Origin of the sequence: Halomonas sp. BL6 (assembly GCF_006228115.1) — a bacterium.
Taxonomy (GTDB): domain Bacteria; phylum Pseudomonadota; class Gammaproteobacteria; order Pseudomonadales; family Halomonadaceae; genus Vreelandella; species Vreelandella piezotolerans.
Window position 1 is genome coordinate 1 of record NZ_VDGL01000010.1, and the last position, 57,671, is coordinate 57,671.

The 57,671-nt window shown below is 56.2% G+C and carries 53 protein-coding genes and 1 pseudogene (1 of these 54 running past the window's edge); 13 read left to right on the forward strand and 41 right to left on the reverse strand.

All coding sequences use genetic code 11. The annotated features are described in order from the left end of the window. The 5 genes and pseudogenes from FHJ80_RS16840 to FHJ80_RS16860 form a co-directional block, all read right to left on the reverse strand. Nucleotides 1-247 (reverse strand): annotated as a pseudogene (locus FHJ80_RS16840) (electron transfer flavoprotein subunit beta/FixA family protein); the annotation flags it as partial. Between the two features lie 132 nt (nt 248-379). Continuing rightward, nucleotides 380-1,765, reverse strand: a complete 1,386-nt coding sequence (locus tag FHJ80_RS16845) for a hypothetical protein (protein ID WP_139528497.1) — start codon at nt 1,763-1,765, stop codon at nt 380-382. Further along, complete coding sequence (locus FHJ80_RS16850) at nt 1,762-2,232, reverse strand: PaaI family thioesterase (protein ID WP_139528498.1); 471 nt, start codon at nt 2,230-2,232, stop codon at nt 1,762-1,764. The genes FHJ80_RS16845 and FHJ80_RS16850 overlap by 4 nt, the downstream gene beginning before the upstream one ends. Then, the gene (locus FHJ80_RS16855; RefSeq protein WP_139528499.1) at nt 2,229-3,830 is read right to left on the reverse strand and encodes a class I adenylate-forming enzyme family protein; all 1,602 of its coding nucleotides are present in this window, start codon (nt 3,828-3,830) and stop codon (nt 2,229-2,231) included. The genes FHJ80_RS16850 and FHJ80_RS16855 overlap by 4 nt, the downstream gene beginning before the upstream one ends. After that, entirely contained in the window at nt 3,830-4,981 is a 1,152-nt protein-coding gene (locus FHJ80_RS16860; RefSeq protein WP_139528500.1) for an acyl-CoA dehydrogenase family protein, read from the reverse strand. The genes FHJ80_RS16855 and FHJ80_RS16860 overlap by 1 nt, the downstream gene beginning before the upstream one ends. Nucleotides 4,982-5,174: 193 nt before the next feature. Here FHJ80_RS16860 and FHJ80_RS16865 point away from each other — a divergent pair, with 193 nt between their 5' ends. The 7 genes from FHJ80_RS16865 (at nt 5,175) to FHJ80_RS16895 (ending at nt 12,479) form a co-directional block, all read left to right on the forward strand. Beyond that, complete coding sequence (locus FHJ80_RS16865) at nt 5,175-6,707, forward strand: 3-hydroxyacyl-CoA dehydrogenase (protein WP_139528501.1); 1,533 nt, start codon at nt 5,175-5,177, stop codon at nt 6,705-6,707. Nucleotides 6,708-6,753: 46 nt separating this feature from the next. After that, entirely contained in the window at nt 6,754-7,962 is a 1,209-nt protein-coding gene (locus tag FHJ80_RS16870; RefSeq protein WP_139528502.1) for a 3-oxoadipyl-CoA thiolase, read from the forward strand. A 142-nt stretch (nt 7,963-8,104) separates the two neighbouring features. Next, nucleotides 8,105-8,926, forward strand: a complete 822-nt coding sequence (locus tag FHJ80_RS16875) for an IclR family transcriptional regulator (RefSeq protein ID WP_139528503.1) — start codon at nt 8,105-8,107, stop codon at nt 8,924-8,926. Nucleotides 8,927-9,008: 82 nt separating this feature from the next. Then, nucleotides 9,009-10,112 (forward strand): ABC transporter permease, encoded by a 1,104-nt coding sequence (locus FHJ80_RS16880; RefSeq protein WP_139528504.1) that lies wholly within the window; start codon nt 9,009-9,011, stop codon nt 10,110-10,112. Continuing rightward, nucleotides 10,109-10,933: an ABC transporter ATP-binding protein gene (locus tag FHJ80_RS16885; protein ID WP_139528505.1), complete on the forward strand. Its 825-nt coding sequence runs from the start codon at nt 10,109-10,111 to the stop codon at nt 10,931-10,933. The genes FHJ80_RS16880 and FHJ80_RS16885 overlap by 4 nt, the downstream gene beginning before the upstream one ends. Before the next feature lie 5 nt (nt 10,934-10,938). After that, nucleotides 10,939-11,880, forward strand: coding sequence for an MlaD family protein (locus FHJ80_RS16890; RefSeq protein WP_139528506.1), 942 nt, complete (start codon nt 10,939-10,941; stop codon nt 11,878-11,880). Nucleotides 11,881-11,882: 2 nt separating this feature from the next. Next, nucleotides 11,883-12,479: an ABC-type transport auxiliary lipoprotein family protein gene (locus FHJ80_RS16895; RefSeq protein WP_139528547.1), complete on the forward strand. Its 597-nt coding sequence runs from the start codon at nt 11,883-11,885 to the stop codon at nt 12,477-12,479. 11 nt (nt 12,480-12,490) lie between these two features. Here the strand turns inward: FHJ80_RS16895 and FHJ80_RS16900 are convergent, their stop codons facing one another. From FHJ80_RS16900 to FHJ80_RS16945, 10 genes are all read right to left on the reverse strand, one after another. Further along, nucleotides 12,491-14,362 carry a protein kinase gene (locus tag FHJ80_RS16900; protein ID WP_139528507.1) on the reverse strand — a complete coding sequence of 624 codons (1,872 nt, stop codon included), beginning with the start codon at nt 14,360-14,362 and terminating at the stop codon, nt 12,491-12,493. A gap of 18 nt (nt 14,363-14,380) precedes the next feature. Beyond that, nucleotides 14,381-15,637 (reverse strand): 2-oxo acid dehydrogenase subunit E2, encoded by a 1,257-nt coding sequence (locus FHJ80_RS16905; RefSeq protein ID WP_139528508.1) that lies wholly within the window; start codon nt 15,635-15,637, stop codon nt 14,381-14,383. Between the two features lie 17 nt (nt 15,638-15,654). Further along, nucleotides 15,655-16,632 carry an alpha-ketoacid dehydrogenase subunit beta gene (locus tag FHJ80_RS16910; protein WP_139528509.1) on the reverse strand — a complete coding sequence of 326 codons (978 nt, stop codon included), beginning with the start codon at nt 16,630-16,632 and terminating at the stop codon, nt 15,655-15,657. A 1-nt stretch (nt 16,633) separates the two neighbouring features. Continuing rightward, nucleotides 16,634-17,836 carry a thiamine pyrophosphate-dependent dehydrogenase E1 component subunit alpha gene (locus FHJ80_RS16915; RefSeq protein WP_139528510.1) on the reverse strand — a complete coding sequence of 401 codons (1,203 nt, stop codon included), beginning with the start codon at nt 17,834-17,836 and terminating at the stop codon, nt 16,634-16,636. Between the two features lie 121 nt (nt 17,837-17,957). Further along, nucleotides 17,958-18,746 carry an ABC transporter permease gene (locus FHJ80_RS16920; RefSeq protein ID WP_304363362.1) on the reverse strand — a complete coding sequence of 263 codons (789 nt, stop codon included), beginning with the start codon at nt 18,744-18,746 and terminating at the stop codon, nt 17,958-17,960. Further along, nucleotides 18,736-19,701, reverse strand: a complete 966-nt coding sequence (locus FHJ80_RS16925) for an ABC transporter ATP-binding protein (RefSeq protein WP_139528512.1) — start codon at nt 19,699-19,701, stop codon at nt 18,736-18,738. Before FHJ80_RS16925 ends, FHJ80_RS16920 begins: the two co-directional genes overlap by 11 nt. Next, the gene (locus tag FHJ80_RS16930) at nt 19,698-20,897 is read right to left on the reverse strand and encodes an ABC transporter permease (RefSeq protein WP_139528513.1); all 1,200 of its coding nucleotides are present in this window, start codon (nt 20,895-20,897) and stop codon (nt 19,698-19,700) included. Before FHJ80_RS16930 ends, FHJ80_RS16925 begins: the two co-directional genes overlap by 4 nt. 3 nt (nt 20,898-20,900) lie before the next feature. Further along, entirely contained in the window at nt 20,901-21,824 is a 924-nt protein-coding gene (locus FHJ80_RS16935) for an ABC transporter substrate-binding protein (RefSeq protein WP_139528514.1), read from the reverse strand. A gap of 105 nt (nt 21,825-21,929) precedes the next feature. Then, nucleotides 21,930-23,315 carry a cysteine--tRNA ligase gene (gene cysS / locus FHJ80_RS16940; RefSeq protein WP_139528515.1) on the reverse strand — a complete coding sequence of 462 codons (1,386 nt, stop codon included), beginning with the start codon at nt 23,313-23,315 and terminating at the stop codon, nt 21,930-21,932. Nucleotides 23,316-23,326: 11 nt separating this feature from the next. Then, on the reverse strand, nt 23,327-25,006 hold the full coding sequence (locus tag FHJ80_RS16945; RefSeq protein ID WP_139528516.1) for a glutamine--tRNA ligase/YqeY domain fusion protein: 1,680 nt from the start codon (nt 25,004-25,006) through the stop codon (nt 23,327-23,329). Between the two features lie 156 nt (nt 25,007-25,162). On the opposite strand from FHJ80_RS16945, the gene FHJ80_RS16950 reads away from it, so the two are divergent. Together FHJ80_RS16950 and FHJ80_RS16955 are read left to right on the forward strand one after the other, a co-directional pair. Next, nucleotides 25,163-25,663, forward strand: a complete 501-nt coding sequence (locus FHJ80_RS16950; protein ID WP_139528517.1) for a peptidylprolyl isomerase — start codon at nt 25,163-25,165, stop codon at nt 25,661-25,663. A gap of 14 nt (nt 25,664-25,677) precedes the next feature. Next, on the forward strand, nt 25,678-26,448 hold the full coding sequence (locus FHJ80_RS16955) for a UDP-2,3-diacylglucosamine diphosphatase (RefSeq protein WP_139528518.1): 771 nt from the start codon (nt 25,678-25,680) through the stop codon (nt 26,446-26,448). 110 nt (nt 26,449-26,558) lie between these two features. Here FHJ80_RS16955 and FHJ80_RS16960 read toward each other — a convergent pair whose 3' ends face one another. From FHJ80_RS16960 to FHJ80_RS16995, 8 genes are all read right to left on the reverse strand, one after another. Beyond that, a complete protein-coding gene (locus FHJ80_RS16960) occupies nt 26,559-28,376 on the reverse strand; it encodes a SurA N-terminal domain-containing protein (protein WP_139528519.1) in 1,818 nt (605 codons plus the stop codon). A 111-nt stretch (nt 28,377-28,487) separates the two neighbouring features. Further along, on the reverse strand, nt 28,488-28,760 hold the full coding sequence (locus tag FHJ80_RS16965; protein ID WP_009724302.1) for an HU family DNA-binding protein: 273 nt from the start codon (nt 28,758-28,760) through the stop codon (nt 28,488-28,490). Between the two features lie 192 nt (nt 28,761-28,952). After that, entirely contained in the window at nt 28,953-31,379 is a 2,427-nt protein-coding gene (gene lon, locus FHJ80_RS16970) for an endopeptidase La (protein WP_139528520.1), read from the reverse strand. 199 nt (nt 31,380-31,578) lie between these two features. Beyond that, nucleotides 31,579-32,859 carry an ATP-dependent Clp protease ATP-binding subunit ClpX gene (clpX, locus tag FHJ80_RS16975; RefSeq protein WP_139528521.1) on the reverse strand — a complete coding sequence of 427 codons (1,281 nt, stop codon included), beginning with the start codon at nt 32,857-32,859 and terminating at the stop codon, nt 31,579-31,581. Between the two features lie 74 nt (nt 32,860-32,933). Beyond that, the gene (gene clpP, locus FHJ80_RS16980) at nt 32,934-33,551 is read right to left on the reverse strand and encodes an ATP-dependent Clp endopeptidase proteolytic subunit ClpP (RefSeq protein ID WP_139528522.1); all 618 of its coding nucleotides are present in this window, start codon (nt 33,549-33,551) and stop codon (nt 32,934-32,936) included. Between the two features lie 65 nt (nt 33,552-33,616). Then, on the reverse strand, nt 33,617-34,966 hold the full coding sequence (tig, locus tag FHJ80_RS16985; protein ID WP_139528523.1) for a trigger factor: 1,350 nt from the start codon (nt 34,964-34,966) through the stop codon (nt 33,617-33,619). Nucleotides 34,967-35,116: 150 nt separating this feature from the next. Next, nucleotides 35,117-35,488: a hypothetical protein gene (locus FHJ80_RS16990; protein ID WP_139528524.1), complete on the reverse strand. Its 372-nt coding sequence runs from the start codon at nt 35,486-35,488 to the stop codon at nt 35,117-35,119. 2 nt (nt 35,489-35,490) lie between these two features. After that, nucleotides 35,491-35,952 carry a flavodoxin gene (locus tag FHJ80_RS16995; protein ID WP_139528525.1) on the reverse strand — a complete coding sequence of 154 codons (462 nt, stop codon included), beginning with the start codon at nt 35,950-35,952 and terminating at the stop codon, nt 35,491-35,493. Between the two features lie 182 nt (nt 35,953-36,134). Between FHJ80_RS16995 and FHJ80_RS17000 the strand changes: the two genes are divergently transcribed. Beyond that, nucleotides 36,135-36,341 (forward strand): DUF2788 domain-containing protein, encoded by a 207-nt coding sequence (locus tag FHJ80_RS17000; RefSeq protein WP_139528526.1) that lies wholly within the window; start codon nt 36,135-36,137, stop codon nt 36,339-36,341. A 108-nt stretch (nt 36,342-36,449) separates the two neighbouring features. On the opposite strand, the gene FHJ80_RS17005 is transcribed toward FHJ80_RS17000, so the two are convergent. The 11 genes from FHJ80_RS17005 to FHJ80_RS17060 all read right to left on the reverse strand — a co-directional run bounded on the left by FHJ80_RS17005 (nt 36,450) and on the right by FHJ80_RS17060 (nt 47,774). Beyond that, the gene (locus FHJ80_RS17005; protein WP_139528527.1) at nt 36,450-36,749 is read right to left on the reverse strand and encodes an integration host factor subunit alpha; all 300 of its coding nucleotides are present in this window, start codon (nt 36,747-36,749) and stop codon (nt 36,450-36,452) included. Between the two features lie 67 nt (nt 36,750-36,816). After that, the gene (pheT, locus tag FHJ80_RS17010) at nt 36,817-39,198 is read right to left on the reverse strand and encodes a phenylalanine--tRNA ligase subunit beta (protein ID WP_139528528.1); all 2,382 of its coding nucleotides are present in this window, start codon (nt 39,196-39,198) and stop codon (nt 36,817-36,819) included. 27 nt (nt 39,199-39,225) lie between these two features. Further along, on the reverse strand, nt 39,226-40,245 hold the full coding sequence (gene pheS, locus FHJ80_RS17015; RefSeq protein WP_139528529.1) for a phenylalanine--tRNA ligase subunit alpha: 1,020 nt from the start codon (nt 40,243-40,245) through the stop codon (nt 39,226-39,228). A 156-nt stretch (nt 40,246-40,401) separates the two neighbouring features. Further along, the gene (gene rplT / locus FHJ80_RS17020) at nt 40,402-40,755 is read right to left on the reverse strand and encodes a 50S ribosomal protein L20 (protein WP_009097607.1); all 354 of its coding nucleotides are present in this window, start codon (nt 40,753-40,755) and stop codon (nt 40,402-40,404) included. 57 nt (nt 40,756-40,812) lie between these two features. Further along, entirely contained in the window at nt 40,813-41,007 is a 195-nt protein-coding gene (gene rpmI / locus FHJ80_RS17025) for a 50S ribosomal protein L35 (protein WP_009724291.1), read from the reverse strand. An 81-nt stretch (nt 41,008-41,088) separates the two neighbouring features. Then, nucleotides 41,089-41,628, reverse strand: coding sequence for a translation initiation factor IF-3 (gene infC / locus FHJ80_RS17030; protein ID WP_139528530.1), 540 nt, complete (start codon nt 41,626-41,628; stop codon nt 41,089-41,091). A gap of 12 nt (nt 41,629-41,640) precedes the next feature. After that, nucleotides 41,641-43,563 (reverse strand): threonine--tRNA ligase, encoded by a 1,923-nt coding sequence (gene thrS, locus FHJ80_RS17035; RefSeq protein WP_139528531.1) that lies wholly within the window; start codon nt 43,561-43,563, stop codon nt 41,641-41,643. A 213-nt stretch (nt 43,564-43,776) separates the two neighbouring features. After that, nucleotides 43,777-44,646 (reverse strand): OmpA family protein, encoded by an 870-nt coding sequence (locus FHJ80_RS17040; RefSeq protein ID WP_139528532.1) that lies wholly within the window; start codon nt 44,644-44,646, stop codon nt 43,777-43,779. Between the two features lie 246 nt (nt 44,647-44,892). Further along, the gene (locus FHJ80_RS17045) at nt 44,893-45,360 is read right to left on the reverse strand and encodes a DUF2489 domain-containing protein (RefSeq protein ID WP_139528533.1); all 468 of its coding nucleotides are present in this window, start codon (nt 45,358-45,360) and stop codon (nt 44,893-44,895) included. A 109-nt stretch (nt 45,361-45,469) separates the two neighbouring features. Continuing rightward, on the reverse strand, nt 45,470-46,522 hold the full coding sequence (locus tag FHJ80_RS17050) for a heme A synthase (RefSeq protein WP_139528534.1): 1,053 nt from the start codon (nt 46,520-46,522) through the stop codon (nt 45,470-45,472). A gap of 544 nt (nt 46,523-47,066) precedes the next feature. Then, the gene (locus tag FHJ80_RS17060) at nt 47,067-47,774 is read right to left on the reverse strand and encodes an SURF1 family protein (protein ID WP_139528535.1); all 708 of its coding nucleotides are present in this window, start codon (nt 47,772-47,774) and stop codon (nt 47,067-47,069) included. On the opposite strand from FHJ80_RS17060, the gene FHJ80_RS17065 reads away from it, so the two are divergent. Next, complete coding sequence (locus FHJ80_RS17065; protein WP_139528549.1) at nt 47,773-47,964, forward strand: DUF2909 family protein; 192 nt, start codon at nt 47,773-47,775, stop codon at nt 47,962-47,964. The two genes, FHJ80_RS17060 and FHJ80_RS17065, sit on opposite strands and share 2 nt — an antisense overlap. A 4-nt stretch (nt 47,965-47,968) precedes the next feature. Here the strand turns inward: FHJ80_RS17065 and FHJ80_RS17070 are convergent, their stop codons facing one another. The 5 genes from FHJ80_RS17070 to FHJ80_RS17090 all read right to left on the reverse strand — a co-directional run bounded on the left by FHJ80_RS17070 (nt 47,969) and on the right by FHJ80_RS17090 (nt 52,563). Further along, a complete protein-coding gene (locus FHJ80_RS17070) occupies nt 47,969-48,829 on the reverse strand; it encodes a cytochrome c oxidase subunit 3 (RefSeq protein WP_139528536.1) in 861 nt (286 codons plus the stop codon). Continuing rightward, entirely contained in the window at nt 48,826-49,410 is a 585-nt protein-coding gene (locus FHJ80_RS17075; RefSeq protein ID WP_139528537.1) for a cytochrome c oxidase assembly protein, read from the reverse strand. The genes FHJ80_RS17070 and FHJ80_RS17075 overlap by 4 nt, the downstream gene beginning before the upstream one ends. 34 nt (nt 49,411-49,444) lie before the next feature. Next, entirely contained in the window at nt 49,445-51,094 is a 1,650-nt protein-coding gene (ctaD, locus tag FHJ80_RS17080) for a cytochrome c oxidase subunit I (protein ID WP_218013995.1), read from the reverse strand. A 54-nt stretch (nt 51,095-51,148) separates the two neighbouring features. Beyond that, on the reverse strand, nt 51,149-52,264 hold the full coding sequence (coxB, locus tag FHJ80_RS17085; RefSeq protein WP_139528538.1) for a cytochrome c oxidase subunit II: 1,116 nt from the start codon (nt 52,262-52,264) through the stop codon (nt 51,149-51,151). A 125-nt stretch (nt 52,265-52,389) separates the two neighbouring features. Then, nucleotides 52,390-52,563 (reverse strand): DUF2970 domain-containing protein, encoded by a 174-nt coding sequence (locus FHJ80_RS17090; protein WP_139528539.1) that lies wholly within the window; start codon nt 52,561-52,563, stop codon nt 52,390-52,392. Between the two features lie 239 nt (nt 52,564-52,802). Here FHJ80_RS17090 and FHJ80_RS17095 point away from each other — a divergent pair, with 239 nt between their 5' ends. Beyond that, nucleotides 52,803-53,027 (forward strand): hypothetical protein, encoded by a 225-nt coding sequence (locus FHJ80_RS17095; RefSeq protein WP_139528540.1) that lies wholly within the window; start codon nt 52,803-52,805, stop codon nt 53,025-53,027. A 14-nt stretch (nt 53,028-53,041) separates the two neighbouring features. On the opposite strand, the gene hrpB is transcribed toward FHJ80_RS17095, so the two are convergent. Further along, on the reverse strand, nt 53,042-55,486 hold the full coding sequence (gene hrpB, locus FHJ80_RS17100; RefSeq protein WP_139528541.1) for an ATP-dependent helicase HrpB: 2,445 nt from the start codon (nt 55,484-55,486) through the stop codon (nt 53,042-53,044). 3 nt (nt 55,487-55,489) lie between these two features. Beyond that, complete coding sequence (locus FHJ80_RS17105) at nt 55,490-56,140, reverse strand: TetR family transcriptional regulator C-terminal domain-containing protein (RefSeq protein WP_139528542.1); 651 nt, start codon at nt 56,138-56,140, stop codon at nt 55,490-55,492. A 201-nt stretch (nt 56,141-56,341) separates the two neighbouring features. On the opposite strand from FHJ80_RS17105, the gene xdhA reads away from it, so the two are divergent. Then, on the forward strand, nt 56,342-57,671 hold the 5' portion of the coding sequence (xdhA, locus tag FHJ80_RS17110; RefSeq protein WP_139528543.1) for a xanthine dehydrogenase small subunit. The gene runs 122 nt beyond the window's last position; 1,330 of the gene's 1,452 nt are visible here — the first part of the coding sequence; it begins with the start codon at nt 56,342-56,344; its stop codon lies beyond the right edge, outside the window.

Here is a 57,671-nt window from a genome sequence, read left to right on the forward strand (position 1 = left end):
CGCGGTCGGCCCCTAGCGCCAGCGCGGTGCGCAGCTGCTCTTGGGCGGCCTTGGGGCCGACCGTGACGGCCACGACGTCGGTGGCCACGCCCTGCTCTTTCAGGCGCACCGCCTCTTCCACGGCAATTTCGCAGAAGGGGTTCATGGCCATTTTGACGTTGGTAAGGTCCACATCGGAGTGGTCCGCTTTGACGCGGATTTTGACGTTGTAGTCGATGACGCGTTTCACCGCGACGAGGATTTTCATAAGGCATGCTCCAGCGATTGAACCATCAGCTTCTTAACCTGAATTCCGCATAGTAAAATAATATTTCACTTTATAAAAAGCACAATAAAAAAACGCCTGCCAAAGGTCAAGCGTTTCATGCTATCTACCGCCTTAGAACGGCGACCAACCAAACCATAATGCCAACAGGGGGATCACTGTGATCAAAAAGCGCCCGTTCCAACGGTAGCCAATGCGAGTGGCAGGCACGCGGGTAAAGCGCGACAGAATCAGCATCGACGCCGTCATGGGCGACGACATCAGCGCCAGCGCCCAGCCTACCATCAAAGAGGCCCCGATCAGCGCAGGCGTTAGCCCCTCGATGCCCAGCGTGGGGAGTAACCCCACCAACAGCGTCACCGTGACAATCGGATTGACGCCTATTTGCGCCAACCCCACCACCATCAGCATGGCCAACACCGCATTGAACGCGCCTAACGGGCCAAGCACTGCCAATAGTGGCGCGAGCTGCTGAGTATCCACCAAGCCCACACATACATGCCCCAAATAACCAGCCGCTCCCAGCACCACGATTTCATTGGCGCTAGGCGACAGCAACCAAGGGAGCTGACGATGGACCGTCGTTATGGCGGCAGGCAATCCACCATAGCCTAGCCTGCGACGCTGCAAAGCCAGCCATAAAAGCGCTCCGCTAGGTGCGCCCAGCAGCGCGGCAATGGGTAGTCGTACATCCAGCAGCCACGCAATGGAAAACACCAGCGCGACAATGCCGATTAGCAAAAAGCTAAACTGCGCCAACGGGCGCAGCGACGGGGTGACATGGATTTTATTGGCGGGTGGATGCGGGCCAGTGACATAGTCCACCACCCAGCCCGCCATAAAAATCAGTGCGGCGGCCCCTAGAATATAGGGTGCCAACTGTGGCCAAGTGACCTGGGGAAGGCTGGACAGCACCACAGCCACCCCGATGCCCATGGGCGAGATCAGTGGTGCCAGCGAAAATCCACGCAGTAGCGCCAGCATCATACGTCGCTGGCGGGCCTGCTGTACCCAGGTGCGGCCCTGGGCGGCGCTCAGGGTATTGCTCTTTTCGATCATCGCGGCGAACAGGTTCAGCACGCCAATGTTCAGAATGATGCCAAACAGCGCCGAGCCCAGCGATAGGATCGGATAACGGCGGCTGGGGGGCTGCAACAGCATGCTCTGCCCACAGCGGCGCACTAGGCGGGAGCGGTAGGCAGGTAAACGCAGCATGCTGAGCGCCACCACGAAGGTGGCAAAAAAGGCAAAACGCCCGCTCGCCTCGAATAGCAGCTGGCCGAAGGTTGGCGAGCGCCATAGCGCGAGCAGCGTGAGAACGCCGGCAGCACACAGCAGTCCCTTGGCCATACGGGTGAGTTGACCTTTTAGGGTGGCCAAATAGAGCAGCAGCGCCACAACGCCTGCGGCTTGCCACGCAACGCTGCCACCGACTAAATGAATCAGCGTGGCAAGCGTCACCAGTAACAAACAGGAAACCCGCAGACGGGCTGGACTCACTCGCTAGGCTCCCTCAACTGCGGGTCGGGAGTACCTTGCGAGGATTCGCTGCCGCTACGGCGACGAAAAGAGCCTTCTCCCATAGCGACAAGGTTGCCCCGTTCATCCACGATCTCACCGCTGGTCATGAAGGTTTTTTGCCCGCCGCCGCGCAGCGTGCCCGTCGCCCGCAACACGCCTTGCCGAGCAGGGCCCACGAAGGTGGTCGTTAGTGATAGCGTCATCCCGCGACGAATATTCCCCGGCACATCGCAGTGCAGGCCCGCCAAGCTTAGGGCGCTATCCAGCATCGAGGCCAGCACACCGCCGTGTACATTGCCGCTGCGGTTCAGGTGCTTGGGCTCGATGGTGAGCTCCACCACCGCGCGCCCCTCTTCCCACTCCACGACGTGCATGCCCAGCAATTCGTGATAGCCCATCAGCGCCTGGGGCGTGGTTGAGCCGCCGTTGCTGTCTACGCCGCTCATAAAGCGCTCTCCCCTTGGGCCAGGTCGCGCAGTCGACCCTTGAGAATCTTACCGCTGGCGGTGGAAGGCAGCGCATCCATGAAGACGATCTGGGTAGGCCGCTTATAGGGTGCCAGCCGTTCGGCAATGAAGGCTTTGAGCTCTGCCAACTCGACGTCGATGCCCGGCTCACACTGTACGAACGCCACCACCTCCTCATTGCCTGCCACCTGCCGCCCCACCACAGCGGTCAAGGTGACTGCCGGGTGCTCGTTGATCACCGCCTCCACATCCGGTGGGTAGATATTAAAGCCCGAGCGAATGATCAGCTCTTTACTACGGCCCACGATATAGAGCTGATCGTCGTGATCCAGCTTGGCGATATCGCCCGTATTGAGCCAGCCATCTTCCGACAAGGTAGCGCGGGTGGCGTCCGGCTGGCGGAAGTAGCCCTTCATGATATTGGGGCCACGCACCCACAGCTCGCCCACCTCATCGCCCGCTTTTTCTGACGTGCCGCTGCTACCTAAGGGTTCCAGCCGATACTCCAACAACGGCAGCACGCGGCCTACGGTGCTGCTCTGATGACGATCATCGATGCGGGTTTGGCTAATCGTTGGGCTGGCTTCGGTGAGGCCGTAGCCATTATGAAGCGTTAACCCAAAGACGGCTTCCACGCGGGTTTTGGTATCGCTATCCAGCGGCGAGCCGCCTGCCGACATATAGATAAGCGCGGGTGCTTCTAATGCACGCTGCTCACGCTTCAAATACTCCAGGGCGCGAGCGTACATGGCGGGCACGCCCTGAAGCACGGTAATGCGCTCCTCTTTGAGCGTTGCCAGCAGCTGTGCCGCATCGAAGCGAGGGACGGTATAGAGACAAGCGCCGTTATAAAGCGAGCCCATGCAAACCGATGAGAGGCCGAACACATGGGACATGGGCAGCACGCCGTACACCCGCTGCCCTTCACTCAAATGGCGCATGCCACCAGAAATAGAAGCGATATAGAGAATGCCGCGATGGGTGAGCATCACGCCTTTCGGTGTGCCGGTGGTGCCTGAGGTGTAGATCATCGCGGCGACCTGCTCGGCACCGCTGGCGTGAACGGGCTCAGGTTCGCTCTCGAAAAGCGGTGAAATCGCTAGGCCGCCGAGCTGCGGATGCTGGTAGCGATCGGCCGCATGGCGCTCGGCGTGCTGGCTCGCCTCTTGAGAGGCTTCGCAGGTGTAAAACACCCGGCGCGGTAGGCAGTTGCCCTGGATCAAATCCACTTCCTGAGCGGAGAGTCGCGAATTGACAATCGCGACCCAAACGTCCATTTCACTAGCGGCCAACAGCAGTACCACCAGGGCACGACAGTTTTCACTGACCGTCATAATACGATCGCCGGGCCGTACGCCGAGATTGGCTAACCAATCGCAGGCAGCGTAGACCTCTTGCCCCAGTTCGGCGTAGCTCCAGCGAATACTGCCATCCACCAGCGCGGGATGATCCGCTAAACGTTTCGCATTTTCCAGCACGCGGGTGCTCAAGCGCTCGGGGAGTTCTGCTAACAGCTCGCTAGCCAGACGGCCAAAAATCATCTCGTCTGGCGCTTGATAAGGAACCGACAGAGCCATTAGGACGCCTCCCGCACCATGTTCCGGGCAATCACCAGCTGCTGAATTTGTGTGGTTCCTTCGTAAATACGGAACAAACGCACGTCCCGGTAGAAGCGCTCAACGGCGTATTCTGACATGTAGCCCGCACCGCCGTGCACCTGCACGGCGCGATCCGCGACGCGGCCGACCATTTCGGCGCAGAACAGCTTGCAGCAGGAGGCCAGTGTTGAGACGTTTTCGCCATCATCCTTACGCCGTGCGGCATCCATCACCATGGTTTTGCCTGCGTAGGCTTCGGTTTTGCTATCGGCCAGCATGGCCTGCACCAGCTGATGCTCCGCCAGCGGCGCACCGAACTGCTTACGCTCCATGGTGTAGCGCAGCGACTCGTCGACCAAGCGCTCGGCCACGCCCACACACACCGCAGAGATATGCAGGCGGCCACGATCCAGCACCTTCATGGCGGTTTTAAAGCCTTGTCCCTCTTTGCCGCCAATGATGTTGTCAGCCGGTACGCGACAGTTATCGAAGATGATGTCGCAGGTATGTGCGCCCTTTTGGCCCATTTTGTTATCCACCGGGCCGCGGATCAGCCCCGGCGTGCTGCCTTCGACGATAAAAGCAGAGATACCGCCCGCGCCTTTGTTGTCGGGGTCGGTACGCGCCATCACGGTGAACAGGTCGGCTTCTGGGCCGTTGGTGATATAGCGCTTAGTGCCATTCAACACGTAGTAGTCGCCATCGCGCACGGCGGTGGTGCGCAAGCTAGCCGCATCGGAGCCAGAGTCCGGTTCGGTCAAGCAGAACGAGCTGAGAATCTCGCCAGTGGCCAAGCGCGGCACGTATTTGGCTTTCTGCTCGTCAGTGCCATCGATCAAGATCCCCTGAGCGCCGATGCCGTTGTTGGTACCGAATACCGAGCGGAACGCGGGAGACGTTTTGCCAATCTCCATGGCGACCAACGCTTCTTCTTCCATGGTGAGCCCTAACCCGCCGTACTCTTCAGGAATGGATAGCCCAAACAACCCCATCTCCTTCATTTCCGACAAAATTTCGGCGGGCACTGCATCCTCTTCGGCCAGCCGCGCCTCATTGGGAATCAAACGCTCCCGGACGAAGCGGGCAATGGTATCAACCAACTGATTCAACAGTTCGGGATCACGGATCATAACGGCTCCTGGTGGCAACGATATTTTTATGGTTGGCGTTCGCGCGGGCAGTGAGGCCTGCCATAGTTCTGCATGGCGAAACTAGCGTTCATTCTCTTGTCAGGCACTTTTGCATAGCCTAGGATGGCAGTCAATAAACGAAATGCTATTTTGCAATGCAGAATAAAAACACTAGCAGCGAGGATGTTGACCTATGGCTTATGACGCAGTCGCCCATTCATTCAAAACGCTTGGTATCGTCGGCACGGGAGCCATGGGGAGAGGCATTGCCCAGCTCGCCGCGCAGGCAGGCCTCGACGTCATGCTATTCGATGTCAAAGACGGCGCGGTGGCGGAAGCGACTGCCTTTATTCATGGGTTATGGCAGCGCAGCGCCGACAAGCAGCGTATTACCCAAGCCCAAGCCGAGCAGTACGGAGAGCGATTGATCGAAGCCCACGACCTGGCCGCCCTCGCCCCCTGCGATATCGTCGTCGAAGCGATTATCGAGAAGCTGGAAGCCAAACAGGGGCTGTTTAGCGATTTAGAGGGCATCGTGCGTCAGGATACCGTGCTCGCCACCAACACCTCCTCGCTCTCCGTGACCGCCATTGCCACCGCCTGCCAGCACCCGGAGCGGGTGATTGGTTTTCACTTCTTCAACCCCGTTCCGCTAATGAAGATTGTGGAGGTAATTCCAGGGTTACGTACCGCTTACGATGTCACCCAGCGGGTCGATGCCTTGGGTACTGCGATGGGCCACTTCACGGCCCAGGCCACTGACACGCCCGGGTTTCTGGTCAATCACGCCGGGCGCGCCTTCGGTACTGAAGCGTTGCGCATTTTGAGTGAGAGCGTAGCCGACCCCGCTACCATCGACCGCATCATGGTGGATCAAGGTGGTTTTCGAATGGGGCCGTTTACCCTGCTGGACCTGACGGGCCTGGATGTTTCCCATGCGGTGATGGAGTCGGTGTACCACCAATATTACGAAGAGCCGCGCTTTCGCCCGTCACCCCTCACCCGCCAGCGGCTCTCAGCAGGCTTGCTGGGACGCAAAACCGGTGAAGGCTTTTATCGCTACGTGAATGGCCAGCAACAGATGCCGGAAGAACCCGCCATTGCGTCGACCCCACCTTGCCCCGTGTGGATCAGCCAAGACGACCCGGGTAGCGCCACGCAGCTTGCCGAATTGGTTACCACAGCGGGCTGGCCACTAGAAAGTGCGGCTCAGCCCTCTTCAGAGGCGCTGTGCCTGCTGACACCGTTGGGCGAAGACACCACTCAGTGCGCGCTGCGCCAAGGCTTGAATGCCGAGCAGTGCGTCGCGGTGGATATGCTGGCGGGGCTGGATAAACGCCGCAGCCTGATGGCCTCCCCCATTACCCGCCCCGATCTGATCGATGCCGCTGCCAGCCTATTGAATGCTGATGGCACCCCGGTCAGCACGCTTCAAGACAGCACCGGCTTTGTGCTGCAGCGGGTGGTGGCATGCATCGTCAATGTGGGCGCCGATATCGCTCAGCAAGGCGTCGCAGCCCCCGCCACCATCGATCGCGCGGTGGAGCTTGGCTTGGGCTACCCGTTTGGACCGCTGCACATGGGCGACCACTACGGCGCTTCGCGCATCCTGACCATTTTGAACAACCTATTGGAGGCCACCGGCGACCCTCGCTATCGCCCTAGCCCGTGGCTGCGCCGTCGCGCCGCGCTGGGTATGCCGCTGACCGACGGGCCAAGAGGCTGACACATCTCAGTGTCAAATACGGCTTACACGAACAAGGAGAATAACCATGCAAGACGCCTATATTTACGACGGATTACGCACCCCTTTTGGTCGCCATGGCGGCAGCCTGGCGGCCATTCGTCCGGATGAACTGCTGGGGCTGACGCTAAAAGCACTGGTAGCGCGTAATCCGTTTGCTCCAGAGAGCTATGAAGAGGTGTTGGCGGGCTGTACGAACCAAGCGGGGGAAGACTCCCGTAACGTGGCGCGTCATGGTGCGCTGCTGGCGGGCCTGCCGATTGAGGTGGCAGGCCAAACCGTCAACCGCCTGTGCGGCAGCGGCCTAGCCGCCATGATGGATGCCGCCCGCGCCGCTCGCTTAGGCGAGGGCGAGCTATTTTTGGCTGGCGGCGTGGAGTCCATGTCCCGCGCGCCTTACGTGCTGGGCAAGGCCGACTCCCCCTACGCGCGCAATCAACCGATGTTCGATACCGTGATCGGATCGCGCTTCCCTAACCCCTGGATCGCCAAGGAGTACGGCAGCCACAGCATGCCGGAAACTGCCGACAACATCGCCCACGACCTGAACATTGGCCGCGAAGCCAGCGATGCCTTTGCCGCCCGTTCGCAGGCGCGCTATGCCCAGGCGCTGGCAAACGGCTTTTATGATGGCGAAATGTTTGGCGTCGAAGTACCCCAAGGGCGCAAACAGCCGCCGCGGTTGGTAGATAAAGATGAACACCCGCGAGCTGAAAGCACCGAAGAGAAACTGGCCAAACTCGGTGCTCTATTCGAAGGCGGTGTCGTGACCGCAGGCAACGCCTCTGGTTTGAACGATGGGGCTGCCGCCCTGATCGTGGGCACGCGTGCGGCAGGCGAGCGGGCTGGGCTTGCGCCGCGAGCGCGTATCGTTGCCAGCGCCGTGGCGGGCGTTGCCCCACGCGTCATGGGCTTGGGGCCGGTACCCGCTTCGCAAAAAGCGCTGGCTCGGGCTGGCCTTTCGCTTGACCAGATGGACGTGATTGAAATCAACGAAGCCTTTGCCGTCCAGGTGTTGGGCTGCGTTCAACAGTTGGGGCTCTCCGCCGACGACCCGCGCTTGAATGCCAACGGCGGCGCGATTGCCATTGGCCATCCGCTGGGTGCCTCTGGGGCGCGCTTGGCCCTCACCGCGCTGCGCCAGCTAGAAGCCACCGGCGGCCGCTATGCGTTAGTCACCATGTGCATTGGCGTTGGCCAGGGCATTGCGACCATCATTGAGCGTCTGGACCGCTAACCCCGATAGCCACCCAACATAGCGGCGCTGCCAAACAGCGTCGCAGGCCAAGCGTTGACTAAGCTTCCTTTTCACGCTTTGCAACGCCCCAGCGCAGGTATGCGATACTTACCACTCAATGATTGATTAGCCGAGACGCTTGATGGAACCCACCGACGCCGCTGCCGATGAGCCGCAATCACCGGAAAAAGATCGCAACTTTGTCACCGCGCTCGCGCGTGGGCTAGAACTACTCCGTGCCTTTGGGACGGGTGAGGAGTACCTGGGCAATGCAGAGCTCTCGAATCGTACCCAAATCCCCCGCCCCACGGTGTCTCGGTTGACCTATACGCTGACCCAATTAGGCTACCTGCAGCATAACCGCCATTTGGAGAAGTACCGCCTTGGGCCGGGTGTGCTGGCATTGGGCTACCGCTTTCTGGCCAATATGGGCATTCGCGAAATTGCCCGTCCCCACTTACAGCACTTTGCCGACGCCACCGATTGTAATGTCAGCCTGGGCGGTGCCGACCGCAGCGACATGGTGTATCTGGAAACCTGTCACGGCCACGGGCCGCTGATCATTCGGCTAGATGTTGGCTCACGCCTACCGATTGCCACGTCAGCGATTGGCCGCGCTTGGCTGTGCGGGTTATCGGGTGAGCGCCGCCAGCAGGTGATGCAAGAGCTGGCTGCCTTTCACGGCAGCGATTGGCCCCGCCTGCAGGCTGGTATCGAGCAGAGTATGCGCGATTATGCCGAGTACGGCTTTTGCCTCTCCGAGCAGGATTGGCAGCGGGATATCAGCGCCGTTGCCATGCCGCTCATTTTAGAGGATGGTGCCGAAGTGATGGCCATCAACTGCGGCGGCTCTAGCCTGCGGTTGGATCATGACCGACTGGTCCATAACCTTGGGCCTCGACTCAAAGAGGTAGCTGCCAAAATCAAGCAGGAGCTGGCGCCCAAGTATCGTGCGTCACGTTAAGAAACGTCGTCTTTCCTTTCACTAACGCTCGTTTGATTGCATCATGGTCTTCACTGTCATGTGAACGCACTGAGGAGCAGGGATGCCAAACGAGTGGATCACTCAACAGGGTGAGGTCGTTACACTGGGTGGCGAGTGGACGCTACGCCACTATACCGAGCTAAAGCACGTCCTAAAGCGGCGCGAAGAACTAGGTTCGGCATCGCTATCACTGCCTGGCTTCGAAGCACTTGATACTGCCGGTGCGGCGCTGATCGTCGAGCTCTTAGGGATCGACAAAACCAAACAGGCTGCCAACGACCTACCCCACGCGCAGCAGATGTTACTGATTCGGATTGCCGAAGCCATGGAGGCTCCTGTCGAGAGCACGCGCACTCATTCCCATCGAATCACCGATGCGTTGGCATCGGTGGGCCGCCAAATGGTGGCCATGACAGTGCAACAGCGGCAGCTATTGGCGTTCATCGGCTTGGTCTTGGCGACGTTTGCTTCGCTGCTGTTTCGCCCCCGCCATTGGCGTATGACCGCCACCGTTGCTCATGTTCAGCAAAGTGGTTTGAATGCAGTGCCTATCGTTGCGCTACTTACCTTCATGGTGGGGGCCGTGGTGGCCTTTCTTGGGGCGACCGTGTTGGAAGATTTCGGCGCCACGGTGTATACCATTGACCTGGTGGCGTTCTCCTTTCTGCGTGAGTTCGGCGTGCTGCTAGCCGCCATTCTTTTGGCAGGTCGCACCGCCAGCGCCTTTACTGCCCAGCTCGGTGCGATGAAATCCAATGAAGAGATCGATGCCCTGAAGACACTTGGGCTAGATCCTATCGAGCTGCTCGTGCTTCCTCGGGTGATGGCGCTGTTGATTAGCCTGCCGCTCCTGGCGTTTGTCGGCATGCTAAGCGGCCTCTTGGGCGGTGCGGTAGTGGCGTCGCTGTCGCTGGATATTTCTACTAGCCAATTTATGGCAACGCTACAAAAAGATGTGTCGGTAACGCATTTCCTAGTGGGATTGAGCAAAGCACCGGTCTTTGCCTTCGTAATTGCGGTCATTGGCTGTCTGGAAGGATTCAACGTCAGCGGAAGCGCCCAATCGGTGGGTGCCCACACGACGTCCAGTGTGGTGCAAGCCATCTTTATGGTGATTCTCATCGATGCATTAGCGGCGTTATTTTTCATGGAGATGGGCTGGTGAACGACAGATCTTCTCCGACATCGCAAAAATGTCAAAGCAAGGAAGCCGTCATTTGTGTGCAAGGGCTGGTAAATCGATTTGGCGATAATGTCGTTCACGAAGGAGTAGATTTGACCCTCTATCGTCGAGAAATTCTCGGCGTCGTTGGCGGTTCTGGCACGGGTAAATCGGTCCTGCTACGCAGTATCGTAGGGCTCAAGCATCCTAATGATGGCACCGTCGAGGTGCTGGGCCAGCGGTTGAATGCGCTAAGCGGCTCCCAGCGCAGCCAAATCGAACGGCGCTTTGGGGTGCTTTTCCAGCGCGGGGCCTTGTTTAGTTCGCTCAATCTGCAAGAGAACGTCGCGCTACCGCTCATTGAGCACGCTAGGCTGCCTCGGGAAGAGGCTGAATATCTGGCGCGCATCAAACTTTCTTTGGTGGGCTTGGCACCGCAAGCGGCACGGCAGTTTCCAGCATCACTCTCAGGGGGCATGATAAAACGTGCAGCTCTTGCCAGAGCGCTCGCATTGGACCCGGACATTTTATTCCTCGATGAACCGACAGCCGGGCTCGACCCCATTGGTGCCGCTGCGTTTGACCAGTTGCTCGTGACCCTTCGCGATGCACTTGGCTTCAGCGTTTTTTTGGTCACTCACGACCTGGATACCCTCTACGCAGCCTGTGATCGCGTTGCCGTGCTGTCACAAAAGCGCGTTTTGGTCGCCGATACGCTGGAGCGAGTCGCCGAAACGGACGACGAGTGGGTACAAGATTACTTTAACGGTCCGCGTGGACGCGCTGCACAGCGTGCTGCTGACACACCATCGTCTAAGGAGTGACGCACATGGAAACTCGCGCACACCATGTATTGATTGGATTGTTTACCGTGTTAACGGCTGCGGCCGCCCTGCTGTTTGCGCTATGGATGAGCTATGACGCTGGCCAACGGGATTACCTACCTTACCGTATTCTGTTCGAACGCAACGTCAGCGGCCTCTCGGAGGGCAGCAAGGTACAGTACAACGGCATCGAAGTCGGCGATGTCACCGAGCTGTCCTTGAACCCTGACGACCCCCGCCAGGTGATTACTCGGATTCGCGTGTATCAAGACACGCCCATCAAAGTCGATACACGGGCAAAATTAGCGTTTGCCAGCATTACCGGTAGCATGTCGGTGCAGCTATATGGCGGAACGCCGGCTAGCCCACGCTTATCATCGCAAAGTAACGACACGGCCCCCTTCATCCCAGCCGACCCGTCGCCCATTGCCACGCTGTTCGATGAGGGCGAGGAGATGATCGAGAACCTCAACGCGATCCTTCAGAGCGTGAACGAACTCTTCAATGACGACAATCGACAGCAGGCAGGCAACATATTGACCAACATTGCCCAAATCACGGAAATGATTGCCTCTCAGCAGTCTGCTTTGGATGAAAACATGGCGCTTTTTGGCGATGTGTCACGCCAAGCCACCACCACGCTCGAGAGCATCGAGACACTTAGCCAGGAGGCGAATCGACTGCTGAACCAAGAGGGCCAACAAGTCATGCGCAGTGCCGAGAACGCCAGCCGCGACGTTGCTAGTGCTGCTCAGCGGATAGAGCAATTGGTAAACGATAACGCAGGGGCCGTGGAAGGCACCTTACAAAGTACTCGCGACATCGCCCCAGCGCTCGCGGCGCTCCGCTCGACACTCGCCACCCTTGATCGCATTACGCGAGAACTCGAAGAGAGTCCAACGGACTTTTTCCTTGGCCGCGACCACGTAGAGGAGTTTCGCCCGTGAACATGCCTATTTTTCGCATCGTCGTCATGATGGGCGCCCTGTCCCTTCTTTCGGCCTGCTCAGTATTACCCGAAAAGGCGCCATCGACGCTGTATCGACTGCCTGCAATGGCAACGCAGGCTACCCCTGATGCCACTCGCCTACCGGGTCGACTTGGCATCGCAACGCCAGAAGCGGGCCACTTGCTAAGCAGCAACCGTATCGTAGTGTTTCCCGAAGGCAACGTGGTAAATGTGTATGAAGGCGCGCGATGGCATGAAGATGCCCCCCAACTGCTGCAGGCCAAGCTCATTGCTGGCTTGCAACAGCACGCTCTATTCGCCGATGTGAGCAGCGATCGGCTTCCTTATGACCTGCTGCTACTGAGCGAGCTCCGTCACTTCCAAAGCGAATACGACGTGAGCCCGCCCAGCGTCAATTTACAGTTAGACGTTCAATTAGTCGGCGCAGATCAACAACCAACGGCCTCTACCAGTTTCGCGATTCGCGAACGTGCCAAGAGCGCGGAAATACCTGATGTGGTCAACGCCTTTGGCAGCGCCACCGACCGCTTGACCGAGCAGTTGGCACGCTGGCTCGCGGCCAATGCACCTAGATGAAAAGGCCGTTTCTAGTATGGCGGTGAGGAGTGCGAGTACCGCTTAAGATACTCTTTTGGATCTTTGGGGTAGAAGTATTCCGGCTGTCGCTCTAAATGGGTAAAAAAACGAGTGTCCTTGTACGGCATCTTCATGAACCCCGACACGCCCAGTCCCTCTATTTGACTGACGGCAGCGAGCATACGACTGAGCAAATCCCGAAACTCCTGCTCCCGCCGGGGATCGAGTAGCCGATAGTAGCTGTGGATCTTGAGATGCTTGGGTAGCGCTTCGAAAATGATCATGCCTGTGTGATGGATCTCGTTGAGCCGCTTGAGCGTTCGCATGATGGTATCCGGCAACACCAACAGCTCCTCAGGGTCCGGGCCATCCTCGAAATAGCTATGCTGACGGGTGCGATCCTCCATTTCGGGTACGGCGCTCACCTCGTAAGCAATCGCCGTATCGGGATCACAATGAAACGCTTCCTCGGGGGTTGCGCGCTCTAAGTGCAGGGTTTGGCGGGCATTGAACAAACAGCTTTTGAATACCCCCTGGCGATGAATGGCGCGTGCCAAGTGAACCATGTTGTTCACCGCCTCGATGAAGGCGGGCTTGAGCGCTGGGTCATGCAAATTGAGCGACGAATCGATATACACGCCCTCGCGCTCCCAGCGTACGGCCAAACCACCCACCACCGGATATTTGCCCAATCGGCTCACCGAGGCCAAAAAGGCTTTTTCGGTCTCGCCCATGCCCTGCATGAACTGCTTGTAGTAGCGGTCAAGCTGGACATCGTTCACATCGTTGAGCGTCTCCTCGGAATGGGCCTCTCGCAAGAAGGCTTTACGAGAGCTATAAACCACGGTGTCTATCTCGGCGGTAGCCACGTGGTGACGGCCTTTACCCCACACCGGCACCAGCGGTGTTTGCAGCACACCAGGCAGATCGAGCATGACCAATTTAGCCATGCGCGGCATTTCTCGGATGAAGTAATTACCCGCCTGATAGCGCACCTGAGGGTTGGGATCGAGCATGCCATCCAGCGTGCGAGCGAACTCCATGGGAAGTCCGAGCGAGCTTGCCGGTATGGCGCGATGGCCAAAACGACATGATTGCGCCGACGCGAGCGCATAGAGCGTCCCCGCCACCCCCTGCTCGTCGAAGCGCGGCGATGAGAGCGCGCCATTGAGCTGCTCTTCACCAATGAAATACACGTCCCCCAGTCGGGCATTGGTTTGCTGGAGATTGTCCGACATTAGTTCCATTACATTGGCACCCACGAACTGCAGCGAGGCATCCAATTGTGCGAACACCGATGAGCCCCAGTCGATCAACGCGATGGATTCACTGACCGAATCGAAAACGAGATTGGAGGGTTTGATATCACCATGCACCACTGGCCGGGCGTGCGGCCCGGCCTCACGACGCAGTGCCTTGAGAATATCCGCCAGTTGCGCGGCGATACGCATGATCAAGCGGGGCGAGAGCTTGCCCTGCTTGAGTGAGACTTGCTCTAGGTTCCAGCCAGGCGCGCGTTCCATGACCAAAATCGACTGACCACGGGCACGTTGATAGGTAATGAGCTTTGGAATCCGCGGGTGTGACACTTGATCGAGCATGAACGCCTCCTCCTCGAGGCGCTCTTGCAGATGGGTGGGCAGCGTAATGCGTGAAAACTTGAACACATAGTCGGCCCTAGCCCCTTGATGCCAAGCGCACCCTGCAAAGACGAAACCGTAAGCGCCTTTTCCCACCAACTCGATATCGGCGTATCCCAACTGGGCCAACTGTGACTGACACAGCGCTACCCAGTCCTTGAGCTTACGCGCATCATGATGGCTCAGTAGGTAAACCGACTGCTCTTCGGGTATGTAAAACTGCTGCAGCGGCGCCTGACTCATCGCAACATGCCTACACGGTCATGCCAAGTGAAGGAGCATGCTTTCCGGCGCTTCTAGGAATCCTTTCCAGGCGTTGCAGAAGCGAGCAATAGTGCCGCCATCGATAAAGCGGTGATCTCCCGCCCACGTCACCGTCAAAATCGCCCGGCGCTGCACGGCGCCATGCTCATCGAAACGCGGCAGCCATTGGGTTTTGCCAATCGCCACGATGGCGGCTTCCGGGGCGTTGATGATCGGCGCGGCGTAGGTACCCCCCAAAGCACCAATGTTGGAAATGCTGATGGTGCCGCCTTTCAGGTCGGCCTGATCGACTCGCCCGTCTCGCGCAGCCTGGGTCAGCCTGCCGACCTCCTTGGCGATCTCGAACAGGGTCAAGCGCTCGACGCCTTTCACGTTGGGCACCAATAAGCCGGCCTTGCTATCCACGGCCATACCGATATTGCAGTGGTCGTAGTAGCTCAGCTCGTCGGCAGCGTCGTTTAACTGGGCATTGATGATCGGCGTTTCTGCAACAGCCAGCGCCATCGCCTTCATGAAGAACGGCATCAGCGTGAGTCGCTCTCCCTGCGCCTCCACCTGGGGCTTGAGACGCTCGCGCAGCGCCAGCAGCTCGGTGACGTCGATCTCTTCGCCGTAATGAAAATGGGGAATGGAACTGGCGGATTCGACCATGCGCTTGGCCATCACCGCGCGCACGCCGCGCAGGGGCTCCACCCTGGCGGGCGCCGAACCCGATGATGTCGGTGGGGATACGCATGCCTCGTTATCAGCGACCGACGGCGCATTGAGGTGGGCCAGCACGTCTTCTTTCAACACGCGCCCCTCTTTACCACTGCCGGTGATGTCCGCCAGTACCAGATCGTGCTCCCTGACTAAACGCCTAACGGCGGGGCTAGCGGGGACTTTATGGGCTAAAGCACTCGGCTCGGCGGGAGCGCGCGTCGACGGCTCGATGTCGTCACGTTGCGGCGTGGACTCTCGAGGGTTAGCGGTCGACTGATCGGTGGAGGCGTCTGCCGTAGGCTCGCTGGAAGATGAACCTGCCGTTTGGTACGCGTAGAGGGGCGCGTGGACCTTGGCGATTTGCCCCTGGGGCACATAAAGCTTGGTGACGGTGCCTGCTTCGGGCGCCGTAATTTCGACCAGGGCCTTGTCGGTCATCACCTCGACGATGGGCTGGTCCTCTTCGATGGTGTCGCCTTCGGCAACGCGCCACTCCACCACTTCACACTCGACGATCCCTTCGCCGATGTCCGGCAATAAAAAATCACTCATGACTGTTCTCCCTAGCGCTAGAAGTTCACGCTTTCGCGGATCGCTTCAAAAATTTTCAGGTGGTCGGGCAGATACTCTTTTTCCAGCACCAGCGGGAAAGGGGTATCCAACCCGGTGACCCGAGTAATCGGCGATTCCAAGTAAAGAAAACAGCGCTCCTGTATCGTCGCAGCGACTTCTCCGGCAAAACCACCGGTCAAAGGAGCTTCGTGACTGACGATCATGCGGCCCGTTTTGAAGACGGATTCCGCCACGGTATCGACATCCCAAGGCAACAGCGAGCGCAGGTCGATGACCTCGCAAGAGATACCCTGCTCTTCAGCTAGCTCGGCGGCTTTGCCGATTACCTCCATCTGTGCGCCCCAGCCGACCAAGGTAAGATCACTGCCCTCTTTGACGATCTCCGCTTCGCCGATGGGCAACTGATAATCGTCGTCCGGCACATCGCCCACGGCCGCTCGGTAGAGCCGCTTGGGCTCTAAAAAAAGCACCGGGTCAGGATCACGGATGGCCGCGAGCAGCAGTCCCTTGGCTTGATAGGGATTACGTGGCACGACGACTTTCAGACCGGGCGTATGAGTGAAGTAGGCCTCGGGTGATTGGGAGTGATAAAGCCCCCCCGAAATACCGCCACCGTAAGGCGTTCGGATGGTGAGGCCACCTACATTGAAGAGATCCCCGGAGCGGTAGCGGAACTTGGCGGTTTCGTTGACGATTTGATCGAAGGCCGGAAAAATGTAGTCGGCAAACTGAATCTCCGCGACAGGTACCGATCCTTGCGCAGCCAGCCCGTTGGCGAAACCGATGATGCCTTGCTCTACCAGCGGGGTATTGAAACAGCGCGATTTGCCGTACTTCTCCTGTAAATGGCTGGTGGCCCGAAACACCCCGCCGAACACCCCAACGTCTTCGCCGAAGCAGATCACTTTTTCGTCTTCTTCCATGGCGATATCGAGCGCATTGTTGATCGCCTGAAGCATGTTCATGGTCGTCATCTTACGCATCCCCCTGATGATCGGCGGCTGACGAGAGGGAAGGATCGAGCGACTGAGCGCCACGCGGGTAAGCATCGGGATAACGACGAATATGCCGCTTGAGCTGATCCAGTTGACGCTGCAACGCGGGCGTAACATCCGCATAGACATCGCTGATCAGCGATTCGAGCGGCGGCGGCGGGCGCTTTTCGGCCCGCTTCATGGTGTCCAGCACCTCACGTCGCAAGGTCTCTTGTTGGCTGGCCTCTTCTTCATCGCTCCACCACCCTTTCTTCGCCATCCAGCGCTGCATGCGCAGCAAGGGATCTTTGACGCGCCACGCCTCCTCTTCGCTTTTCGCACGATAGCCCGAGGGGTCATCCGAAGAGGAGTGGGCCGCCAAGCGATAGGACATGGCCTCGATGAGTACCGGCTGATTTTTTTCTACCGCAATGCGTCTTGCCTGACGCGTCGCTTCGAAGACCGCCAATGCATCGTTGCCATCCACACGAATCACGTGCATGTGGTAGCCAAACGCACGGGGAGCAATACCGTCGGCAGCAAACTGCTCGGTGGCTGGCGTCGAGATAGCGTAACCATTGTTACGGCAGAAGAAGATGACCGGCACTTGGTGCACCGACGCCATGTTGAGGGCAGCGTGGAAATCTCCCTCGGATGCGGCGCCCTCGCCAAAGAAGGTCAGCGTGCAGTGGCCTTCACCGGCCAGCTTTTGGCCATAGGCATACCCGGTGGCTTGGGGAATCTGCGTCGCCAGCGGCGATGAGATGGTCATATAGTGCAGTTTACGGGAGCCGTAGTGAATCGGCATTTGACGGCCTTTGCCGTAATCGAGCTCGTTGCCAAATAGCTGATTCATGAACTCGTCGATGGAGAAGCCGCGATACATCAAGGCGCCCTGCTCACGGTACTGGGCCATGATCATGTCCGCATCGTCCAGTGCTGCCGTCGCTCCCACAACGGCAGCCTCTTCACCGGTGCACTGCATGTAAAAGCTGAGACGCCCTTGGCGTTGAGCAGCCATCATGCGCTCATCAAGAATGCGGGTGGCTAGCATGGCCTGATACAGTCGGCGGGCGTGCTCTTGCGTGATCTCGGGTGCTCGAGCGCCTTCGTAAAGCTCGCCATCGGGGTTCAGCAGGGCGAACGTCTCGATGGCAAACTCGTCGCCGGTCATGAAGGCCGGCTGGTGTACGTACTGAGTCATCATTATTGTCCTTGTTTTTACCCCTTTTGAGGGCAGTGTTGTCGGTGATGACCGTTTGTGCCAGTGGATTTATCTGACACGGGTCAACGCAACACTGGGACAGTAACTCAGTGGAAGCGGTTTAGGGATTCGACTTAAGATGAGAGAGACGCTGACGCAGCGTCTGCTGATAGACATTGAAAGCGCTATCGACGCAGAGCGCCAGAAGCGCGATCAAAAGAGCACCTTGCAGTACGTAGGCCACATTACCGTTGACGATGCCCGCAATGATCGGGTCGCCCAGGTTACTCGAACCCACTGTCGCGCCCAGCGCAGCCGTGGCGATATTGATCGTCACCGAGGTGCGCACGCCCGCCAAAATGACCGGCGCCGCCAGCGGAAGTTCGACTTGTCGCAACACTTGCCAGGGCGTCATACCCATGGCCAGGGCCGACTGTTTGATCGTTGGGTCGACATCATTGATACCCGCCAGGGTATTACGCACGATGGGCAGCAGTCCGTAGAGCATGAGGGCAACGATGATGGGCAGCGTGCCAAAGCCGAGCACCGGAACGGCTAACGCCAATACGGCGACCGGTGGAAACGTCTGCCCCAGCGATGCCAGTTGCCCGATCAGCGGCAAAAAATCACGCCCTCTCTCACGCGTGACGGCCACCCCCGCCGCCACGCCCGCGATGATCGTCACCACCGCCGCCACGCCAACGACCAGGACATGACGGCCGAGCAACTCGTAAAATGCCGCGCGAGCATAAACGACCTGTCTAGCGTCAGGCTCTATCCAACGAAACAAGCTCTCTAGCAGAGGCATACCAATGATGCCCGCCGCCAACAGTGCAGCCCATGCCAGTGGAAGAAGCCACTGGACGTTAGCGACATTCGACAAATCGTTGTTACCGGACTTACGATTCACGCTGACTCGTCCTATCCCACTGTGCTTCTTTGACGATACGGCGAAGCGACAGCTCACCAATCGGCACATCGTTTTGATCGACGACCGTCAAGCGATCACAGTGATCACGCAACATCATGGAGAGCGCTTGGCGCAGCGAAAAATCAGCGGGAATGCGCGACTGCGCCGGCAAGGTAGGCCCCAGCGATGTCATGTGGTCTTTCACCCGTGTGAGCGCTGCTTGCTTCAATCCCCGCTCCAGGCCCCCGAGTAACGACTCGACAAACGGATCGTGGGGATGCTGTAAAAGCGCTAGTGGCGTGCCCTGTTGAACGATGCGACCGTCGCGCATGACGACAAGGTGGTCGGCCAACCTCAGTGCTTCATCCATATCGTGGGTCACGAACACGATGGTTTTGTGCAGCCGAGACTGTATTTTGGCAAGCTCCTCTTGGAGCTTTTCCCGGGTGATGGGGTCTAGCGCCCCAAAGGGCTCATCCATGAGCAAGATATCGGGATCGCCGGCAAGCGCGCGAGCCACACCTACCCGTTGGGCCTGCCCGCCGGAGAGTTGGTGAGGATATTTATGGGCGAACTCCTCCACAGGCAGTCCTAGCAACCCCATCAACTCCTCGACTCGAGCGGTAGTATCGGTAGCCGACCACTTCAATAGCCGAGGCACCAATCCAATGTTGCGTGCAACGCTCCAGTGAGGAAATAGTCCGGTGCTCTGAATCACGTAACCAATGCGACGGCGAAGCTTGACTGGATCGTACTGCTCGATCGCCTGGCCATCCAAGATGATGTCGCCACTGCTGTGATCGATGAGTCGATTGATCATGCGCAGCGTGGTGGATTTACCGCAGCCGGAAGTACCTACCAACGCACAGAGCTTGCCTTTTGCAACCCGCAGGGTAATGTCATCCACCGCGGTGGCGTCGCCGAACGTCTTTGAAACATGGGAAAGCTCGATCATTGCCGTCCTCCGGGACGCAGCGCGTCCGCTAACGCACCAAGCCCTGCATCCACCATGAGCGCCAAGATCAAAATGGGTAACGCACCCAACAGCACCATATCCATGGCAGCCTGACCCAGCCCTTGAAAAATAAATGTGCCTAAGCCGCCCGCCCCAATCAATGCCGCTACCGCGGTAAGCCCCACGGCTTGAACGGCGGTAATACGCACGCCTTCCAACAGCACGGGAAGTGCCAACGGAAACCGCACTTGCCAAAAACGTTGGGTCGTTCGCATTCCCATGGCTTTGGCGGCCTGCAATGTCTCCTCGCTCACTTCTTCGAGGGCGATGTAGGTATTGCGCACCATTGGCAGCAGGCTGTAGGCGATGAGCGCGATCAGCGCCGGCGCGTTGCCAATGCCACTCACCCCTAGCGCCGCCAGCGTTGGGACATTCGCTGCCAGCCAGGCAAGGGGCGCTAGCAGAAGCCCAAACAGCGCCAAGCTGGGGATGGTTTGTAAAAAATTCAGCAGCGTAAACGCTACTTTTTGTAGCCGCTCATAGCGACGCATGAGCATGGCCAGCAGCGACCCCAGCACCACGCTGACGCCTACGGCCGTGCTCACCAGCACCATGTGCTGCATCAGTGCCTGATAAAACTGCCCCTGCCGAGCTTGGAACTCCTGTACCAAGGCAAGGCGATCCAGCCAGAGCGCGGCACAGCCCCACCAGACAACGCTTACACCAAATAACAGTAACGCCGTCCACCATCGAGATAACCCAAGACGCAGACGAAGCTCTACCAAGCAGAGCAGTAAGACGAACAGTACGGTCCAGTAGGCCGGACCAATACCAAGACGCGCCTGAGGTAAGGAAGGGTCGACCAACCAGTGGCCAGCCACCATCAAACCAAACGGCATGAGTAGTAAGGTTAGCGTAACGATGGCCAGCACCGCTCGATAGTGCCGGACGTTAGGCATCAATGCCAACGTCGCCATAGCGAGAGAGAGCAATGACACCAGGGCTGCCCCTGGCCAACCAATGGCATCGACCATGCCAAAGGCGGTACCGGAAACGATACGATTAGGGGCGACACTCACCACGTTCAGTAGCCATGCAGCGGCTAACATGCTCCCGCTGAGACAGCACAGTACGACATTAGGCTGCCAAGGGCGTCGTTTAAAGGATGGCGATGGTAGGGCGTCGATCAACGACATTCATCAGTCATCCAGGCTGTCGAGGTAGTCACTCGCTACTTGATCCGGCGAGACACCATTCACCGCGACATTCGCATTGAGCTCTTGCAGCGTCACGAGGTCTAGCGTGGCAAACACCTCATTCAGCAACGCTTCCATGTCAGGGTAAGCGTCAAGCACTTCTTCACGCACCACGGGAGCGGGTTGATACACCGGCTGTACGCCTTTGGAGTCTTCGAGCACGACGAGGCCCAGGGCGCTCAGACCACCGTCGGTACCGTAGGTCATGGCGCCGTTGACACCGCTGGTTTGCTGCGCGGCGGCACGCATCGTGGCGGCCGTGTTGCCACCCGAAAGGACGAGCAGCTGATCATCGCTCAACTCGAAACCGTAGGCGTCCTGGAAAGCCGGTAGCGCCTGGGCGGATTCGACGAATTCAGCGCTGGCGGCAAATTTGAACGTTCCGCCATCGGCCAGATATGCAGCCAAATCATCCAGCGTGGTCAAATCATTGGCGTCGGCCACGTCTTGGCGAATGCTCATGGCCCAAGTATTGTTGGCACTGGCGGGCTGTAGCCAAATCAACCCCTGCTCGGCATCGCGTTCGCTGACGGTTTGATAGGCGTCGTCGGCGCTGTTCCAGACGGGACTATCGGTCATGTCGAAGAAGAACGCGCCGTTCCCCGTGTATTCTGGGTAAAGATCGATCTCCCCTGCTTGCAGCGCGCTACGTACCACGCTAGTGCCCCCTAACTGAAGGCGATCTTCCGTAGGAATGCCGTTGCGTTCCAATGTTTGAATGATCAGTTCGCCCAACACCGAGCCTTCCGTATCGATTTTCGAAGACACCACGACGGGGTCGTTGGCGCTGGCCGTGGAAAGAGTGACTACAGAGAAGGCTACCGTCGATAAACAGGCAGCCAACGAAGGTGTGAACAATAAGCGCATGGGGTCGTCCTTTTCAGTGTGCGTCTGTGGCGTACCGGATCAGTATAAGAGCCTACTGCGTTGAAGTCAGACGCCGTTTTCACGGCGTCCGACGTATCACCACGATCAAGGCGCTTCGATGACCCAGGTCGTCCCTTCCCGGGAGTCCTTGAGAACGATGCCGAGCGCTGCCAGCTCGTCACGAATGGCGTCCGCGCGGGCAAAATCCTTACTGGTTTTTGCATCATGACGTTCGGCGATTTTGGCTTCGATCTCCTCCTCGCTAAGCGCCACCTGCTGCTGAGCGCCTTTGAGGAAGGTTTCCGGCACTTGCTGTAACAACCCCAGCACCCCGGCCAAGCGCTTTAATTCGCCTGCCAAGCGCGGCGCTTCCGCTGGCTGGTCGCTTTTCGCGCGGTTGAGATCGCGGGCCAAGTCGAATAGCGCGGCCAAAGCGACAGGGGTGTTGAAGTCGTCGTCCATGGCCGCGGTAAAGCGCTCGGCCGCCTCGCTGGCGACTGCCTGCTCGTCAGCGTCCACGCCATCTAACGCTATATAAAGCCGCGTCAACGACTTACGCGCCTCGACCAGCGAATCCACCGAGTAGTTGATGGCGCTGCGATAGTGGCTAGCGACCAACAGATAGCGGACGACTTCTGGGTCGTGCTCGGCCAGTACGTCACGGATGGTGAAGAAATTGCCCAAGGACTTGGACATCTTTTCCTGATTCACACGCACGGCGCCGGCATGCATCCAGGTGTTGACGTATGTTTTCCCTGTCGCTGCTTCCGATTGGGCGATCTCGTTCTCGTGATGAGGAAAGGTCAAATCCGGCCCACCGCCATGGATATCAAAGGTATCACCCAAGCAGCAGGTCGACATTGCAGAGCACTCGATGTGCCAGCCGGGGCGCCCCTCTCCCCAAGGAGAGTGCCAGTGGGCTTCACCGGGTTTGGCCGCTTTCCAAAGCACGAAATCCAGCGGATCCTCTTTGTGTACATCCACATCCACGCGCGCTCCCGAGCGCATGTCATCCAACTGACGGTTGTTCAATTTGCCGTAGTCGGTGAACTTGCGCACTCGGTAGTAGACATCACCATTGGCCGCGGCATAGGCAAAGCCTTTGTCGATGAGCGTTTCGATCATCGCGATGATATCGTCGATGTGCCCCGTTGCCCGGGGCTCCTGACTGGGTGGCAGCACGTTGAGGCGAGCTTCGTCCTCATGCATCGCGGCAATCATGCGCTCGGTGAGCGCGTCGATGGGCTCGCCGTTCTCCTCGGCCCGCTTGAGGATTTTATCGTCGATATCGGTGATGTTGCGGACATAGGTCACGTCATAGCCGCGATGGCGCAGGTAGCGGGTAATCACGTCAAAGGCCACCATCACCCGGGCGTGGCCAAGGTGACAGTAGTCATACACCGTCATACCGCAAACGTACATGCTGACCTTGCCGGCCACCAGCGGGCGAAAAGGGTCTTTGCGGCGAGTCAGCGTATTGTAAATATGCATATGACGTTTCCTTAGCCCTTCTGTTTGATTTTCGCCCAGCTATCTTTCAACCCAACGGTACGGTTGAACACCAGGTGGTCGTTAGTGGAGACATGGCGATCAGCGCAGAAATAACCGACTCTCTCGAATTGGAAGCGATCTTCCGGCGCGGCGCTGGCCAGGCTTGGCTCGCCAATGGCGTTGCATACCACCAGCGACTCGGGGTTCAAATGCTCGAGGAAGTCGACGTCCTTGTCACGATCGGGCTGCTCGACCATGAACAGGTTATCGTAGAGGCGCACTTCCATCGGCACGCCGTGGGCCGCGCTGACCCAGTGAATCACCCCTTTCACCTTGCGGCCTTCGGGGTTTTTACCCAGGGTGTCGAAATCGACGGAGCAGCGCAGCTCGACGATCTCGCCTGCGTCATCTTTGATAACCTCATCACAACGGATCACATAGCTATTACGCAGACGGACTTCTTTACCGGGCGCCAAGCGGAAGAATTTTTTCGGTGCGTCTTCCATGAAGTCGTCTTGGTCGATGTAGAGTTCACGACCAAACGGCACCTTGCGCATCGGCATATCGTCACGCGCTGGGTGGCCCGGCACCTCGTACACTTCCTCGTGATCTTCCGGCACGTTCGTCAGCACTACTTTCAGCGGCTTGAGCACGCACATGGCGCGGGGTGCGTTATCTTCCAAATCTGAGCGGATGGCGTGGGTCAGCATAGCGATATCCACCAAACCACCGTCGGAACGGGTCACGCCGATCATTTCACAGAATTTACGAATCGAAGCGGGCGTATAGCCGCGGCGACGCATACCGGAAATGGTCGGCATTCGCGGGTCATCCCAACCATCGACGATCTGCTCATCCACCAACAGCTTCAGCTTACGTTTGGAGGTCAGCGTGTAGTCGAGGTTCAGTCTGGCAAATTCAATCTGGCGCGGCTTTGCGGGCACCGGCAGATTGTTCAAGAACCACTCGTATAGCGGGCGGTGGTCTTCGAACTCCAGCGTACAGATGGAGTGAGTAATACCCTCGATGGCATCCGACTGACCGTGGGTAAAATCGTACGAGGGGTAGATTTTCCACTTGTCACCTGTTTGGTGGTGATGCGCATGACGAATGCGGTACAAGATCGGATCGCGCAAATTGATGTTGGGCGACGCCATATCGATTTTGGCGCGCAGCACTTTTTCGCCTTCACCAAACTCACCGTTACGCATCCGTTCTAGAAGGTCCAAGCTCTCTTCGGCGCTGCGCTCACGGTAGGGGCTAGGCTTGCCGGGCTCGGTCAGCGTGCCTCGATACTCGCGAATCTCATCCGGGGAGAGGTCATCCACATAGGCTTTGTCTTCACGAATCAGATGCTGCGCCCAGGCGTAGAGCTGATCGAAATAATCAGAGGCAAAGCGCACCGGTCCGGCCCACTCGAAGCCCAGCCAGCTGACGTCCTCTTTGATGGCATCGATGTACGCCTGCTCTTCTTTGGCAGGGTTGGTGTCGTCAAAGCGCAGATGACACTCACCACCCAACTGCTCTGCCAACCCGAAATTCAAACAGATCGACTTGGCGTGGCCGATATGCAAAAAGCCGTTGGGCTCCGGGGGAAAGCGCGTCACGATTTTGGTGACCTGGCCGCCCGCTATCTCGTCGCGTACTTGGTTGCGAATGAAGTTCGGCGCTGGGGTGGTCTCGTTGGTCATGGTGGTGTTGATAACCTCATGGTGGATGGCGTGCTGGGCAAACGATGCAAAGGCAATCAGGGTTAGCGCTTCGCGGTGCCGAGCAAAACCGCTATTATAACGTGACGCCGATGCACAGCGCCAAGGCGAACGCTTTTATTGAACAGGAATTTATCCATGATCGTATTACAGACGAACCACGGTGACATCACCATCGCGCTCAATCATGAAAAAGCCCCGGTTACGGCAGCCAATTTCGAGCAGTACGTGCGCGACGGTTTTTACGACGGCACGCTGTTTCACCGGGTCATTGATGGCTTCATGATTCAAGGTGGCGGTTTCGACCAGGACTTCAACCAAAAACCGACCCGTGACCCTATCGAGAACGAAGCCGATAACGGCTTGCAAAACACCATCGGCACGCTGGCCATGGCGCGCACCCAAGACCCCCACTCTGCTACGGCACAGTTTTTCATCAATGTCGGTAACAACAGCTTCCTTAACCATAGTGGCAAAAGCTTGCAAGGCTGGGGCTATGCGGTGTTCGGAGAGGTCGTTGAAGGCATGGATGTGGTGAACGCGATCAAAGGCGTCAGCACCACACGTCGCGGCATGCACGCCGATGTGCCTGCGGAAGATGTCATTATCGAACGCGCCTACGTGAAGGAAGCGGAATAATCGTTGGGAGCTTTATGCGTACGCTGCTAATCGCTGATATGCATCTAAGTCACGAGACACCTGAGATCAATCAGGGGTTTTATCGCTACTTAGAACAGACGGCCAGTGGGGCACAGGCGCTCTACATCCTGGGAGATCTTTTCGATGCCTGGATGGGTGACGACCTGCTGGACACCCCTCACCCACTGAGCACCGTGGCCCATGACGTCATTCGACGACTGCACGCACTCAGCGAAGCTGGCACTGCCGTCTATTTCATCCATGGCAACCGAGACTTTTTACTGGGTGAACGTTTTATTCACGCCTGTGGCGCCACCCTGCTACCGGAAAGCGAACAAGTAGAGCTGCAAGGCGTTCCCGCCGTCATTCTCCACGGCGATAGCCTCTGCACCAAAGACGAGGCGTATATGGCTTTTCGCGCTCAGTCGCGCAGCGAACAGTGGCAGCAGCAAATTCTTTCGCTGCCCCTGGAGCAGCGGTTGGAGCTTGCCAAAAGCCTGCGCATGCAGTCGGGTGATGCCAATGCGGGCAAAGCCGACGACATCATGGACGTCACCCAAGATGAGGTTGTGGCACTCATGGAACGTTACGGTGTAACGACCATGATTCATGGGCACACCCATCGGCCCAAGGTGCACGACCTCACGGTCGAAGACGTTCCTGCCAAGCGCTTCGTACTGGGCGACTGGGACAACCAACACGGCTGGGATGTGGTGGTAGAGCCTGCTAATGAGCGTCATGCCGAACCCGTTCTGCGTCAGTTTTCGCTCGACGCTCTGCCTTGACTTGCGATACGAGCGACAAAAAAAGCCGATCACTCGATCGGCTTTTTCTCGGCTCATTGCAAGCGCCCACGCGGGCACTTGCATTTATTCCAATGGGATATTTCAAGGACTTAGCGCTCGATCTCCGCATCGTTACGTAGATCGTCGATCAACCCCTGGATAACCGACTGGGCACGAAGCTGCTCGGCCATTTGCGCAACGAACGCGGTCATCTGCTCGTCCACTTCGCCTACAAAAACGCGATCTAGCGCAACGACAGCCACACCTTGCGGCATAGTCACCGCACGATAAACGCTTTCGCCCTCGCTGGGACGCGGCATACGGAACACTTCGCCCACAAGCGATTGAGGCAGTGCGCTATCCGACTGACGCGACACGTCATTGGCTTCCAGCCACTCCAGCTCGACATTTTCACCGTTCCGCAAGGAAGCAATCAACTCTCCCGCCTGAGCCTGAAGGGCCTCTAGACGCTGCTGAGCTGCGACGGCCTGTTCGACCTCATCGCGCACGTCTTCCAAAGGCAGAACCGTCGCGTCACGATGCTCGGCCACCCGTAGCACCAAACGACGGTCGTTATCGAGTTCGATGACTTCGCTGTTATAGCCCTCTTCCAGCACGTCTGCACTGAAGGCTTCATCTAGCACGCCAGGCTCGGAAAGTACGCCTTCCCCTTCATCACGGGCAATCCACTGCGTTTGCTCGAGTGTCAGGCCGAGATCATCGGCGACGCTTTGAAGGTCATCCGCGGCAAAACTCTCATCGATCAAGCGCTGAACCCGTTCGTTGAACGCGTCATTCACTTCCCGAAGTGCCACGTCTTGAGCCAGTGCATCACGCTGCTCTTCGAAGGTGGGGCCTGCCAGCTCGGTCACGCGGAGAATGTGGAAAGCACCGTCCATGTCTACCAGCTGAGAGGTTTCGCCCACACCCAGGGAAAACGCCGCCTCGTCAAAAGCATCACCAAAAAAGCCGCGACTGATGACACCTAGATCACCGCCATCTTCGGCACTAGCCGTGTCATCGGAATAGCGCGCGGCCGTATCAGCAAAGCTTTCGCCTTCGTTGAGGGACGCAAGCGCTTCGCTAGCCCGCGCCTGAGCTTCTTCACGGCTACGCTCGTCACCGAAAGTGATCATAATGTGCGATACGCGACGATCAGCGCTTTGGCTCTGCGCTCGCCACGCGTCGCGAAGCGCCTGTTCGTCGACATCGACGTCCTCCGCCATAGCTTGGCGATCGATCAACACATACTCTACGCGCACCTGCTCAGGACGCTCGAAACGCGACTGATTGGCATCGTAGTAAGCCTGCATCTGCTCGTTGGTAACGTTGACGTCGATATTGGCGTCTTCGGCGCTCAGCATGACGTAACGAAAATCTCGCTGCTGCCGCTGTAAGTCAGCCAAACGCTCTTCTTCACTAGCCAGGGTGAAATCGCTAAAGGCAAGCCCTTGCTGTAAATGCTGTCGCTTGATGTCTACTCGTAGCTCTTCACGAAACGAGAGAGGCGTGTAACCTGCACCGGCGAGACGGTTACGGAAAATGTCTGCTGAGAATCGTCCATCTTGATCATGGAACTCGGGCAAGCTAACGATCATTTGATCCAATTGAGCATCGGAGACGTAAAAACCGCCCTCTTCCGCGTACTGGGTCAGTAAGGATTGGGTAATCAGCTGATCGAGCATATCGTTGCGCAAGGCGCGCTCTTGCTCTGGCGGCACCTGTCCAGAACGCAACGCACGTTGAACGTTCAGCTCGACTTCTTGACGCATAATGGGCTCACCATTGACGCTGGCGACCTCGTTGGGATCGCTGCCGAACACGCTAAACAGCGACTCCACGCCAAACAGTGCCATGGCTGCCACCATGAGACCGATAATTATCTTGGCACCCCAGCTTCTGGAGCCATCTCGTATACTTTGCAGCATGCTAGCCTCAGATCATCAAAGCCATCTATTGCCCGAAATAGCGGGCCAGAAAAGAACATGGGCGCATCGCGGATGCGATGCGCCCATTAATTTACAGCCAACGCGACCCAATTAGTTGACGGCGTCTTTCAGCGCTTTACCGGCTTTAAAGCTAGGTACTTTGGCGGCGCTGATTTCGATGGGCTGACCCGTCTGCGGGTTACGGCCAGTACGCGCAGCACGCTCTTTGATCGCAAATGTACCAAAACCGACCAGAGAAACACTCTCGCCTTTTTTGAGGCTATCGGTGACAGACTCCACCATGGCATCCAATGCGCGGGTTGCCGCTGCTTTTGGAATATCTGCAGATGCGGCAATAGCTTCAATCAGCTCGGACTTATTCACACTTCACCCCTTAACTGTTTCAAAAAATGGCTCTGAACGGTACGGTCACCGAGTGCATCAACCTCAAAGCATAGCTGCGTTTTATAGCAATGCCTTGAAACACCTGTCAAGCGACCTGGCCGTGAAATGCCCGCCGCTCAAGGCATTGGGCAAATTTATTAAGTAAAATTAAAGCAGGCGTTGCTTTAACGCTTAATGGGTACTTGCAGCAGCATTCGTATTGAACGACGTGTCTGCGCCTTTCAACGTGGCACCTTCGGCAACGTTACCCGTCAACGCGACCGCCAGCACGTCATCTATCCACCGTACGGGACGAATATCAAGTGCATCTTTGATATTTTCCGGTACTTCCTTGAGATCTCGACGATTTTCCTCAGGAATTAGGACGGTCTTTATACCACCCCGCCGAGCCGCCAGCAATTTCTCCTTTAGCCCCCCAATCGGCAGTACTTCGCCGCGCAGATTGACCTCACCCGTCATAGCGACCTCACAACGCACCGGGCGCTGCGTATACGCGGAGACAATGGCTGTCACCATGGCAATACCCGCGCTAGGGCCGTCTTTAGGCGTGGCACCCTCGGGCACGTGGATATGCAGGTCTTCGTTCTCGAAACGCTGAGGATCGATCCCGTAACGCTCGGCTCGCGCCTTGACCACCGTTTGGGCAGCGCTCACCGACTCTTTCATGACATCCCCTAAAGAGCCGGTTTTATGGATGCGCCCTTTACCTGGCGTAACCACCGATTCGATATTGAGCAGCTCGCCACCCACCGAGGTCCAGGCCAAGCCCGTGACACGACCGACCTGATCCTCCTGTTCCGCCAATCCATAGCTGTAGCGGCGCACACCGGCATAGGTTTCGATCTGCTCGGCCGTCAGTATTTGCTGCGCCTGCAGCTTGCTGCCCGCTTTATCTGTTGATTTACGCTCTGCTTCTAGACGCTCACGCAGTACCTTACGACACACTTTCGCGATCTGGCGCTCGAGTTCACGCACCCCGGCTTCGCGTGTGTAGTAGCGCACGAGCTCCAGCAGAGCATCGTCACCCAGTGCCAGCTCATGGGTTTCCAGACCGTTCGCTTCAAGCTGCTTAGGCAACAAATAGCGCTTGGCGATAGCAAGTTTTTCATCTTCGGTGTAGCCCGGAAGACGAATGATCTCCATACGATCCAACAGCGGTCCGGGAATGTTCATCGAGTTCGCCGTACAAATGAACAGCGTCTCGGAAAGGTCATAATCCAGCTCGAGGTAATGGTCGCTAAAGCTACCGTTCTGCTCTGGGTCCAGCACTTCTAGCAGTGCCGATGCAGGATCGCCCCGATGATCCATGCCCAGCTTGTCCACCTCATCCAGGAGGAAAAGCGGGTTTTTAACACCGGCTCGACTCATACGTTGCATCAGCTTACCAGGCAGCGATCCAATGTAGGTGCGACGATGACCGCGAATCTCCGACTCATCACGGACGCCACCCAAGGCAAGACGTACATACTTACGGTTAGTCGCGCGAGCAATGGATTGACCAAGCGACGTTTTACCCACCCCGGGCGGACCAACCAAACAAAGCACTGGGCCTTTCAACTTGCGCACGCGTTTTTGTACGGCAAGATATTCAAGAATGCGTGCCTTGACCTCTTCCAACCCGTAGTGATCCGCATCCAGCACTTCTTGCGCTTTGACTAGATCGTGTTTTACCCGGGTGCGCTTTTTCCAAGGCACGGCAATAAGCCAGTCCAGATATGATCGCACCACGGTTGCTTCGGCAGAGTTGGAAGCCATCATTTTGAGCTTGTTGAGCTCTTGCGTTGCCTTTTCTGATGCCTCTTTGGGCATACCGGACGCTTTGATCGCTTGCTCGTACTTCTCTGCCTCATTGGGCACGTTATCCAGCTCACCCATCTCTTTTTGGATGGCTTTCATCTGCTCGTTGAGATAGTACTCTCGCTGAGTCTTCTCCATCTGCTCTTTGACACGCGAGCGAATGCGCTTCTCGACCTGAAGCAGATCGATTTCTGACTCGATCAACGCCATCAAGTGCTCGATACGATCCCGGACGCGATCCATTTCGAGCAACTCTTGCTTGTCGCCAATTTTCAGTGACAAATGCGCACAAATGGTGTCGACCAGCCGACTCGGGTCTTCGATGCCGGACAGCGAATTCAGCACCTCGTTAGGCACTTTCTTGGAAAGCTTCACGTACTGCTCGAACTGATTGAGCAGTACCCGTACGAGCGCCTCTTGCTCACGGTTAGTGAGTGGTTCACTTTCCCGTGGCGTCAAATACGCCTGAGTGTAGCCCGCTTCGCTTTCCTCGATATCGATGACATCCGCCCGGAAACTGCCTTCGATCAATACCTTGACGGTACCATCGGGCAGCTTGAGCAGTTGCATGATGTCAGCAACGGTCCCCATCGCATAGAGGTCCGCGTTATCAGGGTCGTCTTGTGAGGCCTCGCGTTGAGCCACCAGCAGTACACGCTTGTCGGCTTCCATCGCGGCTTCCAGCGCCTGTATGGATTTCTCACGACCAACAAAAAGCGGAATAACCATTTGCGGGTAGACGACGACATCCCGCAACGGCAACAGGGGTAGACATTGTGTCTGTTCGGCGTTCTGCTGCATCGCAGACGTTCCTCAAATTCGGATGAGTACTTGATGGGTACTTAGTCAAGTACCACACAGTGGAAAGGGCATGGCAGGACACGCTCACTGCGTGCTGGTCAGCCATTTCAAGTCGCGTATTAACAGCAAGGGGCCGCCTAGGCGACCCCTTGGTTTGGCACAAGCGGTGGAGAGCTAGGCCGTGGCGGGCACCTTATGATTAACCGTCGGTACCATCGACACGAGTCTCTTGCTGCTGCGAGTAAATCAACAGCGGTTCACTTTCGCCAGCGATGACGGAACCATCGATGACGACTTTGCTCACCCCTTCCAAGGATGGAATTTCATACATCGTATCGAGCAGAACCGACTCTAAAATGGAGCGAAGTCCACGTGCGCCGGTTTTTCTCTCCATGGCTTTTGCCGCCACGGCTCTCAGGGCATCGTCTCTGAACTCCAGAGTGACGTCTTCCATTTCGAAGAGTTTGCCATACTGTTTGATCAACGAATTCTTCGGCTCGGTCAAGATTTGCACCAAGGCCTCTTCGGTGAGTTCTGTCAATGTGGCGATCACTGGCAAACGGCCGACGAACTCAGGTATCAAACCGAACTTGACGAGATCTTCAGGCTCGACATCTGCAAGAAGCTCCCCTACACCACGAGAAGACTCTTTGCTTTTCACGCTGGCATTGAAACCAATGCCACCTTTTTCAGCGCGATCACGAATCACCTTGTCTAGTCCGGCAAACGCACCGCCCACGATAAACAGGATATTGGCCGTGTTTACCTGCACGAACTCCTGCTGGGGATGCTTGCGACCGCCTTGAGGAGGTACGGACGCTGTAGTGCCCTCGATCAGTTTCAACAGCGCCTGCTGCACCCCTTCGCCCGAGACATCACGGGTAATCGAAGGGTTGTCCGATTTACGCGAAATCTTATCGATTTCATCGATATAAACAATACCGCGCTCGGCCTTCTCGACATCGTAGTCGCACTTTTGCAGTAGTTTCTGGATGATGTTTTCGACATCTTCACCCACATACCCTGCTTCGGTCAGCGTCGTTGCATCAGCAATGGTAAAAGGTACATTCAGTAGCCGCGCCATGGTCTCGGCCAGCAGCGTCTTACCGCTTCCCGTCGGACCAATCAGGAGGATGTTGGATTTACCTAGCTCCACATCGCCTTCACGCACTTCTGACTTCAGACGCTTGTAGTGGTTATACACCGCTACGGACAGCACCATTTTGGCGCGGTCTTGTCCGATGACGTAGTCGTCCAGCGTATGACGTATTTCGCGGGGCGTAGGTAGACGCTCCTCATCGCTCTCGGCATCGGCTTCGAGAACTTCTTCGCGAATGATGTCATTACACAAGTCGACACACTCATCGCAGATATACACGGACGGGCCAGCAATCAGCTTACGTACTTCGTTTTGATTTTTGCCACAAAACGAGCAGTAGAGCAGTTTGCCACCTTCGTCCTTGCCTTTGCCGTCGGCCATTCGCGTACCTCTGTCACTGCGGCGGCTGACGCCGCCTTAAAAGCTCGTTAGAAAAGCAGAATCCTATCACGCTATCAGGATGTAGGCCGCTTATCCAGCACTGCGTCAATCAAGCCATACTCTTTGGCTTTATTGGCGCTCATGAAATTGTCACGGTCGGTATCTTGGGCCACTTTATCAATGTCTTGGCCAGTATGGTGGGCCAAGATTTGATTCAACTTCTCCCGGATACCAAGAATTTCACGGGTGTGAATCTCGATATCCGATGCTTGCCCCTGGTAACCGCCCAGCGGCTGATGAATCATCACACGTGAGTTCGGTAAGCAGTAACGCTTGCCTGCAGCACCTGCGGTAAGCAGTAGCGCGCCCATGCTGGCGGCTTGACCGATACACACGGTGGAAACGTCCGGCTTGATGAACTGCATGGTGTCATAGATGGACATCCCTGCCGTCACAGAGCCGCCGGGCGAGTTTATATATAAGTGAATGTCTTTGTCGGGATTTTCAGACTCAAGAAACAGTAGTTGCGCCACGACAAGGTTGGCCATGTAGTCTTCTACAGGGCCCACCAGGAAAATCACGCGCTCTTTCAGCAGACGCGAATAGATATCGTAGGCTCTTTCCCCTTTGGCGCTCTGCTCAACCACCATGGGCACTAGACCGCCGGCGTTTTGAATATCAAACTCACTCATTCGGGTGATTCCTTGCGTCCGGTAAGGGAAAAGCGCACCCAAGCAGGGTGCGCCACGCGATATGATCAGGCGCTTGCCTGTTCGCCCTCTTCATTCTCATCTTGCTCAGCCTGTTGCTGAGCAGCAGCCAGCGCTTGCTGGTAAGACATTTCCACGTCTTTGACGTTCGTTTGCTCAAGCAGTTTATCGACCGCCTTCTCTTCAAGAATGGCAGATTTCACTTGGGTTTTCAGCTGCTCGTTACCCATGTAGTACTCCACCACTTCGGTGGGATCTTGGTACTGCTCTGCCAGCTCTTCGACTTTGGCTTTGATTTCAGCGTCGTCAGCATCCAACTCGTGAGCTTTGATCACTTCGGCCAACAGCAGACCGACTTGAACACGTCCTTTAGCCTGCTCTTCGAACAACTCGTTCGGCAGTTGGCTAACATCAAAATCCTCACCCAAACCGAACTGCTGAGCGGCCTGACGCTTCATACCGTCAGTTTCTTGCTGAACTAGCGCGCTGGGAACGGGAATGTCGTTTGCCTTCTTGAGGGCATCCAGCACCTGTTGCTTGACACGGTTATCGACCGCCTGAGAAGCCTCACGCGTCATGTTTTTCTTGATTTCAGCCCGAAATTTGGCTTCATCACCACCTTCGACACCAAAGCGCTCAATGAACGCCGTATCCACTTCCGGCAGCTTTTGAGTACTCACTTTGTGAACGGTGACTTTGAAAGTCGCGTCTTGACCAGCAAGGTGCTCGGCTTGGTAATCTGCCGGGAACGTAACAGAAATAGTTTTCTCTTCGCCCGCTTTCGTACCAATCAGTTGCTCTTCGAAGCCCGGAATAAAGCTGTTGGAACCGATGACCAAGGCATGGCCTTCAGCGCTGCCACCCTCGAACGGCTCGTCACCCAAGAAGCCTTGAAAGTCGATGGTAACCTGGTCGCCATCCTCTGCGGCCGTATCGACCTCTTCCCACTCAGCATTTTGCTTGCGAAGCGTATCGATCATTTCATCGACATCGGCCTCGCTGACAGAAACCACCGGACGCTCTACGTCCGTGCCTTCGATAGACGCCAGCTCGACCTGCGGGTAGACCTCCATGGTGGCAACGAACTCAAGATCTTTACCCGCTTGGTTTACCTTCGGTTCAATCTGCGGAAAACCAGCGGGATTGAGACCTTCTTCAGTGATGGCGCGTACGTAGCGCTCACGCATCACTTCGCCCACCACTTCATTGCGCACGCTGTCGCCATAGCGCTGACGCACGACGGCCATGGGCACTCGGCCTTGGCGGAAACCGTTCAAGCGAACGTTTTTCGCGGTGTCTTTCAAGCGAGCGCTGACGGCCTCGTCGATGTCTGCTGCCGGCACTTGAATAGTGATACGGCGTTCGATCTGGGAGGTCGTCTCGACGGAAACTTGCATGAATTGTCCTCTAGCGGATAGGCGTTGTGTTGATTGCGTAAAATGTATTCAAGGGGATCAATTTTAAGAACCCTGACGCATGGTGGCAAGCGCCATGCTCGCAAGATGGGGGCGTGACCATCGATTACAAGGGGTTAGCAGGACAAAAACTCACATTTCCCGTGCTGTCCACCATAACGATACGGCGTGCAGTAAAAGTCCGCACGTTGCCGCATGCGAGATAAATACCTGCCAACTGATCCAGTCGGTAAATATGGCGTGCCAAGCGCCCATCACTATAGCGCCTGCCACTATCATCACGATCAAGCGCTTGATGAGACCCGGAAGCGTTTGCCTTGCGCTTTGAGACAGCATCTTCCACTGAAAAATAGCTGCTCCAGCCACTAGGACCAAGGCCATCACCAGCAGCGTTTGGCGCGTCTCGTGGCCACCCGCCATATAACGCGGTAGCGCTGCCAGCATCACCACACATAGGCCAATCGCCACACTGACACGCTCCGAGGAATAGGCGGATAGCTGCATGTTCAGGCGACCTTCAGCTGTTGATCGTCGATCCATTCTTCTACCCAAGGCATCGCCGCATCATCTGCCATAAAGGTTTCCATGGCATCAATTTCAAGGCGCTCTCCTAGGCGGCGAGCGCCGAGATCCTGTAGCAGCTCATCCAGCGCTCTTCCCGCGCCACAAAACGTATCACCGTAAGAGCTATCGCCTAATGCGATGAGACCGTAACGTAACTTTGTTAGCGAGGGGCTTTGATCTTTCAAGCTGCGTACAAAGGGTACGAAATTACCGGGAAAATCACCGCTTCCTGTGGTCGAAACGCAAAACAAGCTTAAGTCACTACCCTGGGTAACATCTTCCACCGTTGGCTGCTCTGAAATTTCGACCGTATAACCTGCCTGTTCGAATAGCGGCTTCACCTGTTCAGCCACATCCAATGCACCACCATACATGGTGCCCACTACAATGGTTAACGTCGGCATTGCTCTACTCCTCGACGAAGATGTCGTACTGAGTGCCCTTGCGCTTTCAACGTTCGCTCATCAGCGCTTGGCTCGTAAAGTCAGTCGACAAATACCTGATGAATTTGCTCAAATATTAACACGATCAGCAAAAACGACGCACGCCCACGATGGGCTCAATCAATCGTCCAATAGGAGCGCTTATGCAGCAGGCCTTCGAGACATGGATCACGCCCATAATGATTGGCGGCCTGATCATTTTCATGTGCTTTATCATTTGGGACCTGGCCAAAAAGTCGAACGCAGGCAAATTTGGCACGATCATGCTGTTTATCGTACTGGGCGCGGGGATGCTCGGTTACGTCATTAAAGTCGTCATCACTTGGCTCATCGAAGGACGAGGCATTTAGCCACTTACCAAGCTAGTCGCCCGTAGAGCTCGCATCAAAGAGCGAGCTCCAAACACTAAAAGGAGTGCCTAGGCACTCCTTTTGAGTAAGCGAACAGCAAAAAAGAAACTATTGGCTGCTCGAATAGCGCTCCACTTGCTGCTTGAGCTTCTGGCCTGGGCGAAACGTCACCACGCGCCGAGCGGAAATGGGAATTTCCTCACCGGTTTTCGGGTTACGCCCAGGCCGCTCACGCTTATCACGTAGGTCAAAGTTGCCAAAGCCCGACAGTTTTACCTGTTCGTTTTCGCGCAAACAGGCGCGGATTTCTTCAAAGAACGCCTCTACCATCGCTTTTGCTTCTCGCTTTGACAGCGCAAGCTCTGTATGTAAATGCTCAGCCAGCTCTGCTTTGGTCAACGCACCCATAGGGCTCCTCCATGTAGCATACGCATTGCCAAGAACGTGATAAGCGTCGTGTCATGGCATAGCTTAGTTAGCCGCGAAGTTCGGCATCTAATTCGGCTCGCACGTTTGTAATGATCGAGTCGACCAACTGATTGATTTCCTCATCATTTAGCGTGCGTGAAGCGTGCTGCCAGGTCAAGCCCAATGCAATGCTCTTATATCCCTCGGCCACGCCTTTACCAGCATAGACATCAAATAGCTTTATGTCTTTGAGGTAATCACCAGCCTTGGCCTTTGCACAATCCAGCAACGCTTGTACCGGTGTCTCTGCCTTGATCAAGAAGGCCAAATCGCGACGAACTTCCGGATAACGCGAAAGCGGCTCGAAGGCGGGAATCGAACCTTGGCTCAACGCATCCAATCGGACCTCGAACAGCACGGCATCCACTTTGAGCCCTAACGTTGCACGGACCTGGGGATGAAGCGTACCAATCCAGCCAGCAGGTTTCCCTTCATGGAAGAGCTGCGCCGTTTGACCGGGATGCAGCGAAGGATGCGCTCCAGGCTCGAAGCGCCAGGCTGCTAGGCCACCCCCCATGGCTAAAAGACTCTCCAGATCCCCCTTCAAATCGTAGAAGTCTACCTGCGCTTTAGCACCATCCCAGCCTTCAGCTTCTCGCCCACCACATACCAGCGCCCCCATCATCGGGACTTGGGTTAGGTGGTCCAGAGAGCCATTGAACACCAACCCCGTCTCAAAAATGCGCACTCGCGTCTGCTGGCGATTCAGGTTGTGCTCCAGTGCTCTGACTAGCCCAGGAAATAGGCTGGCGCGCATCACAGAGAGGTCTGACGAGATCGGATTGGCCAATACTGGCGACACTGCGTCCGGTAACAGCGCTGCCTGTAGATCAGGAGCAACGAAACTGTAAGTGACAGCTTCTTGAAAACCACGCGCAACCATTTGGTGACGCAGTTGCGATGGTGTCAATGTCGATTCATTCGCAGAACGCAGTGCCAATCGAGCAGCTGGACGTCGCACCGGTAGATTGTTGTAGCCATGAATACGCGCCACTTCCTCGATGAGGTCTTCCTCGATGGCAACGTCAAACCGCCAGCTAGGCGCGACCACCGACCAACCCTCCGCATGCTTATCGACATCAAGACCAAGACGCTGGAGTATATCGGTAACATCGTCCGCCGATAGCCGCTTGGAAAGCGCGCTTTCTAGACGGGCTTCACGCAGCGTAATGGCGCGCGGCGCGGGCAAGTGCTCTTCGCTAACGGTTTCCACCACCGGGCCTGCCTGACCGCCACAAATCTCCAACAGAAGCTGTGAAGCACGCTCGACCGCTACGAGAGGAAGCTCAGGGTCGACGCCACGCTCAAAACGGTGCGATGCATCGGTATGCAGGCCGTAAGAGCGCGCCTGCCCTGCAATCGCAAGTGGCGCGAAGAACGCCGACTCTAGAAAAATGGCCTGGGTATTTTCGCTGGCCCCAGAGTTTTCGCCCCCCATGATGCCAGCCATGGCCAGAGGGCCGCGCTCATCGGCAATGACGAGCGTTTCTGGGCGTAGGGTGACTTCTTGGCCATCCAACAGCGTCAAGCGCTCTGCGTCTGTGGCCAAACGCACGGTAATACTGCCCTGCAAATGATCGCGATCGAATGCGTGCAACGGTTGGCCAAGCTCCAGCATGACGTAGTTGGTGATATCCACCACAGGGTCGATGGAGCGTACACCGCTGCGACGCAGCCGCTCTACCATCCATAGCGGCGTTTCTGCATTCGTAGCCACGCCTTCGATCACACGCCCTACATAGCGCGGACACTGTTCAGGAGCCTCGACCTTCACAGGAAACGTTGTATCGATCGTTGGCGCCACAGCCGCAATGCTTGGGCCGCTCACCGGCAAGCGGTTGAGCACTCCCACTTCCCTGGCTAGCCCTTTGATACTCAGGCAGTCGCCCCGATTTGGCGTCAAATCCACCTCGATCGTCATATCATCGAGCTGCATGTAGTCACGAAAGCTTGTGCCTACCGGCGCCGACGCTGGCAATACCAGGATACCCGGAGAAGTCTCCTCCTCAAGCCCTAGCTCGGACGCCGAACAGATCATGCCACGAGACTCAACGCCTCGCAGTTTGGCTTTTTTGATCTTGAAGTCTCCCGGCAGCACGCCTCCTACCTGAGCGAAGGGAATTTTCTGACCTACATCGACATTCGGCGCTCCACAAACGACCTGCACCGGTGCTGCCGACCCATCATTCACCGTACAAACATTGAGCTTATCGGCGTCGGGGTGCTTCTCTTTGGTGAGTACTTCCGCCACGACAACGCCGCTAAATGAAGCGGCCACTGGCTCAACGGCATCCACTTCAAGGCCCGCCATGGTGATCTGGTCGGCGATGGCCTGTGTATCCAGCTGCGGAGTTACCCAATCACGCAACCACTGTTCTGAAAATTTCATGTTGATTCCCGTCGCTGGCAGCAGTCTTTAGGTGAATTGACGAAGGAAGCGCAGATCGTTTTCGAAAAACAAGCGCAAATCATTGACGCCATAGCGCAGCATGGCCAAACGCTCGGCACCCATCCCAAAGGCAAAGCCCGTATAGCGCTCGGCGTCGATACCAGAGTGTCTAAACACCTCCGGATGCACCATGCCGCACCCCATCACCTCTAACCAGCCACTATGAGAGCAAACGCGACAACCGTTACCACTACACATCACGCACTGAATATCCACCTCGGCAGAGGGCTCAGTGAATGGAAAGTATGAGGGCCGGAAACGAACCGAAAGGTCGTCGCGCTCGAAGAATGCTTGCAAGAAGTCTTCGATCGTTCCTTTCAAGTCAGCGAAACTGATGCCCTCATCTACCAACAGCCCTTCGACTTGGTGAAACATGGGCGTATGCGTCAAATCCGAATCGCTACGATACACGCGACCTGGACACACGATGCGAATAGGCGGCTCACTGCTCTTCATCGTACGAACCTGTACGGGAGACGTGTGGGTGCGTAGCAAACGCGTCGCGTCGAAATAGAAGGTATCCGCCATCCCCCTAGCCGGGTGGTGAGCCGGAATATTGAGCGCTTCGAAATTGTGGTAGTCGTCTTCGATCTCTGGCCCCACGGCCACATCAAAACCAATGCGAGTGAATAACCCCTCGATACGCTCCAACGTACGCGTTACTGGGTGCAGTCCACCACTCTCCTGCCCTCTCCCAGGCAACGTGACGTCGATGCGCTCAGCCGCTAGGCGAGCATTGAGTGCCTCGCTCTCCAGCTGCTCACGCTTAGCGTCAATATCACTCGACAACGCTTGCTTGGCCTGGTTGATTTGCTCGCCAGCCGCAGGGCGCTCTTCTGGTGACAGCTTGCCCAAGCCTTTTAGCAAGGCGGTGACTTCGCCTTTTTTACCTAAGTAACGTACGCGCAACTCATCTAGCGCTGAGACGCTCTGCGCAGCTTGAATAGCATCGCGGGCCTCTGACACCAGAGTAGGAAGGTGATCCATCCAATTTACTCCGAATTAAGCGGTCCCATCCCCGAGGATGGCTGGCATGTTGAAGGTGACAAAAAACAGGGGAAGAGCGGCTGCTCTTCCCCTGCATGGGTCACACTGAAATGACCTTGGGCATTTCACACGGGCATTAAACCAGTGCAAATAGCCTTATTGGGCAGCCTTGGCTTTTTCCACGATAGCAGCAAAAGCTGCTTTTTCGTGTACTGCCAGGTCGGCCAATACTTTACGGTCGATTTCAATACCGGCTTTCTTCAGACCGCCAACAAAGCGGCTGTAAGACATGCCGTTGATGCGCGCACCAGCGTTGATACGCTGAATCCACAGCGCGCGGAATTGGCGCTTGCGGTTGCGGCGGTCACGGTACGCATACTGGCCGGCTTTGATAACAGCCTGTTTGGCTACACGGAAAACACGCGAACGTGCACCATAGTAACCTTTGGCCTGCTTCAGAACTTTTTTATGGCGACGACGGGCAACTACGCCACGCTTAACACGGGTCATAACACACTCCTGACTTTATGACTGAGGCTAGAGGCACTCAGATAAGAAAACTCGACCTTACAGGTTCGGCAGCATGCGCTGAATCAACGCTTTGTCGGAAGCATGAATCTGCTTCATGCCACGCAGCTGACGCTTACGCTTGGTCGACTTCTTGGTCAAGATGTGGCTACGGAAAGACTGTTTGTGTTTGAAGCCATTCGCAGTCTTTTTGAAGCGCTTGGCAGCGCCGCTGTTGCTTTTGATTTTCGGCATGAGAAAACTCCGCTCGATATTTTTTAGAAAACCCAGGGCCGACTAGCGCCTAAGCGCTAGCCCGTTGACTTCGCCGTTGGATCACTTCTTTTTCGGGGCAAGGATCATGATCATTTGGCGGCCTTCCATTTTCGGGAAAGACTCCACCGCTCCGATCTCTTCCAGGTCTGACGCAATCCGTTCCATCAGCTTACGACCGATGTCTTGGTGCGCCATTTCACGACCGCGGAAGCGCAATGTGACCTTACCCTTGTCACCACCTTCCAAGAAACGGGTCAGGTTTTTGAGCTTCACCTGATAATCGCCTTCGTCGGTGCCAGGACGGAATTTGACTTCCTTGACCTGGATTTGCTTTTGCTTCTTCTTTTGAGCCGCTTTTTGCTTTTTGGTCTCAAAAACGAATTTGCCATAATCCATGATCTTGCAAACGATCGGATCGGCATTCGAAATTTGCACGAGATCTAAACCGGCAGCTTCCGCACGTTCAAGAGCCTCAGTGGTGGGCACAACGCCCAACTGCTCGCCTTCGGCATCGATTAAACGTACTTCTTCTTCGGTAATTCGCTCGTTCATTGGTGGGCGTTTATCTTGTGGACGCCCGCGCTGGTTGCTTCGCTTGATTGCTCTGTCTCCTTAGGCAATTGACGATGTCGCCAGGGCTGCTCGCTCGGCATTGATACGTTCGATGAAGTCATCGACGGTCAAAGTTCCGAGGTTTTCGCCGCTGCGAGTTCGCACGGCCACTGAGTCAGCTTCGACTTCCTTATCTCCGACCACAAGGAGATAGGGAATTTTCTGTAACGTATGCTCACGGATTTTAAAGCCGATCTTCTCGTTCCTCAAGTCTGCTTTGACGCGAAGACCGCTTTTTTGCAAGCGTTTCTCCAATTTCAGCGCATATTCGCGCTGTGAATCGGTAATATTCATGATGACCACTTGCTCTGGTGCCAACCATAATGGCATAGCACCTGCATAATGTTCAATCAGGATGCCGATGAAGCGCTCCATGGAGCCGACGATCGCCCGGTGAAGCATGACCGGCGCCTTGCGCTCGCCCTCTTCGGTTACATATTGTGCGCCAAGGCGCTCGGGCATCATAAAGTCCACCTGCATGGTGCCGACCTGCCATTCGCGACCCAAGCAATCCTTCATGTGATACTCGATCTTCGGGCCATAGAACGCGCCTTCGCCGGGAAGTTCCTGCCAATCAACGCCGCAGGCTTTTAGCGCACCGCGAAGGGCGTCTTCAGCGCGATCCCACACTTCGTCACTACCAATACGCTTTTCCGGACGCAGCGCGATTTTGATTGCGATATCTTCAAAACCGAAGTCTTGATACACCTTTAGTGCTTGGCGATGAAAGCTCGTTACTTCCGGCTCGACCTGCTCTTCGGTACAGAAGACATGGCCGTCGTCTTGAGTAAAAGCACGTACGCGCATGATGCCGTGCAAGGCGCCTGAAGGCTCGTTACGATGGCAGCCACCAAACTCACCAAAGCGAACTGGTAGCTCACGGTAGCTACGCAGTCCTGAGTTGAATACCTGCACGTGCCCCGGGCAGTTCATCGGCTTGAGCGCGTATTCGCGCTTTTCCGACTCGGTAAAGAACATCCCATCGGCATAGTTGTCCCAGTGGCCTGACTTTTTCCACAGCGACACATCCATCACTTGCGGACAGCGAATCTCTTGATAGCCACCCTCTTTGTAAACGCCGCGCATGTACTGCTCGACCTGCTGCCAAAGCGCCCAGCCCTTGGGATGCCAGAACACCATCCCAGGCGCCTCTTCCTGCATGTGGAAAAGATCGAGCCGCCGCGCCAGCTTGCGGTGATCGCGTTTTTCGGCCTCTTCCAGGCGTTTAAGGTACGCCTTTAACTGTTTTTTATCCCCCCACGCAGTCCCATAGATACGCGTCAGCATGGGGTTGGAGGAGTCACCGCGCCAGTACGCACCGGCCAACTTGGTTAATTTGAAGGCCTTCAAATGACGCGTGTTGGGCACGTGCGGTCCACGACACATGTCCGTGTACTCTTCATGATGGTACAGCCGAATCGCCGCGCCTTCAGGGATGTCGCGAATGATCTCCTGCTTGTAAGTCTCATTACGTTTTTCGAACGTAGTCATCGCTTGATCGCGATCGACGTACTCACGAATAACGTCATATTCATGGTCGATCAGCGCCTGCATCCGCTTCTCGATAGCGTCCATATCATCAGGCGTTATCGATTTACCAAAATCGACGTCGTAGTAAAAGCCATCATCAATGACCGGACCAATGGCCATTTTGGCATCGGGATAAAGCTGCTTAACCGCGTGCCCAATCAAGTGAGCACAGGAGTGGCGGATAATCTCTAGACCTTCTTCATCCCGGGCAGTAATGATAGAAACATCGGCATCCTGCTCGATGATATCGGCAGCATCTACCAGCACACCATCTATTTTGCCCGCCACACAGGCCTTGGCCAAACCAGGGCCAATGGACTCTGCCAGTTGCATGATAGAGAGGGGCGCTTCGAACGTTCTTTGGCTGCCGTCAGGCAGTGTCACTATGGGCATTCAGGTATTCCTTGAGCGCAGTGGTGATCCATACCAGGGATCACATTTCGCTATCAATGGGTTAGGGTCTTCATGGGGCTTTTAGGGCCGCCAAGCCTATCAGACTTTGTGACGCCGTAAAATAAAACGGGAGGCATACGCCTCCCGTTCTGTGTCAAAGGGTGTCATCGACGCTCAGGTCGAGGCAGCCTTTTCACGATACTGTCATGTGGATTAGTTCCACTCGTCCAGTTCTACACGGCGGTTCTGGAAACGACCCTCTTCGGTATCGTTGGTTGCCACAGGACGCTCTTCACCGTAGCCCACAGCACGCATACGGTTAGCTTCTACGCCGCGCTGGTTCAGATAGGTTGCAACGGACTCAGCACGACGCTGAGACAGGTCCTTGTTGTACTGGTCAGAACCACGAGAGTCGGTGTGGCCTTCGATGCTCACACGAACGTCTGGGTTGTTGACCAGACGCTCAGCTACGCCGTTCAGGACGTTCTGTGCATTTGCAGTCAACTGAGCGGAATCAAACTCAAAGTTAACTTCGCGAAGTACCACGCTATCCGGGCAACCCAGCGCGTTGACTTCTACACCCGCCGGAGTATCCGGGCACTGGTCGCGATAGTCCGGCACGCCGTCGTTATCAGAATCCAGCGGGCAGCCGTTGGCATTGACTGCTACACCAGCCGGGGTGCCCGGGCACTGGTCGCGGTAATCAGGCACGCCGTCACCGTCGGAATCCAGCGGGCAGCCTTCGGCATCAACGGCAACACCCGCAGGCACTTCGCCGTAGCTCGGGCACTGAGGTGCTACCGGCTCAGGTGTACGATCTGCACACAGCAGACCACCGATAGCTGCGCCAGCCGCTGCACCGGTTGCGGCACCCGCGTCTTCATCTGAGCTGCTGCTGGTGGCATAGCCAATGCTACCGCCGATGATGCTGCCCGCCAAACCACAAACCGCGGGGTGCTGGTACCAGCTTTGGCCGCTGTTGGCGCCTGCTTGGCCAGAAGACTGAGAGGCTGAGCTAGCGCAACCTGACAGGCCGACGACTAAAGCAGAACCGATTAGCAAGCCAGTCGTTGATTTTTTCATGCAAGACTCCTTCTTGATCCAATGCTGACATGGTCTAGAGACCAAATCTATCCAATGCTTCTTATGGCGAGAGCATCCATTTTTCGCTGTTCTGATCCAGGACGGGGTTCCCCTGCCCGTGAAACTGAACGTGGTGCCTATCATTAACGTTTCAGCGTTAGAAGGCAACAATGCCGAGATATCAACTTCTTGCCAATACCGACCTTACCAGCATAGCAAAGCTCACATCGATGGCATTAAAAATTTTTAATGAAGAGCGGAAGGGCCTTTAGCGCGCCATTTAATTACCTCTGCGGCGGCTGCGAGCACCGCAGGGCGCATCTCATCTTCCACAGCTAGCCTTTCCTTGTCCTCTTGCATTCTTTCCCGTGGGGTCAACTGTTTGCGCGCAGAGTGCGTCTTGAGATGACGCGTACGGTTATAAACCTCGGCGAACGCCTGAAACTCAGGTCGTTCAGAAAGACTTGGATCGACGATTTCAAGCAGCACTTTACAGCGCCAGGAACCCTCGGTGATGTCGACTTGCTCTTGGACGAGAGCGCTCACCACGTAGTCCAGATTTTCTAGGCTGTTTTGCTGAGCACGCCGCTCTTCTTCCAGTCTAAACGCTTCACGGCGCTTCACTTCGCTTCGCAATTTATGGGCGTAGACGACCAACCCGGCGATGATTAGCAAAGCGACAACGAACAGTAAAAGTGCAACCGTTGAACTCATAAAGCCCCTGAAACGTATAAAATAGCTTAACGAGAATTGTACACCCAATTAGCATCAGTAGACCAACCCAATTCGTCGTTTGCACGCCGTCGTAAGGGCAGTGTCGCGGTTAGCTAAAACGTGAATGCAGCTTGTCCGCCTGGGACAAAGAAGACGCCACCACTTGAACACCGGTACGATATCGCCAACACCACCAAGCCCACCCAAGGCTCAAGGCAAGTCCTACGGCGCCAGCGGTGTGTAGTAAGGCCAGCCATAAAGGCAGCCACAACAAGACATTCGCAATCCCCAGCCCTACCTGGAGGCCATAAGCGATGAGCACACCCACCAAGGCATTACTCACCGGCTGTAGGCCCCGATAACGCCACCAAAGCAGTAACAATAGCCCTCCTAATAAAAGAGCGCCCAATCGATGAACCATATGGATCGCCGTGCGCGCATCGGCATGGAGCTGCCCGTGCAAGTAACTAGGCCCCACCGTTTGCGTTAGATGAAACCCTTCACTGAGGTCCATGGCTGGCCACCACTGCGTGTTGCAGGTCGGAAACCCTTGGCAAGCAATACCCGCATAGTTACTAGTGACCCAGCCTCCCAGCGCCAGCTGAAGCACCAGCGCGGCTCCCGCTACGTACCAGAGAAGATTGCCAGCCCTGGCTGCACCACCTTTGTTGCGCCACGCCCTGCGCAACCGAAGATGCAGCCAGAAAAACAGCATCAAAACACTCAATCCTCCGAGCAAATGCAGCGTGACAACCTGTGGCCACAACTTAAGAGTAACGGTAAACGCACCAAACGCGCCCTGAACGAGAATAACGATCAGTAACGCCAAGCTAAGTCGCCATGGATATTCTGGACGTTTGCGCAGTGACCACCCCATTGCCACGATGGTGAGCACAATCAAGCCCAATAAACTGGCTACATAGCGGTGAGCCATCTCTACCCAGGCTTTGAAGGGCTCTAAAGGAGCATCAGGATGTCGAAGCGCCGCATGATCACTATCGGGAACAATGAGTTTGCCATAACAACCAGGCCAGTCAGGGCAGCCTAATCCTGCGTCGACCAAACGGGTCCACGCACCTACCAATATCACACAGGTAGTCAGTAACGTACCTGCTAACGTCAACCTTACAAGCCAGTCAAGGCGCTGTGAGTAGCTATGCATCGAGCTTCCTTACGGCTAAAACTAGCCGAGCAAAGGCTATATTGGATTGACTTTAAACAGGTGACGTATGTCATCCAGGATGTCGGCCGTAGCCGTTTCGTCACTAAAAGAGAGCGCTGGCCTGCCCATCGGATCGAACAACCACATGCGGTTTTCACCCCCCCAAGAAGGAGAATGTTGCCATTTTGTCACCACCTCGCCTGGCAGTGCAGTGGTCTCCCCACCAATCCTCAACCGCTGCAGTCGCGGCGCCTCACGCCCTAAGGCACGGTGTAGGCGCCAAAGTGCGTCCTGCTTTTCTTCGCATTGGCTACTGCAGTCAAATACCAGGGTCCACCGTTCTGAAGAGGGGGCACTCACCGCCAGCGGCCACTGTCGCAATGGGGGAACATCTAGGATGACTTGTCCATGAGCCGTATGCGCCTGCGGAATACCGACTTGCCACGTTAACATCCCCCAGGCAGTGACGATCGGCGCAGCAAAGATCACGAACAAACATAGCAGCTTGATTCTGGGATAACGTACTGGACGGTGAGACTGCATATTAACGTCCTCTTTCATAATGCTCGCGACGATCAGCCGCTAGGCGATGTCCGCCAAACAGCATGATGACGAAAGCCGTCAATGCCAAGGCCCACCACTGAACAGCATAGCCAACATGACGGCTTGCTGGCATAACGCTTGCCTCCCACCATGGCGTTAACACACCGTCCCCTTGCTCTGCATGCAGCCAGCCATGATGGCTGAATTCGCCCAAAGCCCCTTCCCAAGGCGCGAGACTTAGCTGCTGAAGGCGTACGCCCTCCTGGTTAGCCCCATAAAGGGGGCCTTGTGCTTGCGCTTTCTGCCACTCGCCCGACACGTCGATGACGCCTTCGGGAGTCGACACATGAGGCGCGTCTCTACTAAACCCCGTCTCCAAAAAACCGCGTTGAACCAACCACAGTTGACCATTCATGTCTCTCAGCGGCGTCAGCACCGCCACGCCTAAGCGTCCAGAGGCCATACGATTATCCAGATAGAGCGTGTGTTGCGGCAGATACCTGCCTCGAAGATATACTTGCGCCCCGTCTGATGGTGTATCGACGGGCTCGATCATTGACGGAGCCGCGGCCCTGCTGGCCAGTAAATCGCGCTTGTCATCGGCCCGCTCCCACTGCCATAGTCCCAACAGAATGCCAAGCGTCACCACGACAGACCAAAACAAATACCAGGCATAGAATCTCACTGGATAACGAGAGGGCTTGATCATGTTTTTAAAACTACTCATTGCCGTCGTGTTTATTGGAATCGTCGCCAGTCTTGCCGCAGGAGCAGGCTTTTTGCTACGAGATGACAGCACCTCAAGGCGTCTACTCATATCGTTAAAATGGCGTATCGCTCTCACCTGCCTACTCATCGCGCTGCTACTTATTGGCTTTTTATCTGGCGAGCTTGGGTAACGCACTAAAACACATAGACAAAGATGAAGAGGCCAACCCACACCACATCGACGAAGTGCCAATACCAGCAGGATGCTTCGAAGCCAAAGTGGTGGTCATTAGCAAAATGCCCTTTGATGATCCTAATTAGCATGCTGGCCAAGATGAGCGTACCAATGATTACGTGAAGGCCATGAAACCCGGTCAAAATGAAGAAAGTAGCGCCAAAAATCCCCGCCTCCAGGGTAATCCCATAGTGATGGTAGGCCTCGTAATACTCGACCCCTTGAATGACGATGAAGCAGAGACCTAGCAATACTGTCCCTGCTAACCAATTACGACACGTTTGTCGCTCACCCAGCTTGAGCGCCTCATGCGCAACGGTCAGCGTGATACTAGACGTAACGAGTATCAGCGTATTGACTAGAGGAAGCTGCCAGGGACTAAGCACACTGGTAGGCCCTGACACGGAGGTATCAGGTGGGTTGAGAAGTGGCCATTGGGGTACGAAATCAGGCCAGAGCAAGGCCGAAACACCCTTGGCGCCTTCTCCTCCTAGCCAGGGCAACGTGAACGTTCTGATATAGAACAAAGCGCCAAAAAAGGCGGCGAAAAACATGACTTCTGAGAAGATGAACCAGCCCATGCCCCATCGAAATGACCGGTCCATTTGCGCATCGTAGAGACCGCCCATCGACTCATGGATCACATCCCGAAACCATAGCCCCATGACGCTGACGACCCCTACTAACCCAATGACAAGCAGAGGCGCTCCCGTGTCGTATACCAATTGGATGCCGATCCCTAACATCAAGGCACCCAGGGCCAATGAACCTAAAATGGGCCACCGACTGGTAGCAGGAACGTAGTAGCTGCCGCTGCTCATGTGTTATCCCCCGCCAAGTGATTATTATAGGCCGTTTGCAGCGGCGTCCGCTGTACCGGATAAAGGGTGTATACCAACGTGATCGTATTGATCTCTTCGGGTAAGTCTCTCGCTAACTGAAATACCAGAGGAATCGTGAGTCGCTCCTCTCCCTGCAACTGCTGCTCTTGAAAACAGAAACAGCTGACCTTGCGTAAATGCGTCGTGGCACTGGAGGGAGACACACTAGGCACCGCCCGCCCCCAGCTTTCTATGGCACTGTTGTTGGTGAAAGTAAAATCTACCTCTGCCGTTTGCCCGGGATGAACGCGCATTTGCCGCGCTGCGACACTCATTTGCCAGGGTAAGCCTGCACTGCCGCGGGTAATGAATTGAACCATGACGAAACGCGTCTGATCGACCTCCTCATGAACAATGGCCTGAGCAGTCGTATCGACCTTGCCATTCAATCCCGTCACTTTGCAGAACACGTCGTAAAGGGGCACTAACGCAAAGGCAAAAGCGAACATCCCAAGCAGGGCGGCAACGCTGCGAATGACCGTCTTATTCACACCATCTCTTTGAGCTCGATCTATGCCCATGTTAATCCCCTCGATCTAATGCAGCGCTCACCGCTTATTCGTGGGTTTGAGCACGGTGAAAGACAGGTGGCGTTTCAAATGTATGCAGCGGAGCAGGACTTGGCACGCTCCATTCTAGATCCACCGCGCCCTCCCAAGCTTTCGCGGGTGCTTTTTGCCCTCCTCGAACGCAAAGCACGATAACCAAGACGAACAGCAGCTGAGAGGCCCCAAAGAAAAACGCTCCGATGCTCGATAGCAAGTTGAAATCGGCAAACTGCAAGGCGTAATCGGGAATACGCCTGGGCATACCGGCCAAACCGGCAAAGTGCATGGGGAAAAACGTCAGGTTGACGCCAATGATGGAGCACCAGAAATGGCATTGCGCCAACCGCTCATTGGGATAGTGGCCCGTCCATTTTGGCAACCAGTAATAAACGCCTGCCATGATGGCAAAAATAGCGCCAGGCACGAGGACGTAATGAAAATGGGCAACCACAAAATAGGTGTCGTGGTACTGAAAATCCGCTGGCGCAATGGCCAGCATCAGTCCTGAAAAACCGCCAATGGTAAACAGGACGACGAATGCCAGCGCAAACAGCATAGGTGGTTCAAAACTGATCGAGCCACGAAACAACGTGGTCACCCAGTTAAACACCTTGACCCCAGTAGGCACGGCAATGAGCATCGTGGAGTACATGAAAAACAGCTCAGCGGTCAGCGGTAGACCTACGATGAACATATGATGCGCCCATACTAAAAAAGATAGCAGGGCGATGGCTGCGGTGGCGTACACCATCGAGGCATACCCAAACAGTGGTTTACGCGCAAACGTTGGAATGATGGCCGACACGATACCAAACGCTGGTAATATCATGATGTAGACTTCGGGGTGTCCGAAGAACCAGAACAAATGTTGAAATAGTACGGGGTCTCCTCCGCCCGCGGCATCGAAGAAACTGGTACCGAAATTGATGTCCATCAACATCATGGTAATGACCCCTGCCAACACCGGCATCACCGCAATTAGCAGAAAAGCGGTTATCAGCCATGTCCAAACGAACAGCGGCATGTCCATCATGCGCATGCCAGGGGCTCGCATATTGAGAATCGTCGCGATGATGTTGATCGCACCTAAAATCGAACTAATCCCCGCGATATGCAGCGCTAGAATAAAAAACGTCGTGGACGCAGGCGCATAAGTCGTCGATAAGGGAGCATAAAACGTCCAACCGAAATTAGGGCCACCGCCTGGCATCAATAACGTGGAAAGCAGCAGCGCAAAGGCAACGGGCAAGAGCCAAAAGCTGAAGTTATTGAGCCGTGGAAGCGCCATGTCGGGCGCGCCAATTTGTAGCGGTATCATCCAGTTGGCCAATCCGGTAAAAGCGGGCATCACGGCTGCAAACACCATGATCAAACCGTGCATGGTGGTCATTTGATTGAAAAACTCAGGCTCGACCAGCTGCAATCCCGGTTGAAACAGCTCGGCTCTCACCACCAGCGCAAAAATGCCACCCACGAAAAACATCGTCAGCGAGAAAATCAGATAAAGCGACCCAATCTCTTTATGATTGGTAGTCAGCAACCACCTTAATAGGCCTTTCGGCGGAGTATGATGCGCATGGCCTTCATGCGACTGGCCACCCGCGACGGCCGTTGAGCTGTGTTGCAGGGGGTTGTGTGGAGGAAGTTTCGGCGCCATGAGTCTCTCCGCGTACTTTATCGTTGTATTGGAAGATGGTGTTTAACGCTTCACTTATTGCGCAATACGTTCGGCCACTGTCGCAGGCTGAACAGCATCCCCCGTATCATTTCCCCAAGCATTCCGCGTGAACGTGACGACAGCGGCTATCTCTACTGGATTGAGCGTACTTCGAAAAGCGGGCATGGCCGCCCCCGACACACCGTTAATGACTCGGTCTAAATGCCAGTCCAGGTCGTCGATCAGCTGATCGTTGCCCGCCAGCGCCGGGAAGGCAGGAGGCGCCCCTTGACCTTCACTTTGATGGCAAGAGGAACATATCGATTGATAAACGGTTTCGCCACGTGCCATCAACTCATCGAGTGCCCATTCACGATCGATACCCATGGCTTCCTGCTCGGCTGCCGCTTTACGCTCTTCGAGCCACGTCTCGTACTCCGCTTCCTCCATGGCATGAACCACGATGGGCATGAAGCCATGATTCACCCCACATAGCTCGGCACACTGGCCGCGGTATATGCCAGGCTCGTTGATCTGCACCCAGTTTTCGTTGATAAAGCCTGGGATCGTATCCTGTTTGACGGCCAGCGCCGGCACCCACCAGGAGTGGATGACATCATCGGATGTCATCAAAAAGCGGACTTTACGATTGATAGGAAGCACGAGAGGCTCGTCTACATCAAGCAGGTAATGCTCGTCTCGCTCGGCCTCTCCACGGATTTGCTCGCGACTGGTACTAAGGTTGGAGGTGAATGCAATATCTTCACCTAAATATTCGTAGCGCCAGCGCCACTGCTGCCCCGTAATCATGATATCCAGGTCGGCTTCGGAAGCATCATACATGTTCTTCAGTGTCGCCGTTGCTGGCACTGCCATACCCACCAATATCAAAATCGGGATGGCCGTCCATAGCACTTCTACGGAGGTATGTTCATGAAAACTTGCCGCTTTGGCGCCCTTGGCATGGCGATAGCGAAACAAGGAGTAAAACATCACACCGAAAACGATCACGCCAATCACCACACACACCCAAAAAATGGTCATGTGAAGGCCAAAAATATCGCGGCTAATATCGGTGACACCGACCGGCATGTTCCAGCTGCTGGCCTGGGCCTGGGAGATACTTGCGACACTGGTCATGGTGAGAAGCCATCGCCACGGTAGGTGCATAGCAGCCTCCTTTTTATTGTTGTTCTCGCCATCCCGTTTATTAGGTCAGGATGAAGTGATGTCTTGTGAGTATAGAAAACAAATGGCATTCGTCACGCACTGCAAGCGTGATGTTTCTCAACGATTCACCCCGCGGCAAACATTGCTATGCTCGCTAGCACCAGAACGAACAACAACGTGACGACGATCGCCGTGAAAATGAACGCAGCAGGCTTGCCATTCGAAAAATCGTGCTGCCGTTGACGGTCATTCTGAACGCCGATCAGCGCTGCCAGCACCGACTTGATGACTGACCACATAGCTACTCCCTCATTGCTCAGGCATGTCACGTTACATTCGGCCGCTGTGTTAGAGCACCCGCCTACCGTTGATGATAGGCAATTTTGAGCATCTTGCTGCGGCTCGAAATTCAAGCAGCCACGCATGATCAGTCATAACAGCAGCACTTTGCTATGAATAAGCTTGCGGCAAAACGTGGGTCCATTCACACTTGTCGAACATTTGTCGCTACCGCAATGGACTGTCAATGGAGTCTTCTATGCCCAAGCATCGTGGCGTCGCACAGCGCGTCTGCATCGTCATGCTTTCCTCTCTTTTGCTCACTGGATGCACGACTTACACATGGCCAGACGGCTCTCAGGAAACCGTATTGGGCGTCGTCGCTGAAGATGAGAATCGCCGGTACGAAGAGCCTCGTGCTGACGGCGTTCGCTATCGTAAACCGGGAGAACTCCCTAACGCAGACAGTGACGATAACGACTGAATCTGCCTAGCCCCTCATTCGTGCCGTCGTTTGGTAGACGCCGTGGCTTGAGCCGTTAGCGGATCTTCTGGCCACGGGTGTTTGGGATAGCGACCCCGCATCTCTTTGCGTACCTCAGGGTAACCATTGATCCAAAAGCTCTTTAAATCTTGAGTCACTTGAAGCGGGCGCCGCGCAGGCGACAGCAAATGAAGTATTATCGATACACGCCCATCGACGACGGTAGGCGTTGATTGCCAACCAAAAGCCTCTTGTAGCTTCAATGCCAATACTGGCGCCTGCTCCACTTGGCACGGCGCGTAATCCACGTTGATGGCGCGACCGCTCGGCGCCGTGATCACGCTTGGCACCAAGCGCTCCAATTGCTGCTGTTGCTCCCACGCCAGTGTATTCATGAGGCAGCTATGAAATGGCAACCTTTCGACCTGCGCCATGCGCGTCAACCCCGCGACATAGGGCGCCAGCCACGTCTCCAACGTCCCCATTAGCACCGCCTCCGACCAATCGGGCCACTGCTCCGGCCATAGTCGTGAGAGCAACGCCATTCGCCCCTGCAATTGGCGAACGTCCTCCGTTATCACTAGCTGCGGGCGTTGCTTGAGCGCCTCTAGGAGCGCTTTTTCCATCGCCTCTGCCGACAGCTGGGGCAACGGACGAACGGCTAACACCAGCTCGCCGTGCCGCTGTACGGCCTCGCCGACCAGCTTACCCTGCTCCTCCGACCAGCCCACGCATTCTTCCCAACGTCCGGTATCAGGATAGAGCTGGACCAAAGTGGTTATCGTGATGGGTTCTGCGACGTAAATGCGGGCTTCACTGGTTGCACTCTCGATCGCTACCGCCACTAGCCAGTCGTGTTGGGCAAATGGATGACGCTCAGGCAGCGTTGCCGTTTTGCCATTCGCCAGTTTGAAGCGCCCAATGCCGATGCGCTGGGCGACACGGTCTGGGTATGCCAAACACAGCAGAGCGCTGAGCGCCCCTAGATCAACGACACGAGGCATGGAGACGTCCATCGACCTCGCTAGGCGCTGGGTCTGCTGATGCCATTGCGAAAAAGCAGAAGGCTTTTGCAATCGCTGGGTCAGCGCATCACGCAGCGACCCTTGCACCCGCTCTCGGCCCTCCATCAATGCTGCCAGTGCACAGGCCAGAGGTATCGCCTGCAAAGCTTTCGCCCCCACTAGCATGGCGGCTAAACGCGGCTCCAAGGCTAGCGCCGCACTCTGCCGACCGAGCTGCGTCAATCCCCCGCCTGGCGCTCGTAAGCGAAGCTGATCCAGAAGCGCCTGAGCCGATCTCAGCGCCCCCTCAGGAGGCGATGTGACCCACGACAAAGCTCTGGGTTCATGGACACCCCATAGGGCGGTTTCTAGCACGAGGTTGGATAAATCGGCCTGAAGTATCTCCGGTTCCGCATAGCCCACCAGGGGCTGTTCCGCAGCCCAAAGCCGATAGCAGACGCCCGGCTGCTGGCGACCGGCACGCCCACGACGCTGATCGGCACTCGCCTTGTTGACACGACGGGTGGTTAGTTTGGTCAGCCCCGTACTAGGATTGAACAGAGGCACCCGCTCGAATCCTGCATCGATCACGACGTTGACACCGTCGATCGTCACACTGGACTCGGCAATCGCGGTCGAGACGATCACCCGCCGACGCTCTGCACGTGGCCGCATGGCCGCCTGCTGTAACTCCAAAGGCAACCTTCCATGCAGCGGGTGCACCTCGACATCCAGAGGGCTCTCTTCCACGGCGTCAACGAGTTGAGCGATGTCGGCTACGCCGGGTAAGATTATCAGAACGTCTTGGCTCTCTGGACGTATCAGGGCCTCATGAAGCACTCGCAGCGCGGTGTCGCTCAGCGAAGCTTCCCCCAACGGCGGTCGATAGTGGGTCTCGACGGGGAAGGCTCGCCCCTCGCTTTCGATGACCGCTATATCACTCCCTAACACTCGCTTGAGCGCTGTCACATCCAAGGTGGCCGACATTACCAATAGACGCAGGTCGTCACGCACGCTCTCTTGCACATCGAGCGCCAGAGCGAGGCCTAAATCTGCCTCAAGGCTTCGCTCGTGAAACTCGTCAAAAATGATTCCCGCTACGCCCTCTAATAACGGGTCATCCTGCAGCATACGAATAAGCACGCCCTGCGTGACCACCTCCAGCCGGGTTTTACGGCCAGTTTGGCTGTCGCCCCGCATCCGATACCCAACGGTCTCACCCACTTGCTCATTGAGCTGGGCCGCCATGAAGGTGGCGGCGAGTTTGGCGGCAACCCGACGCGGCTCCAGCAGTAGCAGTTTCTGCCCCTGCGCCCACGCACACGACAGCAGCGTTAGCGGTACGCGCGTGGTTTTACCGGCTCCTGGCTGCGCTACGAGTATCAGACGGTTTTGGCTCGCCAGCACGGAACGAATTTGATTCAGATGCTGCTCAATAGGAAGCGATGTACTCATGGGTCATTGGGTCAGCGCGTCAGAGGGTGCAATACCGCACCCCTTGAGAATGACGTGCTCCAAGAATTGGCAAATGGACAACAGATCCGCCTCGCCAAGGGATTCCTCGCCAAGAATACCGGATACCTGAGCACTGTATTCCGTGTAGTGCTGGGTGGCTGACCAAATCAAAAAAATCAGCCAGCGTGGGTCCACATCATCCATCTTGCCCTGCCGCGACCACGCGCGCATGATGGCGGCACGGGAAGCGACCCACGCTTTGAGCTCACCGGAGAGGTACTCCTTCAAAAACGGTGCCCCCGCCAGAATTTCCGCTGCGAACAGTTTTGACCCCTCTGGATAGCGCTGCCCCAGCGCCATTTTGGTGCGTATGAAGTCGCGGAGTACTTGGGCAGGATCGCTGTCTTCATGGATATCTTCTAGCACCGCGTTCCATCGCGTCATCATTCGGTTCAATAGACGTACATAGAGTGCTTGCTTGCTCCCCATGTAATAGAGAACGTTAGCTTTGGGCAGCCCGGCAAGATCGGCAATCGCTTGAAGACTCGCCCCCCGATAACCATGCTGCGAAAACACCTGTTCAGCCGCGCTCAAGATGGTCTGTTCGATACGTTCTCTGCTGGCGTTTTCTGGATTCGCGGTATCGACCGACATTCAGTAGGCTCCTTATGATCGCTCGCTAGCGAACGGGTCAGCGGTACTGGGCAGCACGCCACATTACCGTGCACTTTCAGTAAAATGCACTTTAAAAGTGCGTGACACATCGTGTTTAACAAAGTCTTGCAAGGTGCGCCGTTTTGTCCCAAGCTCAACGATATTGACCAATCGGTCAGAACAATCATAACGGAGTTTGGCATGGCGACAATTGAGTTTTTGCTCAATGGCACCCCGACCCAGTGTCAGGTGCCCCCTGACACCAGCATTCTAACGTTGTTGCGCGATCATTTGGGCATGACGGGTACGAAAGAGGGTTGCGCTTCGGGAGACTGCGGCGCCTGCACCGTGGCGATGAAAGGCCCTACAGCCTCTGAGTTTGCCAGTCTCAATGCCTGTATTACACCTGCCCATCAATTACAGGGTCAGCACCTAGTGACGGTAGAAGGCTTATCGGTCAATGGACAGCTTCACCCGGCGCAACGCGCGATGGTCGAGTGCCATGGAAGTCAATGTGGCTTCTGTACGCCTGGTATTGTCATGTCACTCTTCACACTTCACGCCCAACAACAGCAGCGACCGGCGCCTTTAAGTCCGGAGCGACTGGAAGCCTCGTTGGGGGGCAACCTATGTCGCTGCACCGGTTATCGCCCTATTCGGGATGCTGCCCTCAGCATGTCGTCCTACGAGTGGCAGACGCCGCAGTGGTTCGACGCCACTCAGCCATGTCCGTCAGCACTGACGCCCACCTGCCTGGAAGAGACCGTCTCCCGCTTCTTTGCGCAGCCCACCACGCTTAAAGAGCTGACCGCTCTTCGCCGCCGTTATCCCTCGGCGCGCTTGGTCGCAGGCGCTACCGATCTATGGCTCGAAAACACTCAGCGACTTGCTACGCTGAATCAATTAATCGATGTCACACGCGTCGAATCGCTTCACCACATCGAGGAAGCCACACTGGCAGAGCAGCCCGGTTGGTGGATAGGCGCAGGCGTTACCTATTCCCAGTTAGAGCCGCTATTCGAAGCGCACTTCCCGGCGTTTGCTCATCTGCTACAGCGACTTGGTTCTCAACAGGTGCGCAATCGAGGCACGCTAGGCGGCAATATCGCCAATGCCTCGCCCATTGGCGATACACCACCGGTGCTGTTAGCGCTGAACGCCTCGATAGAGCTTGTCCATCAGGGCGGTCGCCGCCTACTCCCTCTGAGCGATTTCTTCTTGGACTATAAAAAAACGGCGCTCGCTGACGATGAAATCATTAGCCGAATATTCCTCCCTCGCTTGGCCGAAGGTTGCGACCTGAAAGTGTGGAAACTCTCTAAACGCCGTGAGGACGATATTTCGGCCGTGTTAGGCGCCTTTCACTATCGCCTGAGTGACGGTGTTTTGAGCGATGTGCGCGTCGCCTTTGGCGGCATGGCTGCCGTACCCAAGCGCGCCTTGCAAGCAGAAGCCGCTTTGACGAACACCCCCGTATCGCAAGAGTCCTTCCAAGCTGCTCAGCAAGCACTCGCCGATGACTTTCAGCCGA

Bases quoted from the DNA above. Each gene is read 5' to 3' on its own strand.
- FHJ80_RS16935 (WP_139528514.1), bottom strand. From the start codon at position 21,824: ATGCGCTTATTGTTCACACCTTCGTTGGCTGCCTGTTTATCGACGGTA.
- FHJ80_RS16865 (WP_139528501.1), top strand. From the start codon at position 5,175: ATGGCTTATGACGCAGTCGCCCATTCATTCAAAACGCTTGGTATCGTC.
- FHJ80_RS16960 (WP_139528519.1), bottom strand. From the start codon at position 28,376: ATGCTGCAAAGTATACGAGATGGCTCCAGAAGCTGGGGTGCCAAGATA.
- rpmI (WP_009724291.1), bottom strand. From the start codon at position 41,007: ATGCCGAAAATCAAAAGCAACAGCGGCGCTGCCAAGCGCTTCAAAAAG.
- FHJ80_RS17040 (WP_139528532.1), bottom strand. From the start codon at position 44,646: ATGAAAAAATCAACGACTGGCTTGCTAATCGGTTCTGCTTTAGTCGTC.
- clpP (WP_139528522.1), bottom strand. From the start codon at position 33,551: ATGAGTGAGTTTGATATTCAAAACGCCGGCGGTCTAGTGCCCATGGTG.
- FHJ80_RS16880 (WP_139528504.1), top strand. From the start codon at position 9,009: ATGCCAAACGAGTGGATCACTCAACAGGGTGAGGTCGTTACACTGGGT.
- FHJ80_RS16990 (WP_139528524.1), bottom strand. From the start codon at position 35,488: ATGCAGCTATCCGCCTATTCCTCGGAGCGTGTCAGTGTGGCGATTGGC.
- FHJ80_RS17005 (WP_139528527.1), bottom strand. From the start codon at position 36,749: ATGGGTGCGTTGACCAAAGCAGAGCTGGCTGAGCATTTACATACAGAG.
- FHJ80_RS16895 (WP_139528547.1), top strand. From the start codon at position 11,883: ATGCCTATTTTTCGCATCGTCGTCATGATGGGCGCCCTGTCCCTTCTT.
- rplT (WP_009097607.1), bottom strand. From the start codon at position 40,755: ATGACCCGTGTTAAGCGTGGCGTAGTTGCCCGTCGTCGCCATAAAAAA.
- clpX (WP_139528521.1), bottom strand. From the start codon at position 32,859: ATGGCCGACGGCAAAGGCAAGGACGAAGGTGGCAAACTGCTCTACTGC.
- FHJ80_RS17060 (WP_139528535.1), bottom strand. From the start codon at position 47,774: ATGATCAAGCCCTCTCGTTATCCAGTGAGATTCTATGCCTGGTATTTG.
- FHJ80_RS16925 (WP_139528512.1), bottom strand. From the start codon at position 19,701: ATGATCGAGCTTTCCCATGTTTCAAAGACGTTCGGCGACGCCACCGCG.
- FHJ80_RS16930 (WP_139528513.1), bottom strand. From the start codon at position 20,897: ATGTCGTTGATCGACGCCCTACCATCGCCATCCTTTAAACGACGCCCT.
- FHJ80_RS17090 (WP_139528539.1), bottom strand. From the start codon at position 52,563: ATGTGGTCAGTCATCAAGTCGGTGCTGGCAGCGCTGATCGGCGTTCAG.
- FHJ80_RS17105 (WP_139528542.1), bottom strand. From the start codon at position 56,140: ATGTCGGTCGATACCGCGAATCCAGAAAACGCCAGCAGAGAACGTATC.
- pheS (WP_139528529.1), bottom strand. From the start codon at position 40,245: ATGGATCACCTTCCTACTCTGGTGTCAGAGGCCCGCGATGCTATTCAA.
- FHJ80_RS16905 (WP_139528508.1), bottom strand. From the start codon at position 15,637: ATGAGTGATTTTTTATTGCCGGACATCGGCGAAGGGATCGTCGAGTGT.
- FHJ80_RS16995 (WP_139528525.1), bottom strand. From the start codon at position 35,952: ATGCCGACGTTAACCATTGTAGTGGGCACCATGTATGGTGGTGCATTG.
- FHJ80_RS16860 (WP_139528500.1), bottom strand. From the start codon at position 4,981: ATGATCCGTGATCCCGAACTGTTGAATCAGTTGGTTGATACCATTGCC.
- pheT (WP_139528528.1), bottom strand. From the start codon at position 39,198: ATGAAATTTTCAGAACAGTGGTTGCGTGATTGGGTAACTCCGCAGCTG.
- coxB (WP_139528538.1), bottom strand. From the start codon at position 52,264: ATGCACCTACCGTGGCGATGGCTTCTCACCATGACCAGTGTCGCAAGT.
- FHJ80_RS17045 (WP_139528533.1), bottom strand. From the start codon at position 45,360: ATGAGTTCAACGGTTGCACTTTTACTGTTCGTTGTCGCTTTGCTAATC.
- FHJ80_RS16945 (WP_139528516.1), bottom strand. From the start codon at position 25,006: ATGACCAACGAGACCACCCCAGCGCCGAACTTCATTCGCAACCAAGTA.
- FHJ80_RS16870 (WP_139528502.1), top strand. From the start codon at position 6,754: ATGCAAGACGCCTATATTTACGACGGATTACGCACCCCTTTTGGTCGC.
- FHJ80_RS16875 (WP_139528503.1), top strand. From the start codon at position 8,105: ATGGAACCCACCGACGCCGCTGCCGATGAGCCGCAATCACCGGAAAAA.
- FHJ80_RS16850 (WP_139528498.1), bottom strand. From the start codon at position 2,232: ATGAGCGGCGTAGACAGCAACGGCGGCTCAACCACGCCCCAGGCGCTG.
- thrS (WP_139528531.1), bottom strand. From the start codon at position 43,563: ATGCCCATAGTGACACTGCCTGACGGCAGCCAAAGAACGTTCGAAGCG.
- FHJ80_RS16910 (WP_139528509.1), bottom strand. From the start codon at position 16,632: ATGACGACCATGAACATGCTTCAGGCGATCAACAATGCGCTCGATATC.
- cysS (WP_139528515.1), bottom strand. From the start codon at position 23,315: ATGCATATTTACAATACGCTGACTCGCCGCAAAGACCCTTTTCGCCCG.
- FHJ80_RS16855 (WP_139528499.1), bottom strand. From the start codon at position 3,830: ATGGCTCTGTCGGTTCCTTATCAAGCGCCAGACGAGATGATTTTTGGC.
- FHJ80_RS17065 (WP_139528549.1), top strand. From the start codon at position 47,773: ATGTTTTTAAAACTACTCATTGCCGTCGTGTTTATTGGAATCGTCGCC.
- FHJ80_RS16950 (WP_139528517.1), top strand. From the start codon at position 25,163: ATGATCGTATTACAGACGAACCACGGTGACATCACCATCGCGCTCAAT.
- FHJ80_RS17095 (WP_139528540.1), top strand. From the start codon at position 52,803: ATGCCCAAGCATCGTGGCGTCGCACAGCGCGTCTGCATCGTCATGCTT.
- FHJ80_RS16900 (WP_139528507.1), bottom strand. From the start codon at position 14,362: ATGAGTCAGGCGCCGCTGCAGCAGTTTTACATACCCGAAGAGCAGTCG.
- FHJ80_RS16890 (WP_139528506.1), top strand. From the start codon at position 10,939: ATGGAAACTCGCGCACACCATGTATTGATTGGATTGTTTACCGTGTTA.
- FHJ80_RS17070 (WP_139528536.1), bottom strand. From the start codon at position 48,829: ATGAGCAGCGGCAGCTACTACGTTCCTGCTACCAGTCGGTGGCCCATT.
- ctaD (WP_218013995.1), bottom strand. From the start codon at position 51,094: ATGGCGCCGAAACTTCCTCCACACAACCCCCTGCAACACAGCTCAACG.
- tig (WP_139528523.1), bottom strand. From the start codon at position 34,966: ATGCAAGTTTCCGTCGAGACGACCTCCCAGATCGAACGCCGTATCACT.
- FHJ80_RS17000 (WP_139528526.1), top strand. From the start codon at position 36,135: ATGCAGCAGGCCTTCGAGACATGGATCACGCCCATAATGATTGGCGGC.
- hrpB (WP_139528541.1), bottom strand. From the start codon at position 55,486: ATGAGTACATCGCTTCCTATTGAGCAGCATCTGAATCAAATTCGTTCC.
- lon (WP_139528520.1), bottom strand. From the start codon at position 31,379: ATGCAGCAGAACGCCGAACAGACACAATGTCTACCCCTGTTGCCGTTG.
- FHJ80_RS17050 (WP_139528534.1), bottom strand. From the start codon at position 46,522: ATGCATAGCTACTCACAGCGCCTTGACTGGCTTGTAAGGTTGACGTTA.
- FHJ80_RS16915 (WP_139528510.1), bottom strand. From the start codon at position 17,836: ATGACTCAGTACGTACACCAGCCGGCCTTCATGACCGGCGACGAGTTT.
- FHJ80_RS17075 (WP_139528537.1), bottom strand. From the start codon at position 49,410: ATGGGCATAGATCGAGCTCAAAGAGATGGTGTGAATAAGACGGTCATT.
- FHJ80_RS16955 (WP_139528518.1), top strand. From the start codon at position 25,678: ATGCGTACGCTGCTAATCGCTGATATGCATCTAAGTCACGAGACACCT.